This is a genomic window from Echinicola pacifica DSM 19836, assembly GCF_000373245.1.
GTDB lineage: Bacteria > Bacteroidota > Bacteroidia > Cytophagales > Cyclobacteriaceae > Echinicola > Echinicola pacifica.
Window position 1 is genome coordinate 1 of record NZ_KB890755.1, and the last position, 57,671, is coordinate 57,671.

Genomic DNA, 57,671 nt, shown 5'->3' on the forward strand with positions numbered 1-57,671 from the left:
TATATAGGTAATCTGGCGGATTTGAGAAGGGACAATACTTAGTTTCAAAAGGGTATAAACGAAAAAAAGCTATGAAAACAATCCATAGCTTTAGTCAATTAACAATAAACCCAAAATAACCTGCTGTAGGAGAAGGACTCGAACCTCCACAGGGCAGTTAGGCAAAACACGAGCTCGATATTTGCTTTATCCCAGATCCCCACCCCCGAGACAGGGGGGCATGTCTGCCAATTTCATCATCCTACAGTATCTGAAGTGTCCACCTTATGTGTTTCACTTTCTTATTATAATTCAAATGTAAGGAAGGATTCATTACCTTACAAATATTTCAATAAAAATATTTAAAAATTCCATATTCAATAATAAAAATACAGAATTGCAACCGATTCCGTTATTTGACTCAGTCATTTTTAGCCCTTGTTCAGCGGCTAAATTATTATTTATGTTTCAGGGCCTTTCCCGCCAAGGCTCCTGTATATTCACCATGATCAATCGCCAGCCTACCATTGACCCAAACAAAACTCATTCCTTCCGCCTCCTCATAAGGAGCATCAAAGGTGGCCATATCCCGGACTTTTTTGGGGTCAAAGGCGATAAGATCTGCATAATATCCCACTTTGATAAAGCCTCTTTCGGCCACATGGAAAGTGCTGGCAGTAAGCCCTGAGGATCGATGTACCATCATGGGGAGATCGATCACCTTACGATTCATTACATATTCGTGGATTTTGCGAGGGAAAGTCCCAAATTGCCGAGGATGGCCTGCTCCACCATCTGAGCCTGTCATCACCCAAGGCTGCTGCATAAACCTATCCAGGTCGGACTCTTTCATATTATAAGAAATCACCTGGATACTCCCGTCCTTTCTCAATATATCCATCACTGTACCGGGGATATCCTGATTCATTTTACTGGCCATTTCGCCCAGACTTTGGCCAATCAATTCCTGATCCCGGGCATCCGAAAAAATCAATGATTCTGGTCCCCCACGCTTGCGTAGGTTTTCCAAAATGCCATTATATAAGGTATCTCTTAGGCTGGGTTCATCAAATCGCCGCAGCATCTCCTCATAGCCGCCATCTTCCGCCCAGCGAGGCACCAAAGCCGCCTTAAGAGTGGTTCTGGACGCTAAATACGGATACTGATTTGCTGTTACCTTAATCCCTTTGCTTCTGGCTGCTTCGATGATGCGGATGACCTCAGGGCTCTCATCCCATACATCGGTCCCCAGGCATTTGATATGGGAAATATGGACATCCACGCCCGACTCTTCCCCAATGGAGATCGTCTCCCGCACCGCATTAAGTAAGCCTATATTATAGGACCCTTCATCCCTCATATGAGTATCATAAATGCCATTATGCTCAGCCACGACCGTGGACAGTGCGACCACCTCCCCCATTGAGGCAAAGCTTCCCGGAGCATAAAATAGCCCCGTAGAAATCCCGAAAGCTCCCTCCTTCATCGCTTTTGCCACCACCTCTTTCATTTCTTCCAATTCCTGCTCATTGGCCTCCTCTCCTTTCATGCCCATCACCACACGGCGTACCGACCCATGCCCCACCAGCAAGGCAGCATTGGTGCCAATCCCTGTGCGCTCCCAGTCATCCAGCTTCCGCTTTATAGGCATTGGGCTGCCTCCATCATTTCCCGCAAAGACAGTCGTGACTCCCTGCTTTAGGTACCGAGTATTGGACTTGGTCGCCTCCTCTGAGAGTTCGCGATCCACATGCGTATGAGGATCTATAAAGCCTGGCGCCAGGTATAACCCATTAATATCAATGGACTCCTTCGCTATAATAGTAGCTGAACCTGGAGCTCCTATATAGCTTATGCGCTCACCAGTGATCCCAATATCCATCCTTTTGGCGGGAGCCTCGCTTCCATCCAACACCAAACCTCCATGAATAAACACATCCACTTCCACCCTTGGCTTACAGGAAACCATTAATATCAGATAAGAAAATACTGCGAGATGAAGAACCCGGTCAAGGCTCAGGAGGCTATTATTCATAATCCTATGCATCATTTATTTTTTATCAAGTCCTGGGATCAGGTGAAAGGTAGAAGGGATAGTGGCTGCAAATCTTTCTATGGTTTCTGCTGGGATATTGCTTTTTGAAAAAGGCACCACCTTTACATACTCCTGAATCTCCCCTGCGGAGCGGCCATATTTATAGGCATAAGGAAAGCGATCCTGCTCATCTATCTCCACCTCAGCATTGTCGGGATTGGGGACACTAATATAAAACCTACTATTATTGATATTGCCCGAAGGGTTAAAGAGTTTTTTGTCTCTCATATAAGCATACAGCTCCTGCGCCACATTCACCGCAGGATCAATGATGGCCACTTCCTCCTGCATCAGCTCCCGATAGATATAAGATCCCTCCCGCTTATAATTATATAATTCCTTCAATACGAGATCGATGTCCGTGCTGAGATAGGGATAATGTGTGCATCCCAAAACGATTGCTTTTAGCGGTAAGGCCTTAGGATCCTTCCGCATCTGCTCCATCAAGGATACCAGATGGTAGCGCACATAATTCTCCGAGTCATTGATCTGGAGCACGGTACAATCATCCGTATTCCTGGAATCACAAAGCATCTTGCCATGGTCAAAATCGAAGTTATAGATGTCCATCAGCGTTTTATCGATTTGATATGCTGAGTTTTGAAGGGAGGGACCACGATAATCATCCCGGGGCTGGCGGGCATTACGGTCTATAAAATCCGGCTCCTCATCCACCGCCTCAGCGATTCCATGGCCTCCTTGATTGTATATATTGATCTGACCTGTATAGCCCAGCTCCTTCTTAATTCTCAATAGGGTATTTTCATAGCCTTTGGAAGCCACAGTCCCCACGGTGGCCATCACTCCTATACTCCCATCCTCGTCCTTTTGGAATTTCTGCAAAGCCCCACGAGCTCCAGCATCGATCACCCCGATCACCTTCAGGTCGATTCCCGCCTTTTGGATAAATTCATCTATCAGCTCCTTGCCATAAGCCGTGGCTGTATTGCAGGCGATGACTAGGGTTTTGACCTGCCGTTTCGTGGTTTTAGGACTTGGGTCGCTTGCGCTGGCATAGTATTTCTGCGCAAGCATAAATTGTGTATCCTTGAGGATATGCTCCACGAGCAGGTCTGTTTTATCCTCACTGGAATAATTGCCATAGGGCATATTGGCCTGATCGGCCAAATAAATAAATTCTTCACCATTAAAATCCGGTAATCCATCTGCGCCTTTAGTGCCTGTTTTCTCTTGGTATTCATCAAATCTCACCAAAGCATCCAGCACAGTAAGCCCACCCGTACCCGAGTCAAACACCCCAATGGGAAGGGTCTTCTGCAGGGCTGGATAAGTGTCGAAATCTATATAGTAGAAATTATCCTTATCCTCTAATATGGCCTGCTCAATAGGCATCAAATCCTTATTAGCAGCTGATTTTGCCTGTTCCGTGTCTTGGCTATGGCCACAAGCGGTGGCCAGCATAGCGCTCAGGAGACTGAGGGGAAATAGAATCTTTTTCATAGTATTTTATTTTTTTATGGCCGATCGAATAGCCTCAAGCTCTTCTGATTTATAAGTATATTTCTCCAAATCTAAGCCTTCCAGCCAGGCATTAGCATCGAAATCCGGAGAACAAAAAAGATGGGTAAACTCCTGCTGCAGGTAGGGTTTTATGACTGCGGGGCGGCGACCGGTGACGATATCGTCCACGGCTTCCCTAATCTCCTTCATATAAGGGCTATACGTATTATTGAGCAAAACCACAGTGCTTTTGATATCCCTAAATCGTTTGATATAACTGAGATTCCCAGCCCAACTACCCGTATGATAACTCACTGATCCTACTTTTTCATCTTCATAATTATGCAATCCATAGCCATAGTCAGTTTCCACCCCTTCGAATTCTACCGGGCTAAACATCGCTTCCTTGGTGGATGCAGAAAGAAACTTATCACCATACAGCAGTCGGTCCCATTTCAGCAAATCCTCCACGCTCATGGATAGTCTTCCAGGTCCAAAACGGCCACTCAGGAAATAATAATAACTCTTGTCGGGTAAATTTTCCGGCCTGATATACTCACAAGAATCACTCGACCACATAAAGGACGGCGCATAATCCTTCATGGAGTAAATCTCAGATCGCAGGTAAAATCCAGCAGACTTGAGATGAAAGGGCCTGAAAAGCACTGACTCCAAGTACTGATCCAGGCTCATGCCCGATGCCGCCTCCACTATCTCTGCCAGCAATAAATAACCCGTATTACTATAATCGTAATCAGTGCCTGGCGCAAACTTTGCCGCCGGCTTCTCCTGGATAAAATACGCCACAATATCAGCATTGGTAGCGAACTGATCCGCCGGCCAGTGCTCCTTAAAATAATTGGTATAATCAGGCAATCCACCAGTATGACTCAGCAAATGCTCGATGGTCAGCCCTTCATAAGGAAAACCATTTGGCAAATAAGCCTTGACGTCATCGCTCACGCTCAACTTCCCATTCTGCTGCAACAGCATAATGGCCGATGCCGTAAACTGCTTGGACACGGAAGCCACCTCCATCGAGGTACGAAGCGTCCAGTTTTCTTCCGTTTCCACATTGGCTAAGCCATAGGCAGAAGAAAAAATTAATTCACCCTCATGTACCACCGCCACGGCACCATTAAACATCTGCTGGGCATAGAGGTAGTTAAACAAGCTATCCAATGAGACTCTCATCTCCGAACCCTCCTTCGCCACCACGGGAGCAGGGGTAGTACAGGAATACAGACCTATACAGAGGCCTGCAATAACCAATAGAAGGGACTGATATAGGTGTCTTTTCATGCTTACTTTCTATTTATAAGGTCCGACAGGCTTAGTGGATACCCTTTTCCCAGCTGATAGCCAGTAGTGATATCGATTAGTATCAGCCACTTACGTGGCAAATAAAATTCGTGTACTCCACAAAATCATGGTATTACACTGATCAATTTAGATACATTTAACTGATTTACAATCACTTAATCAGGAGAATAAAAAACTGGGGAAACCCAATGGATCCCCCCGATTATCACCTAACACCTGAGCTTAATACCCAGGATTTTGATCATTAATATTTGGGTTTGCATTCAGTTCATTCAGCGGAATGGGCAGGATAAACCTATCGTTTGGATAGGCCGCCTGGATCACTGCATCACCTTGATCAATGGTCACTCCTCTTTTATTTCTGCTAAGGTCAAATAAGCGATGGCCTTCAAATGCCAGCTCTTTTCGTCTTTCCTCTAATATTCTATCCAATAAGGCCTCTCCTTGAAGGGAGATTACCTCTGCCTGAGGATCCCGCATTTGCGCCAGCAGATTAAGATCAGCAAGTGCCAGCGCTTCCTGACTGGTTTTGGCATATGCCTCAGCGCGGTTGAGGTACAGCTCGGCTAATCGAATAATCTTGATATTATCAGTCTCCAATGCTCCTTCAGGAAATTTATTAATCACCAAAGCATTGGATTCTGCTCCCTGTTTTGCAGTCCTGAGAATGGCGGTTTTGCGGGAATCAGACTCCTCATATAGCGCATATAAGCTCTCCGTAGCCAGCGCATCCGCATATCCTGCTAGCGCAAAGAAATGGCCCAAGCTATTACTTCCCTCGTTGTCCACGACGGAATAGACGATCTCAAAGAGCACCTCCTGGCTAAAGTCATCTGCCCAAAGCGAGCTATAACTAGCGGCATCCAATAAGGAATACCTCCCGCTTTCGATCACCTCAGTGGCGTACTGGGCAGCCAGTTCATTCTGCTCGGTATAGAGGTACACCCTTGACAGCAGTGCCTTTGCGGAATTTATGGAAAATGTACCCTGGGCCGTTTGTTTATTCATCAGACTAAGGGCCTTGCTGAGATCAGAGATGATCAGGTCATAGTCTTGCTTTACGGTATTTCTAGCTGGAGAAATAGGATCATCGCCGATGCTTGCAATCGCCGGAACCCCTGGATGACTGGCATCCGCGGTAAAATTATACGATTGACCGAAGAAGCGTGTCAGGTCAAAAAGGGCCAGGGCTCTTAAGGCGTAAGCCTCTCCTACCATTTGATTGGCCTCTGCCAGCTGGTCTCCAGCGAGCGAAAGCTGCTCTCCCCCCTGGATGGCACGGCTGGCATTGATGATGACTTCATAGCCAGCATTCCACAGATCATCCGCATAGGAATCCTGCTCACGAACCACGAAATTATTATAATCCAGGTACCTGCCAGTATTCCGCAAACTCAGGAATAGGTTATCAGCCATCAGCTCGGGGATGACATACGCCGTCCTTCCATAATAGCCGTTTTGTTGCAATTTGCTGTACACCCCATTAAGGGCGGTTTGCAAGGTTTTTACATCGGTTACCGCTGTTTCGGTGGCCACACTTTGTTCCGGTTGGATCTCCAGGAATGACTCACTGCAACCAGAAAATCCAGCCACGGTAAGCGATCCTGCCAAAAGATATATTGTTAGTTTTTTCATGATAGGTCAAGAATTAAAAGGAGAAATCAATACCCAATAAATACTGTCTGGAGGTCGGGATACGTAAATCAGTCATCCCTGCGATGCCCACTTCTGGGTCAGATTCCAGGTTTTTGTCTTTCACCCAAGTCCATACATTATTGCCACGAAGGTAGATTTTAGCATTGCTGATCTTGAGTTTGCTCAGCACTGCGCTCGGAAGGTTATATGAAAGGGTGATATCTCGCAGTCTGATATAAGTGCCATCGTATAAGAATCTGGTGGAGTGCTGAGCGCTGCTACCAGACTGAGTATTGCCCCAGACCATCTTGGGCACATCCGTCACATCTCCTGGCTCCTGCCATCTTCTATCGTAAATCTTACGGCTCATATTGCCTCGATCATTCAACTCCGCACTGCCATCACTCGCCAGGTATCTTCCCCAATAGTCATAAACCTTATTACCATAATTGAGGTAAAAGAGGAAGGACAAATTGAAATTTTTGTAGGCAAAATTATTGGTCAGGCCAGCAAAGAACTTTGGCAGAGCACTGCCTTGCTCATAAGGATCCGCCAGTTTATAATCATTGGTGGTCTCCGTTTCGCTGGCATCGGTAAACCACAGGGCATCACCATTTGCGGCATCCACTCCTGCATAGCCAGGCATATAGAAGCTATAATAGTCGCCTCCCTCTCTTCGGATATATTGACCTTCTATGATCTGCTCATCATTATTTAGCTGTAGGATCTCATTCTTGTTGGTGGTCAGGTTCAGATCTGTACTCCAAAACAAGCCTTCTGGCTGGTCGATATTGACAGAACTTAAGCTCAGCTCCCAACCGCGGTTTTGCATCTCGCCAATATTGGCCATATAGCTGGTGATGCCATTGGTGCCAGAGATGGGCACATTCAGCAGCAGGTCTGAAGTCACTCGGTTATAATACTCAATGGTACCCGAAATCGACTTTACAATTCTAAAATCCAAGCCTATGTTCATCGGCTTATTCTTCTCCCAGGTCAAAAATGGATTGGACTGCTGAGAGTAAGCATACCCTGGTGAACCATTATAGTCGTTTCCTGTATTATACAGACCCCGGGATTCGAAATCTCCAATCCCCTGGTTACCATTGATCCCATAACTGGCTCTCAGTTTGAGTTCATCCACCCAGCTGGATTCCATAAAAGCTTCCTTATGGATATTCCAACCTAAGCCCACAGAGCCGAAATTAGCATACCTTACGGAGGAGCCAAAGCGGGAGGACCCATCTCTTCTGCCCGTCACATTGAGGTAATATCGATCGGTATAAGAGTAGTTGGCGCTTAAGAAATAAGAAGTAATGGAAGAGGCAGTCTTTTCCGAAGAAGCGTCTCTTTTTACCGAGGCATTGGCTAGGGTGGTCAAGCCTGGCGCTCCATAATTGCTAGCATAAGCAAATACGGAGTTAGCGGAGATTTTCTGCGCTTCCTGACCTAGGGTAAAGTTGATGGTGTTTTTATCATCCATAATCCATCGGTATTTCAGTAGGTTGGTCACATTCCAGTTGACTACCATATTGGTATAAGCACGACCACGGCCTCCATCATTTCGACCTTCGCCGAAGTAGGGATTGTCATATTGAAATTCATCAGCCAGGTTAAAATCCAATGACGCTTTGGTCTCAAAGGAGAAGTCATTGAGGATATCGTACTTCACGCCCACATTTCCTAAGGCGTTATAAAGTTTGGTTTCCCGGATATTCTCATTGACCAGTCCCACAGGATTATAGGTAAGGAGAATATCTGTATTATAGCTTCCATCTTCATTATATACGGGCTCCCAAGGGACCTCTCGGAACATACTTCTGATGGGATTATTGGCGCTTCCTGCTTCGCTATTGGTATGTAGCAGCTGGGTATTTGCTGCCAGCCCGAGGTCTAGGGTAAGCTTATCGGTGGCAGAATGGCGCACATTCACCTTACCATTAAGTTTTTCGTAGTCTATCCCAATTACAGGCGCCTGCTGGTCATAATAACCGATGGAGCTATAGAAATTCGTTTTTTCATTTCCTCCGGAAGCACTGATATAATATTGCTGATAGGTCCCATCACGGGTGATGACATCAAACCAATTGGTATTGATATTTTCGTCGATTCTGCTGTAGATATATTCTTCTGCGAGCTGCTGCGATTCTCCAGTATTCACTCGGGATTCTACCAATAGTTCGGCAAGCTCCGGGGTGGTAAGTGGTCTATTTCTATCATCTAATAATACTTGGGAGGTTCCTCGCTGCATGCTGACATCAAACTTTGTTTTGCCAGACTTCCCTTGCTTTGTGGTGATTAGGATGACCCCATTGGCTCCTCTTGACCCATAAATGGAAGTGGCTGAGGCATCTTTTAGCACCGTCATGGAGGCTATATCATTTGGATTTAGCCCAGCGATGGTATTGGAGCTGGTGGCGATCTGGGAGATATTCCCCGCTACCACTGGAATCCCATCTATCACATATAAGGGATCCGAGCTGGCATTAATAGATCCTACCCCACGGATACGGATATTGGGGGCATATCCTGGCTGTCCGGAAGGCGCTGCGGACTGTACCCCAGCGATATTTCCTTGTAAACTTTCCTGAAAAGAAGCTCGTGGCGCTCCCTGGACCTTGTCCATATTTACATCCACTGCAGAGCCGGTAAATGAGGCTCTGGTCTGCTCACCATAGGCGACCACGACCACTTCATCCAGAGATTGCACATCATTGTCCATGACTATGGCCACTTGTCGCTGATCTGCCGAAAGGGCAATTTCCTTTTTCTTATAGCCTACAAATGAGACTACCAAAGTGACTGGCCCCTCAGGAACAGATAGGGAAAATCGCCCATCCAGATCTGTCACGGTACCCTTGGTGGTCCCCTTGATCATAAGACTTACCCCTGGGAGGGTCTCTCCATCGGCAGTTCGCACTTCACCACTTACCTCCCTCGCCGCCTTCACCGTCGCTATAGCCCTGCTGGATGTGCTGCGCATCAGGGTCGGGGAGCTCATCGCTGCGGGACTTTCCTCCACTTTTACGGTATAGAAATTATCCTTTATTCTCTTAAATACCACCTGAGGATTAGTAGAGTGAATGCCCTTCAGCACCTCTCCAAGGCTCCGGCCTTCCATCTGGGAGTCATCTGTCAGCACCGCGGCAGTTCCAATTTTGTCCTTATATAAAAACGAAACCCCAAACTCACCCTCTACCTGCTGCAGCAAGCTGCTTAAGGTCACCGAGCGGCCGGTGGTGGATGGTGCTGCGTTTACCTGGTCATTATAGGATAGCAATGCCTGCGGTGAAGCTACGGCCGTCCCTAAATTCCCTATCAACAAACAGCCCAAAATCGGTAAAAACTTTACTTTCATAGTTTTATGGCTTTAATGGTTACTGAATCAATTTTATAATATTCTTCTCCCGGACGATCTCGACATCCAGCAGTGAGCTTAATCCCTCTAATAGCGTCTCCACATTCTTGGAAGGCACCACACCTGTAAATTTCTCCTCCAAAATCTCCTCGTTATTGACTATGACTGTGAAGCCATAGTCATCCTTTAAGATTCTAATAATTTCCTTTAGTGGCGTTTTGGAGAAAACCAGTTCGTCATTCCTACGGCTGGTATAGTGTTCTGGGGCCACCTCTTTCTTGATCAATAAATCATGCTGAAGGTCCATCTCCACCAATTCCCCTGGCTTCATCATGATCTGGTCATTTCCTGCTGCTCCAGCCACATTGAGTGCGATGGAGCCTGTCTCCAGCACCACCCTCGAAGTACTCGGCCTTGCGGTCACCGTAAAGGTGGTCCCCAGCACCTGCACCTCAAAATTGCGGTCCGTATGCACAGTAAAGCGATTGGCGGCAGCTTTCTTTTGGATAGTGAAATACCCCTCCCCCTCAAACCAAATTTCTCGGGGCTCATCCGCCTTCCAGTTTGGCCTAAATCTCAAATGACTGTTTCCACTCATATGAACAGTGGATCCATCAGGAAGTGCTACCTCCGCAGATTCTGCATATGCCGTATGATACTCTTCATAATTATTCCATCCGGAAAGGAAATAAGCCAAGGCTCCCATTAGGCAGACCATAAAAATGATCGATGCGGCTATGCGCCACTGTTGCATAGGTCTTGGTTTTGGATTCATTATGGGCTGGCTGCGAGAGGGCTCTGCTGCTCTCAAAATATCCTCTGCGGTAAGTCTCGGCTTAAGGAGGAGCTTATGAGCCCGGTCAAGAGAAGAAAAATCCTTTTCCAATTCCTTATCTAGGTAGCGCTGGCCTTCAGCAGTAGATAGCCAGTCCAGTACTTCCCCTGCCTTCCTTGCATCAAGGAGGTTGTCAAAGTACTTTGCCAGCAAATCTTCGTCAGGTCGGTTCATTTATGGTGCTTGTTTGAAAAGAATACACCTGAACCCATATACGGTATTACCCCTATGTGAAAAAAAAAATAAAGAAATGATAATACAGGAAGGCAACTTAGCTGATCCCCCTTTTCCCCCCTTAACTTAATGAACTATTAATCAATACATTAATCATTAAAAACAAAGCCTTATTTCCCCCTTCGCAAATAGCTTTGGGGAGTAGGCTAAACTGATGAAGTCTTAGTAGTTCGAAGAAAAAGAGAGCAAAGCTATTGCTTTTCGACAATTATATAAGCAGATGGAATTGATAAGCCCCATTAATAAGGAGGCTGCATTAGGGGGTTGTAATCGCCTATAGTGGAGAGCAATCTGATCGTTTGGGGAGAAGTAAGAATTGCCAGAGGCAAAGACACTCTATCTTCACCAAACAAGAGCTGTACTATAAATTATAAGGTTTCCGAGCTGACGATAGCGACTGCGATAAGCCCGTAATATTTGGACACAAAATCCTGGACTGTTTTTAGGCCTTTGGTATAATGTGATTTTACAGTGTTGACAGATAAGCCTAGCTCTTCAGCAACCTCTTCATTGCTCAGCCCCTGCATGGTCTTCATTAAGAATACCGCCTTCCTCTTTTCTGGCAGGGATTTTATAGCTTCCTGGTACACTTTATTGGTTTCATTAAATAGCACCTCGTCTTCCGTAAGGTTTGAGCTAGCGTCCTTCCGCGCGAGGATCTCTACATGCTTTAGTATTTTTCGCTTTTCATCACGAATCATATTTAAGATCACGCGCTTCGCGAAAGTAACAATCAGGGGCTTGATGGGCTTGGAAGTATCGATATGAGTTCTATAATTCCAAAGTTTCAGAAAAGTATCCTGTACCACGTCATTTGCCAGATCCTCAGACTTCAGGTATTTTATTCCTATATAATATACTTGTGGCGAATATTCTGCAAAAATCATCGAAAAAGCCTGCTCATTTCCATTGACAAGCTGCTCTATGCTAATGTTTTCGGGCTGATGAAATTTGGTAGAAGGCATAAATTCAATTAAACGAGGGTAATTACACCCTAAAGGTGTAGAAAAAAAACGAAAAATCACAAAACTGGCTTATGAGGGAGGCTGCTGCCTTTCAAAAACCGATGATTCTTAGTTTTTGCCCTTAGGCTTTTTGCCGCATAGCGGCGGATTCCTTCATCTTATTCTTGAAGTAATTTCTAATTGGAATATCCAAATAGCGCATCACCAAATAAGCCAGCCCTACCAAAAGGGGCGTACCCACACACATGATCAGCACCTGCTCCTGGAAGGCTGGTGAGTATTTTTCCAGGTAACTAAAAAACAACCATATAAAAGGGTAATGCACCATATAAAGTGGATAAGAGATCTCACCAGAAAACACGCATAGCTTCTTATCGGAAGCGGCCATCTGCGCCCCTGCTCCCAAAGCCACCAGTAAGGGGAAATAGAAGATGATGATGATTGGCTCCACTATCCAGTTGATGGATTCAGCAAAGGGAAACATCAAAGCAGTTAATAAGAGTACGCCCAGGGCCTTGAATCCCAGAGGTGATTTGATGATCCATCCGAGTCTAAAGACTAGCATTCCTGCCAAAAAGGAGAAAAATATCCGAGCTCCTCCGCCCCAATAATTATGCCCTCCCCAGCCCGCACTAAGGTTTCCATAATGGTAAGCCGCATAGCAAAGTAACCCACCGGCTATGCCCGTAAGAAGTCCTAATAATTTGGGGCGAATCCTGAATAAAATAAGCGCATAGACAATATTGGCTACATATTCCCAGAAAAGTGACCATGTGGGTGGGTTGAGATGAAATAAATTGAAAAACCTCTCCTCTACAATAGGATAAGGTATCATCAGTGAAGCCGAAAGAAACAACCAGATGTTTTGTCCCACACTATAATGGCTAGACAAAGATACAAAGGGATCAAACACATACACCACTAATCCAATAATGGCACCTATTACGACCAAGGGATGTAAGCGGATCAAACGAAGCTTCAGAAAGGAAATAATGCCAATTTTTTCTATTCTATTATCGTAAGCATAGGCGATCACAAAACCGGATAGGCAAAAGAAAAAATCTACCGCCAAATATCCATGGGCTACTATATTATCATGAAAATCAGGAATGATGATTTCCATAAAATGAAAGATCACTATCACCAGCGCCGCGAGCCCCCTTAGCCCATCCAATATTTCAAAATGCTGCTTGGTCTTTAGAAGGCCGGTAGATGGAAGGGTACTATTCATAGGTTTGCTTATGGAAAAGAATGTTATAACTAAACAGGAATCATCAAAACATAATCTTCGAACTTATAAATTATTTCATGATCATCTTCATTTCCCTTTGTAACTGGCTGCAATAATTTTTGAACGGTAAGGCATTTGCATTATTCTAGGATCAGCGGTCAGCTACGGCATAGCCTTTACCTGTGGAGTTCTCGACTAAATACTGATCGCAACTATCATCTTCCTGTCAGGGATTTGATCAGGTCTGTTTCGGATTTCTTATACGGACGGCCGTCGGTATGGAAAACCTCATGAAACCAAAGCTCCGGCTCCGCGGTATATTCCTTCTCCCAACTGTCCCACGGATATTTCGTTTGGGTTTTTCCATCCACCAAGCCCCAGTTGAACATGCCGATATTCTCCGCTTTGGCGATAGGCAAGAACCCCTCAAAGGTGCTGCCGTTTGGCCTCGCCATATATTCTGTACAGATCAAGGGGCGATCGTATCGTTTCAGCCAGTCGATTCGTTTCTGGAATTCCTCAGGGCCATCATAATTATGAAAAGAAATAATATCCGAAAGGTGAAGCTGAGCCACTTGAAGAGGGCTCATCGCCGCCTCTGAAGACCAGTCGCCAATCCAGACGCCGGAGGTCAAAGGCTGGGAAGGAGCCTGTGATCGAGCCCAGGCAAAAGCTTGCTGCATCAAAGGAAGGACATAGTCCACCTTATTGGGATGATCCTTTTCGCGATACGATACGCCGGTGTCATTATCCGGTTCGTTCCACATATCCCAGCCCAAAATCCTATCATCAGATGCAAACTCTCCCACCACGGCCTTCACATATTTCTCCAACCGTGGATACTGACTGGAGTCCGCTAGCGCATGGTAACCAGGACTCTGCACCCAGCCTGAATTATGAACATGCGGGCGCGGGGATCTCTGCTCTCCCCCCTCCACAAATGGATCCCAACAAGAGTCAAAAAAGACAAATAAGGGCTTTATATTATGCCTATCCATAATCTCAAGCATGGTGTTCATACGCCCAAGAAATCCCTCCGGATCTTCCTCAAAAGCCAAATCATGGAGGTAAACACGCATGGTGTTCATCCCTATCTCCTCCGCCCAGCCCAGCTCAGTATCTATAAGCTCAGGAGAAAAAGTCTCTTCCTGCCACATTTCCAATTGGTTGATGGAATTACTGGGATTAAAATTTGCCCCTACCAGCCAAGGCTGCTCAGCATACCATGCATGAGCCTTCTCCTTGGACCAGACTGTTGAGGTCCTCAGGCTAGTCTCACTTGCCATGGAAGCTTTGCGGTCTCCTTGCTGATTTTTATTGGCGCAGCTTGCCATCAGGCCGACCAGACCTATGAGGGTCATGGTATTGATATAGTTCTTGATCATATTTTTTGGGAATACTGATTTTATGGAATAAAAAACTCTATTAATAACTCCTAGGATTCTACATTTCCAGGGAAAGTCTTCGACTATTTACTCTATTGTCCTAGGGGCCACTCCCTCGAAGGTCATCCTGACGGGTTTGATTTTTCCTGCTGCGTCAAACTCCATCTTATCTATGCATGTCGCCCGATGATTATGGTGAGTTTCCTCCAGAGGTCTGCGGTGATAGACTATATAATATTCGTCCGCACCGGGAATCGCCAATACGGAATGATGCCCCGCGCCGGTAGCCACATCGGCATCCTGCTGAAGGATAAGGTCCTCTCTTACAAAGGGCCCAAATGGACTGTCTGCAATCGCATAGGCAACCGAATACTCAGGGCCGCCCCAGCCACCTTCCGACCACATAAAATAATATTTCCCATCTCGGACAAACATAAATGGCCCTTCGACATATCCCTCAGGTGTCACCTCTTTATAGAGCTCCCCATCCTCGAAGGGGACGATTGCGGTAAAATCATCGTTCAACTTCACCATATTGCAATGCCCCCAGCCGCCATAATACATATAATAGCTGTCATCCTGATCCCGGAAGATAAACTGGTCTATTGGCTGGGCACCATTGACGATTTCATTGATCAAGGGCTTCCCTAGTAGATCTTTAAAAGGTCCTTGGGGCTGGTCGGCTATCGCCACTCCTATACCACCGATTTCTCCTTCATGCACATCATTGGCCGCGAAAAACAAATAATAGTGCTCCTCTTTTTTGATCACCCCGGGCGCCCACATGGCTTTCTCAGCCCACTTCACCTCCGAGGTATCTATTATCCGCTCATGCTTGGTCCAGTTAACCAGATCCCTGGAAGAAAAGCAGTCCATAAACACCTGCTTTTCGTAATCATCCGAATACGTAGGGTAAACCCAATAGGTGTCCTCATAGATAATCCCTTCTGGATCTGCATACCAGCCTTCAAAAATGGGATTTCCTGAAAATATAGCCTCCTGATTTCCGGCGATGGCATCCTCCTTAGACGCTTTCTCTTCGCTGGACTTCGACTCGCAGGCGATTAGAATGACAAAAATCATCAGTACCCATCCACTATTCCTATTTCTCATTATTTCTTTCGATTATTTTGATGCTCAAATATATAGTATTCCAAGGCCTAAGAATATAATAAAAACGTCAGTAATTAGTAAATATCCTTCGCTAGCAAGCCTTCTACCGCTTTCCATAATTCATATGCTGTAGCCCAGAGGTAAATTCAGCAAGAATCCTTATTCTTCACCCTGCCGGTATAAGGCTTCAATTGTGCCTATGAAACTCTAAAAATTTTCTTTCTCTAAGATTGTACAGGTCCTTTTTTCTCCTCTAAAAGCATCCCTTATCCCTAAGTTCCTTTCAGACAAAAGAGAATGTTTACATGCCTACTTATAACTAGTCGGAGACTTAGGTGGCAGTTAGATCTAAAAGGCTAAAGACAGAAGAGTTATAGGGGGCGAATAATACAATGGCCTCCAGTACACCAGGAAGGTATTCTTTCATAAATTTCTCAAGTATCAACCTTGCTTCAGGTAGGTGGACTAAAACTATTGTCTTAATTTTATCCTGGAATAAAAAAAAATGAATTTAGGTGTCTCACTTTTAAAACTATTATCGTTTGGATACCAATCTGTACTCAAAATCACGCTGTTTTAATGCCACATAAAAATAGTATTTCTGTTATTATCCCCAACTATAATGGTCGCCAACTGCTAGAGAAGTATTTACCTCCTTGCATTGCTGCTTTAGAGACGGAGGGGATAGATTATGAAATAATCGTGGTGGATGATGCCTCAAGCGATGAGTCGGTTGATTTTATAAGGAAGGCTTACCCATTGGTCTCCATAATGCTTCAGGAGACGAATATGGGATTTTCGGCAAGCTGCAATTTGGGGATTACTGCTGCTAAATATGATTTGGTCATGCTGCTAAACTCAGATGTAGCCTTGGAGAAGGATTATTTTGGCGGCTTATGGAAATATTTTGAGGATCCCATGACTTTTGGGGTGATGGGCCAGATCCTTAATAGCCATGGCAAAACGGAGGATGCCGCTAGGAAGCTTGCCTTTCAAGGGATAAAGTTCAAGGCCACGCGGTTTTATTCTCCCTCCAAGACGACATCCTGGGCGCCCACTGCCTATCTTTCCGGTGCCAACGCATTGATAGATCGCAAAAAACTACTTGAGCTCGGCGGCTTTAACGAGCTCTATTCCCCCTTCTATGTGGAAGATGTGGACCTGAGTTTTCGTGCCTGGAGGATGGACTGGAGGTGCTATTATGATCCTAAAGCCATCTGCCACCATGAGGTCAGTGCGACCACCAAAAGTCATCATAGCAAAAAGAAGCTCTACCCCATTCTTTATAGAAATAAATTCATCCTCCAGGAGATACATCTGGAAGGTTTAGCTCTGCAGTTATGGAAAGTTCAGCTCATACTGCTAGAAATACTCCCACGAATCCTCCTGGGCAAATGGTGGATCCTTCACGCCTATCAACTATATAGGCAGCAGAAACCACTTATTCATGAAAGCAAGGTGCAATTGATTCGAAAAGCGAGAACCAAAAGTATTTTTGAAATCAAGAGGCGCTATTTCGATCCCATTAAGGACTAATATAGCGCCACCTAGTACCCAGCTGGCAACAAAAAGTCCTCAGCTGCAAGAAGCAAAAATAGAGAGGAAAATCTCTAGGCTCTGGCTAAATATAAATAGTAACTTTGCGGAATATTTCGCTGTACCTATCCGGCATGAGACCGGCAAATAAAGAATTTTAATACTTGTGAAGACCTATTTTAGATTATTATCATTTGCAAAACCGATAGAGAAATTCGCCATTCCCTATCTTATTTTCACTCTTTTGGGGGTAATATTCAACACCCTAAATCTGGCCTTATTAGCCCCTTTACTCAGTACATTATTTAATACCAACGACGCGAAGGAGGTCCTCAAGCCCGAAAGCTGGACCGATGTTTTCGGGTTTCTGAATTATTATGCACACGAGGTGAAAATGGAGTATGGTGGTCTGGGAGCTCTGCAAATGGTCTGTGGAGTCATCATCCTCTCAATTATGCTGGGCAATTTGTTTCGGTATTTCAGTCAGCTGGTGATGGAAAATCTAAGGATCCACACCTTACTCAATTTGCGAAAGACGGTTTTTGATAATGTAATGAACCTGCACGTCGGCTATTTTAGTAATCAGCGAAAGGGAGATATTATCAGCAAAATCTCCTCTGACGTCCAAGTGGTACAGTTCTCCGTCACTGGCACACTTCAGGTGGTCTTCAAGGAACCTTTACAGTTGATTGCCTATATCTTTATGCTTTTTGCTATTTCCTATAAGCTCACAGTGTTTTCCCTATTGGTCATTCCAGTATCAGCATTCGTAATAGCCCAGATCGTGAAGCGGCTAAAAGCCCAAGCTTCCCAAGCCCAGCATCTATATGGGGTCATGATTAGCTACCTGGATGAAGCGCTGTCGGGCATTAAGATCATAAAGGCCTTTAATGCCACCGAAATGATCAAGGGGAAGTTTCATGACGAAAACGTACGCTTCTCTTACCTAGGAAAGAGGATGGCCAAAAGACAACAACTAAGTTCTCCTGTATCTGAATTTCTCGGCGTGTCCATGGTTTCAGGAATAGTACTATATGGAGGATCGTTGATCATCAATAATCAGTCCGAGCTCAGCGCCTCGGACTTCATCGCTTATATTGCCTTATTTAGCCAAGTAATGCGCCCTGCAAAAGCGCTGACGAATGCGTTTAGTTCTATTCACTCTGGTCTTGCTGCGGGAGAGCGGGTATTAGATCTGATCGATGAGAAGCCAGCCATTACCGACGCTAAAGACGCCCAGGATATCACTGAATTTAAGGACCAAATAGACATCAAGAATCTCTCTTTTTCTTATCCGGGCAGACCTGTACTTAAGGATATCAATTTAAGTATCCCAAAAGGCAAAATGGTGGCCTTAGTAGGACCCTCAGGAGGCGGAAAATCAACAATGATGGATCTTCTGCCACGATTTATTGACCCTGAGGAGGGGCAAGTGCTTCTGGACGGTAAGGATATCTCCCACATCACCATGGATTCCTTGCGGAGTATGATGGGAATGGTAAATCAAGAGTCTATTCTCTTCAATGATAGCATTTATAATAATATAGCTTTTGGTACGCCAAATGCGAGTCAGGAAGAAGTGGAAGCTGCGGCCAGAATAGCCAATGCCCACGAATTTATCATGCAGATGGAAGAAGGCTACCAATCCAATATGGGGGACCGAGGCCTGAAGCTCTCGGGAGGTCAAAAACAACGGATCTGCATCGCCCGAGCCGTACTCAAAAACCCTCCTATCATGCTACTGGATGAGGCCACCTCAGCACTGGATACTGAATCCGAAAAACTGGTGCAGGACGCTCTAAACAAGCTTATGAAAAACCGTACCTCCTTAGTCATCGCCCACCGCCTGAGCACCATCCAAAATGCCGACCTAATCGTGGTCTTGGAAGAAGGCCGCATCATCGAGCAAGGAAACCACCAACAGCTAATCGCCCAAGAAGGCCTGTACAGCAAACTGGTAAATATGCAGCAGTTTAGTAAAATAGAAGAGTAATCATGGGTAAAACAGCTTTTCCATCATCTATAATCAAAGAAAAAACTGATTACTCCTATCAGTTTTCCATCTGTACTTTAGTCACTGATCATAAAGAATATGATGAAATGAAAAACTCTTGTATTGAAGCAGGGTTTTTAGAAGATGATTGTGAATACCTCATTATTGACAATTCTACTGGAAATTCAATAGATGCATATAGGGGTCTAAACCTATTTCTTCAACAGGCGAAGGGCAAATATATTATAATATGCCATCAGGATATAGGCATGAATGATGATAAGAGACCTGTTTTAGAGGAAAAAATTGTGGAAATTGATAATAAAGATCCTAGGTGGGGGGTTCTGGGAAATGCAGGTCGAGCGAATATGAAGTATATGGCTATCCATATGACAAATGGAAAAACCCTCCAGAAATTTAAGGAAGAGGATGCCCCTATTCGCGTTATGTCAGTTGATGAGAATTTTATAATAGTAAAAAATAGCGCAAATCTTGCCTTATCCTCCGATTTAAAAGGCTTTCACATGTATGGAGCTGACCTTTGTCTTATTGCGGAAATATTGGGATACCATTCTTATGTCATTGGATTTGAATTGACCCATAAAAGTGAGGGTAATCTCAATAATGAATTTGTAAAGGCAAAGAAAGATTTTATCGACAAATTCAGCCAAGCGATATATCCGAGATTTATGGCTTCCACTGCGGCTAGGTTTTATATTGGATCTAATCCATGGAAAAGAACTCTTTATAATAGTAACCTAATTTTGTTCTTTATAAGACAATATGATAAATTTTTTAAGGGGAAAAAAAGTCGTACAAATTAAATTGACCTATGGACAAGGTTTCTATTATTATACCAACTTTCAATTATGGATTTGTAATCAACGAATCACTTGATTCAGTTTTGGAGCAGACGCATCAAAACTGGGAATGCATCATTGTGGATGATGGGTCCACTGATAATACGAAGGAAGTAATAAATAAATACCTTAAAAAAGACGGTAGATTTAATTATTTCTACCAAAAAAACAGTGGTGTTTCCACAGCACGAAACAAAGGCATTAGTTTAGCAACAGGTGATTTTATACAATTTTTAGATGGAGATGACTTACTGAGTAGAGAAAAGCTATGTCACCAAATTCACCATTTTAATAGTAACCCTGATATCGATATTAGTTATACAAACAATTTCTATTTCAGGAATGGGAACAAGGATAAATTAAGTTTTGACTCAGAAATGAAAGGTAAGGAATGGATGTATAAACTTCACGGCCGAGGTACTGATACTTTATCTGCGATTATTCATCATAATATTGCTGTAATGAGCAGTCCCTTAATAAGAGCTTCTATTTTGAAAAAGGACATACGGTTTCCTGACGGAATTGACTTATTAGAAGATTGGATATTTTGGCTAAAATTAGCCTTTACCAATGCTTCATTCCATTACTTAAATCATCCTAAAGCATTTACTCTTAACAGACTACACCCTACTAGTGTAACCAAAAATAACCTTATCAAAATGAAGGAGGGTGATATCCAGCTAAGAAGCCAGTTGGCAAAAATGATATACGCCTCACCCATAAACGATCAAGAAAAGAAAGAGCTATATGCTATAAATAATAAATACTATAAGTGGAACTTCAAAAAGCTAATCTATCAAATTGGACCTTGGAATTTTAAGGAAATCAACAGAGTAAAGCACTACGTTAATCCAATTATCTTTACTAAATATTATATTAAAACGATATATCGACACTTCACCAAAATATCTAATAATGACTAAGCCAATCGACATCGATATAATTATTTTAAGTTATGCTAAGGATGAAAAGTTAAGAAAACTGACAGAAACTGCTATCCAAACCCTGGCCTCATCAGAGTCACCAGAGCACATTACATTTCATGTGGTAGTTATAGAATCATACCTTAAAGCAAAGACCTATGATTTCCCAAATACCACAACAGTATTTCCCAAGGTGAAATTTGGATATCATAGATTTATGAATATCGGAATTGAAATGACAAAATCCCCATTTATCTGCATTTGCAATAATGATTTGGAATTTAATAAAGGGTGGGCAAGCGAGATTCTAAAAGCTTTCCAACAGGATCCAACTTTGGCCAGTACCTCCCCCGCATGTTCACTGCATCACCCAGAGCATGGGATGGCACTAAATAGTGGGATACATTATGGGTACGAGGTAAGGAAAGAGTTGATAGGTTGGTGTCTCTTTTTTAAAAGGGATATTCTTGATACTATTGGCAAATTAGATCCTAAATTTAAATTTTGGTTTGCAGATAACGATTACAGTAAAACACTTCAAAAACATGGAATTAAACATGCTTTGGTAACTTCTTCGATAGTAAACCACCTTGAAAGTCAAACATTAAATACGAAAAGAACCCGAGAGAGAAGAAGGTTGACGGCGGGAGAAAGGTTCTATTATGAATACAAATGGGAAGGCAGAAGCTATTTATCATATTTGTGGAAAACGAAAAAATTCAAATGACTCTTTTATGAAAAGCTGCACGAAAGACAGATTAGTTTCTATTATTATTCCTACCTATAATTATGGCCAGTTTTTACCTGAAACTGTACAGAATTTAAAGGAACAATCTTATACTAATTGGGAAGCAATAATCATAGATGATGGCTCCACAGATGATACAGAAAACATAGTAAAACAATTAATCAGTAATGATCCTAGATTTCATTTTATTGTACAGAAAAATCAAGGAGTTGCTGTTGCTAGAAACTATGGATTACAACTTGCCAAAGGAGAATTTATCCAATTTTTAGATGCTGATGATTTATTAAGTAAAGAGAAGCTTAATCTGCAAGTCCAGCATTTGATATCTCATCCTCAGGTAGATATTAGCTATGTTATAAATAATTATTTTCTCAATAATAAGCCTCAGGACCTATTCCCAGACAAAGAATTATTAGGGTTTGAATGGATGCTTAGAATAGATTGCATGGGTGTAGACTGTATCAAAGCATTGGTTGATAGAAATATAGCAGTAATCAGTAGTCCCTTACTTCGTACCTCGACCCTTTCCAAATCCAGTGGTTTTCCAGAGGGGGTTAAACGACTGGAAGATTGGGAATTTTGGCTCGAACTGGCCTTCAATGGAGCATACTACCAATTCCTCCCCGATCAAAAGGCTTTTACCTTAATAAGAGTCCACCCTAATAGTGCAAGTTTTGAGCTTCGTGAAATGCAAAAAAGTGATATTCTATTTAGAAATAAGATATCAAAATATATTGAAAACAGCCCCCTTAGCAAAAAGGATAAAAAAGTCATTGAAAAAATTAATAGAAGAAAGAAAAACTCCCTACTTAAAGAATTAATATATAAAACACCGTGGAGAAATAAGGAGCTTTTACATGAAATAAAGGAAATCTCAGACCCAATCCCTTTTTACAAGTATTATATCAAGTCAATGAATTATCATCGAAAAAAATTATTCAAGATGCTTATTAATAAATAACTAGCATTTTCAATTATTAAATATACTTCATACTAACGGAAATTATAATTGGAATTCAATAGGCAATCTTATAACTAAAAATAAACTTTAAATGACATAGTAATTCCTGTCTTCCTCACCTTTTCAGAATCGAAAAGAATAATTTTAGCAGTAAAACTGGCGTCATAACAACTGATTTTCGTGAATGGAACAAAATCTTCATCATACCCCATTTACTATAACCTTTATTTAGACAATCATTAAAAAAATGTCTGAACATTCGTTTTTCTATTGCAGGAATCTGCATTGGAGATAATTTGGCAGTGTTTAATGGCAAAATGGAAGCCCATTTTTTATGAAGATGAACAATATCTTTAAACCATCCTCCATCATATTTCCCTTCTGAGAAATGGTGAAATAATACTTCAAATGTGACTGCAACCTTAAACCCCTTGCTATTGACGGCCAATGAATAATCTAAATCATACCCATGAAAGCCTTTCAACATTAATTCATCAAATTTAGGAGTGTCAAAAATCTTCTTCGGTGTGCACATCCACACCCCATCGATACAGGCTACCTTTGATAAAACTTCATTATTGGGATTCCTCAACTCCCTAATTGTTTCCTTATCCTTGAATTTAAATCCTTGCTCAAGGTTCATATAGTACTTTCCCTGAAATCCTTCGAAGTGCCCAAAGTTAAACCAACTCGATGGGGCTAGCGATTTATAATCCCCTCCTGCTACACCCAATAGTCCCAAAGAAGGGTTATCCGAAAATATCCGTCGAACAATTTGCCCCCAATCGGCAGTTTTATACTCTATATCCTCATGCATAAAACATAATAGCTCATACTTAGCCGCTGCAGCTCCCTGATTATACACCTCACATATACCGCGTTCACCCATAGAATTATCATATGCCAAAATCTCATGCTCACAACCAATCGTTTGGGCAATATTCAGCTTCACTGCCGATAAATACGCAGAATTAGCAGAACAAATTATAATAGAAATCATAAACTTAATATTGTTCTATTCAAGAAATCAAAGCGTTGAAGATTGAAGTCGGAAATATAGGTTATAAAATCAATTCTATTTATTGAGATCACTCTATTGGCTCTTAGGCATTATCTACCTTGCCTTTTATTTATACCATTAAGCCAACTTCTCAAGTTAAAGGAAAACCTGTATGCACTTTTGTATCTTCTGGAATCCAAGGAAATAAATCCCTAAAAACTCGATTTAGGACGTGGTAGCCAAAACGGACCGTGCGGGGCAGGTTTCCAGCACCTCCTCGTAGATTTCCATGAGCTCCTGTGAGATCACAGACTCATCAAAACGCTTGATGTTTTGATAACCCTTCGCGATAAAGTTCTGGCGGAAAAGAGGGTTTGAAAAGGCCTCAATATTCGCTATTAGTGTCTCAGGATCATCTGGAGAGCCATACAAAGCTGCTTCTCCCCCAGCCTCTTTGAAACATGAACTTGTCGAAGTAATCACCGGCGTACCCATGCTCTGGGCCTCAATAATGGGAATTCCAAATCCCTCAAAATAGGAAGGGTAAATGAACACATGGGCCAACTTATACATCGCCGGCAAGTCCTCAAAACTCACCTTATGTAAGAAATGCACCCTTCCTTCCAGCCCATACTCCTTCACCATGCTGCGTAGGGTTTTTACATAAGCCGTAAGCTTTCCCACAATTACCAGCGGCAGGTTCCAGTCTTTACGCAATTTCATGGCTTCAAGAATAAGCTGGACATTTTTTCGCTTTTCGATGGTACTTACGAAAAACAGGAATTTGTCTGGCAATTGATATTTCATCTTCACCTCAGCCATTCGCAACGGGCTCACCTCTTTTTTATAATTTTGATGAAAACCCTGATAAACTACCTTGATCTTGCTCTCGTCTATGCCCATGAAATCCACCAAATCCTTCTTGGTCTGATGGCTAATTGCAATCACACTATGGGCCTGCCTACAGGATCGCTCCATCTTGGATTTATAGATCTGCACATCTATAGGATTCAACATCTCAGGGTAGCGGCAAAAAATCAAATCATGAACTGTCACAATATACCTGGTCCTGGGGTTTCTGATCAGAGGAATCTCATTGCTCAGGCCATGGTAAATATCCAGCTGATGGTCAAAATGCTTAACACCTTGATAGATGCTACGCCATGCACTGGACATTAAAGGTAGCTTCCATAGGTCTGTGGGAACCAAGGTTCTTTGATTGGCATTTTGGCACGAAATAGAAATCTCCTTAGTCTCTGGCCCCTTCTTAGGGGTATATAAATAATAGTGGTGCGAAGGATGATTTTCACTTAGTGACTTCAAAATGAAACGGCTATAATTTCCTAAACCCGTGAAATTCCTATATGCCCTTTTTGCATCAAACCCAATTTTCATACAGCGATATTATTAGTGGTTGGTCCTCTTTAGATTATCTTGCCTCAATAATAATCCAGACGACTAAAAAGATCAATGTGCTACAAAAATCATAATAATAATCTAAACCAAAAATTAAATGTTATTTTTTATTGGTAAAATACAAAATTAGAATTTAATGAAAATCCTATAGGGCACTTAGAATCAGCCATTTCCGTAAAAAATAATGGAAATTAGGCTTATGATTGCTCAGTCAAATAAATTTAGTTTTATAAGCTATTAGTCCGTCGAAGTGCGAGACGTGCACCCAGGTAAGCAAAGGGAATATAAGCCAGACCGCTATCTATCATGGCAAAACCAACCGGCACGGGGATCAAATAAATATTGGTAATACCTCCTGCCAAAAAAATAAATCCTATCAATATGGCCCACTGGAATCGGTAGGTAACGGCTATCATGGCTGCCAAAAAAGCACCTGTAAAAGTACCTAAGGCATGAGCGAGAAAAGGCATGATATAATGTCTCGGGCTTAGCAAAGACATCCCTTCCTTAAGCCCTTCCATGGTGGTCATATCTACGCCTTCCGGCGGAGGAATAAGTGAGGGACCTATCATTATTATGCCCATATTGACCATGCTTCCAATGACCAAACCTGCAAGTACGCCGATGATATTTCTTAGTATTCTCCCCATAGTTATTCAATTTAAGAAAATTCTGCTTAGTATGATTTTGAAACTTATAATTACTATGTGCTCCCCGCGATCCTCTGACCAATGAATACGAATGCACCGCAAAGGAAGGATAAGCCTCATCCCTTAAAAAATAATCCATGGCTCAGCCAAGAACTGAGGAACGGCTTCAAATAAAAAATCCTGTCAGCGTACAATTGCTAACAGGATTTTTATTGCTTATGACTTTAGAGGCAGCTTAATCTCTTATCTGCCCGTTGCCAAACACAAAATACTTATTGGTCACGAGCTGCTCCAAGCCCAGCGGGCCTCTATGGTGCAGCTTATCAGTACTAATAGCGAGCTCAGCACCTACGCCCATCTGTCCACCATCGGTAAACCTCGTGGAAGCGTTATGATATACGGCGGCACTGTCCACTCTTTCCATAAATTTCGCTGCCTTCTCCTTATCTGAAGTCAGGATGGTTGCGGAGTGACCGCCACTGTATTTATTGATACGCTCGATGGCTTCGTCCAGGTTTTGAACTTTCCCAATCACGGCTTTCATAGCCAGAAACTCTTCGTACCAAGTGTCTTCAGAAGGAATCGCCTCCGCACCGCTTACCTGGCTCAGGACTGTTTCCTCTGCTAATAAAGCCACTTTGCTTTCGCTAAGGGTCTTCGCAAGATCCTGAAGCTTCGCCTCAAAATCAGGAAGGTTTTGGTCCACCAGGATTTTGTCTAGTGCATTACAAGCCGAGATCTTATGGGTTTTGGCATTCAGAATTACTTTCTTCGCCAATTCCCAATCAGCATCCTCAGCGACATAGGCAAAATTATTTCCCCTACCACTAATCAATACGGCGCATTGAGCATGTTCTTTCACAAAAGCGATCAATCGCTCTCCGCCTCGCGGCACAATAAGGTCTAGTTTTTCGGAAGGATTCTTCAAGAAGGCTTGAGTTTCTTCCCTATTTAGGGTGAATAGCTCAATCCAATCTTTGCTCAAGTCATTTTCTTCCAAAGCCAAATGCCAGCAATGCACCAATTCTTTATTGGAGTTTACGGCTTCTTTACCACCTTTGAGCAAGATTTTGCTATTGGCTTTGAAGGCCAAAACTGCGGCTTCAATGGTCACATCTGGGCGAGATTCATAAATGATCATGATCGTCCCAAATGGAGCGGTGCGGTTATTAATCTCCAGGCCATTATCCAAAGTCCGAGTGGAGATGGTCTTCCCGACAGGGTCTTCCTGATCCTTGACCTGCTGCACAGCAGCAATCATCCCATCGATCTTTTTCTGATCCACCACCAGGCGGTCGTATAATGCTTGGTCGTCTTTGGTAAAAGCGTCGAGATCAGCCTTATTAGCAGCTAATATTTTATCTCTATTCTGGTCAATGATCTTAATCATTGATCCTAATACAGCATTTTTTTTCTCTGTGCTTAATATTTTCATTACGATTATATCTTTTTAGGTTCACTATGATTTCACTGGGGGACATTATCCGTAAATACTGACCCAACAAGGTGAATTGAAGATGAAATATATCGCTATCCTGAGACAGCGAGGAGTATCAATCTTCAGAGATCATAGTCCCCACCTCTTTACCTTCCACGATATCGAGAATCATATTCTCGGTATTACCGTTGGCGATAAAGGTAGGAATGTGTTTTCTAGCGGCAGCCTTCGCCACATTAAGTTTGGACTTCATGCCACCACGTCCTTCGGCCTCACCTTTAGTGGACTCTTGGATGAAGTGTTCCACTTTCTCATCGGTACCCACATGGAGGATCCTTCTGGTGTGTTCATCATCAGGGTGTCCATTATATAAGCCGTCGGTATCGGTGAGCAGGATTAGCATATCGGCATTGATAAGCTCTGCTACTAAGCTAGCCAATTCGTCATTATCCGTAAAGGTGGACATGGACAGAGAGACTGCATCATCCTCATTGGCGATGGGGATGATCCCTTCAGAGAGAAGGCCTTCATAGCAGTTGATCATATTTTCACGGTGCTTTCCGGGATCAAAATCCCGCTTGGTTGCCAGTACCTGAGCACATCTCATTCCATAGTCCTGGAATATATTATAATAATGACGCATCATTCTTGGCTGTCCTACAGCCGAGAATACCTGACGACGTATGATCTTGTCAGTGATATTGACCTTATTGCCCAATACCTCTTTACCAGCAATCACAGAACCAGAAGACACAAGAACAGACATAATTCCTCTTTCATAAAGATTCGCGATCTGGTCCACCAGTTTCCGTAATACCGTATTGACAATGCGATTATCTTTATTGGTCATCACATTGGTGCCGACTTTTATGACAATTCTTTTGGGGTCTTCTATTTTATGATGCATTAGTAAATTCCTTTCCTAGTTCAACAGCTCTATTAAATGCAGCGTATGCTGCTTCTTTGATCATCTCCTTGACATTATTGTCTTCCATGGAGTCCAATGCTGCACGGGTGGTACCGCCCTTAGAGGCTACCTTGTCCATCCATGCTTCCGGATCCATATCTGAAGATGCGAATAACTCCACTGCTCCTGCAAAAGTCTGCTGGACCAATACACGGGAGTCATGCTTTGAGAAGCCCATTTTTAAGGCGGCTTCCAGCATAGACTGCATGAAGTAGAAGATATACGCTGGACCACTACCCGAAATACCTGTAGAGGCATCGATATCATTTTCTGTATCCAGGCGAACAGATCTGCCAGTGGTATCGAGAAGATTCTCGATAGTGGACAGCTCTAGTCGTGATACCTCGTCAGATGCAGTAAAGGAGGTCAGCCCCATCCCTACTTGCGCAGGAAGGTTTGGCATAGCTCTTACCACTTTGATTCTTCCTAAGCCTTCTTTGATCGCTGCTATGGTCACCCCAGCCATCAAGGAAATAAATATCTGACCCTTAGAAGTCAGGTCTTTCATATTCGCCATCAACTCATTTGCATGAAATGGCTTTACTGCAATAAATATAACATCTGCTAAAGGAACGCAGTCCTCCAGTCTTTCGAAAACCGCAAAGTGGCTTCTTTTCCTCAACTCCTCCGTTTTCTCTTTGGAGTTGTCCAAGATCATTAAGTCTTTATCTTTTAAAAATTTTGATTTGGCTATCGCCTCGGCATAAGTCAAACCCATGTTGCCTCCACCGATTACAAGAACTTTCATAGTTTTTTTTGAAAGGTTTTTATAATTTATATTACAAGGACTATCCCTGTCAATCTTCATTATACGCTCTATGCCGCAATCATCGTGCAGGGATCCCATTTTTTGAAAAAACTTTATCCCAAGGCCTTAAAATTTATGTTTTCAGCATGTTTGGCATAGTATTATTGATGAAAATGTATAATATTCACCCGAAATTATAATTATTCTAAAGATCAATTGCACTGATCAGTACAAATAAAAAACACTGCAAATAAGTCAGTCCCTAAATTAACAGCCCAATATTTCCTTAAAAAAGCAGGACATTCTGTCACCTTTACTGGAAATCCCCCAATATACACTACCCATACCTTTTTACATTAGTGGCAATTCCCTGCCCTATTGGAGATCACTGCCACTCCAGAGCATCGATGGCAAGTATCGTATCATAAATTTCCAATCGGATACTCTCCACACTTTGGCGGGCTTGATCTAGGTTTATGCCTTCTCTCTCTAAGAAAGTAATATCATTTTGCATCTCTTTCAGGTCCAGGGCCACCACCGAAGGCTTCATTCGATGCGCTATTCGCGCCATTTCATATAGATCCTCCTTAGCCAACGCCTGCTGAAGTGCTTCCAGAGCATCCAAAGAGGTGGTTTTAAATAATACCACCATTTTTCGCTTAAACTCCTCATTGCCTGAAGAGATCTCATCCAGTTTCTTGAAATTTAACTTTTTCATTGCTCGAATACTTTTACTATACCCACTACCTCAGATAAATCAGCCTTATGACTCTTCGCTGGCCTCATCATCTTTAAGAAGATTATAAATAGTACTCTTTCCGATATCCAATTGTTTTGCAGTTGCCATAACATCTCTGTTATTTTTTTTCAAATGGTACTTTATAATATCTCTCGTGTATTCCTTGAGTGTCTTATTTTCCACCGAAAACAATTTGTCATTGCTTACGGAAGAGAAGGTAATATCCTCCTCGCTGATTTCTTTGCCATCGGACAATACCGCTCCCAGCTCCATCACTGCTTTCAGTTCACGGACATTACCTGGAAAGTTGTATTTAAGAATTTTCTGTTTTGCGGCAGCATTTAGAGTGAGGGCATGGAGATTATTTTCTCTGGCAAAAGCCTCTAGGAAGAATTTAGCAAGAATCATTACGTCATTTCCACGATCTCGCAAAGGAGGAAGGCTGATGGGTAATCCGAGGATTCTATAAAACAGGTCTTCTCTAAACTCATTTTTCTTTACTTTTTCGGCCAAATCCTGATGCGTGGCCACGATTACCCTTACGTCTAACTTCACCTTATTGGCTCCACCAACGCGAGTAATTTCCCGCTCCTGAAGGACACGCAGGAGCTTAGTTTGGTTATTCAAGTCCAGCTCTGCTATTTCATCGAGAAAAATAGTCCCTCCATCGGCCTGCTCAAACTTCCCTATCTTACGGGTAATGGCTCCGGTAAAGGCCCCTTTTTCATGACCAAACAGCTCGCTTTCGATCAGCTCATTGGGTATGGCGCCCATATTCACTGCGACAAATTTATTCTTTCGCCTGGAGCTATTATAATGTATAGCCTTAGCCACCAATTCCTTGCCCGTACCAGTTTCCCCAGAGATGGAAACGGTGATATTGGTTTTTACAGCCTTTTCTATGAGGTTAAACACCTTCTGAATCGCAGGGCTATTGCCAATAATGGAATTTTGGAACTCAAACCGCTGGCCCAGCTCCTCTTTTAAGGTATCCACCTCTTTCTTGAGGTTCTGATTTTCACGAATGCGGATAATGCTATTCCATAATAAGTCTTTGGTATTATCGTCTTTGAGGAGGTAATCGCTCACCCCCATCTTCAGTAGCTTGACCGCCATAGAAATATCCTCCTGAGAACTGATGACAATCACCGGGATATCGGGATGGATTTCTTTGATTTTTCTAAAAATCTCGTCCCCTTTCATATCAGGCAACGAAAAGTCAAGCGTGATAAGATCGGGGCGAACATGCATATTCTGCAATAGCTCTTTTCCCGATTCATAACGCCTGATATGGTAGTCAGGATTAAGATTCAAATGGTACTCCAAAACCTGGCCATACCATGGATCATCCTCCACTATAAAAATACAGTATCCCTCCTCGTTCATAGTCGCTTCTGGTAATTATTCATAGGCTAGATTTTACTTAGTAAGACTATCAATATAGCCAAATTATGGATTATTTTCGATACAAATTTAAGATTGTTTTCCAAATATTGGAAAAATACTTATTCTAAAAACCCCCTAAACCACTCATAAACAGCGATTTGATAGATTAGCATGCTATTTGGCCTATAGCATTCTAGTAAAATATACCAGTCTAAAGTTTTTAAAGGTATTAAACCCCAATAGCCATGAACAATATACCAAAAGAGGAATTTCAAAAGTACGCTATGGTAGTTCCATGTCATAATGAGGGAATTAGATTACCATACCATCATTTCCTCATGTTTGCGAAGTTAAATCCTGAGGTTTTGATCTGTTTTGTGAATGATGCAAGCACGGATGAAACGCCAAAAACGCTTAGACAGATGCAGCTTCAGTCTCCGGAAAACATCTCCATACTTACTTTGGGGAAAGCCGCCGGAAGATCAGCGGCGATCAGGCATGGTATCTTACATATATATAAAAACCATCCCGTAAAACACTTTGGAGTGATGGATGCTTCTTTTGAGGTGAGTGCCGAAGACTGGCTGGAAGTCGCGGTATTCCAGGAGCATCATTCAGAATCCGAATTGGTATTGGGTAAAGATAAACACCTAACGTTTAATACGACCAGAATTAATTTTCAAAAAGGAACCTATTGTTCCTTGGTCAAGGGGGTATTGGGTTGGCTCTTCAATGCAAATTATCACGATGCGGAGTGCGACGTGAAAATTTTTCATCGCAACCTGATCCCCCATTTATTTAACAAACCATTTCATGCCTCTTGGTTATTTGATGTGGAAATATTCCTCCGACTCCTCCAGCGGTTTGGAAGATTAAGTCCTAGCAAAAAGATCAATGAGTATAGGTTGGGTAATTCCTTGCCCAACTGTCCAAGGGAGGTAAAGCTTATTGACAAAATTCTGTCGCCAATTCATCTGGCGCAGTTGTATTACACCTATAAACTGGTCCCGCAGGTGGCCACTTGGAACCAAACTAAACCTGCTTATTAACCCGTATTTAACCAATAAATTAGGATACGGAATATCCCTTCTGAGAGAATCACCAACGAGCTCTTGAGTGGATACACTTAAAGTAGTAGCGTGAAAAAGTTGCATTATCACCCATATTGGCAGCTAAATCAACGTGAAGATCGGCTTTGATCGGCAACCGCTGGTCAAAGCCTTTTTCACTTTCTGAGCTCGCAGAATGAAATCCCCCTCTTCAGCTCCCAAGCCTCTTTTGTCTTAGAAACGGCTAGGTCATTTTTCCAGAAAGACCCAGCACTCTTAATATCTATAGTTGTAATTGGATACTTACTTTACTCCTTATCTATGGATGCGATATAAGCTGCCAAGGAAGCTATGCCGAGATCCAAAAGCCTTACCATCTGATTCATCTTTTGGACATGAGATTCATTGGTAAAGTCAAATACCTCTAAATGCTCAATTTGCAAGGCCAAGTCTGCCAAACTATCCATTTGGAGCGTGCTTGCCGACCCATATAAGCGATGGGAGGCGAGGATGATATCTCCCGCTTTTTTATCCATCATTTTACTGAGTTCGATCTTGGAATGCTTCATCTCTCTCAGGCCTGAGTTCAGAAGGTCCTTGATCACTTTTTGGTCCGACTGGTACAGTCCTAGGAAAGCGGTGAACTTCTCTATCTCAAACTTCAGCTCAGGTATATCCACGGTTTTAGCGGGCAGCTTAGGTTCAGTAAACAGTTGCCACTTCTTAAGCAAGGTAATGAGGTCAGACTCCACAAATGGCTTTGATATAAAGTCATTCATGCCTGATTCCCGGGTTTTCTCCCGTTCGCCTTTGACATTCCCCGCCGTCAGTGCCAATATAATTGGCTGAGGCAAGTCTGTCAGTTCCCTGATTTTCTCTGTCGCCTTATACCCATTCATCACTGGCATCTGCACATCCATGAATATCAGGCTGGGGCATTCTTTTTTAAATATCTCTACGGCTTCCAAGCCATTACGAGCTTCCAGAATGATAGCCTCCGCTGCCAGATCGGCCACCACTGTTTTGGCGAGTAGCAGGTTGATTTCGTTATCTTCCACTATCATCACCTTGGTGCCAGGAGCCAGCACGGAGCGAGGGCTTTCTGCCTTAGCAGGCAGGATGCTGCTGACATCCATTTCCTCCTGTTGCTTTACCCGCTGCAGCGCCCGGTACATCTCCTGGATTTTGATAGGCTTTACGAGCCTCAGGCGGACATCCAGTTCTCTGCAGGCCTTTCGGATCACCTCATCATCGGAGGAAGAATGCAAAAATATGATGGGTTGGTAATCAAAATTCTCTCTAATCTTACGTATCGTCTCAATCCCATTGAGATATGGCATATTATAATCCATCAGGATGACATCGTATACACTGCCTTCTTTCAGCAATTGTAAAGCCTCGATACCATCCTTAGCCTGTGCGGAGGCGATATCTTTAAGGGATAGCATTTGCTCGAGGATCAATCGGTTATTTGCATTATCATCCACAATCAAGACGGAATCAATGCCTAATACCTCCTCCACATCTACCGGAAAGCCATCTTCACATTGGACCGTAAGGTCAAAATAAAAGGTACTTCCCTCCTCCGGCACACTCTCCAAAGCCAGCTGGCTATCCATCAGCTGCAGCAGGGAATTGGAGATGGTAAGGCCTAAGCCGGTGCCCCCGTACTTCTTGGTGGTGCCGATATCTTCCTGTGAGAAGGCCTCGAAGATCTTAGCCTGCTTGGAAGGCTTGATACCGATCCCCGTATCACGTACTGAGAAGCGAAGCCTCATCTGTCCGAGCTCTTTTATCTCCGAAAGGATCTCCACCTTCAGTTCTATTTCTCCCTGCTGGGTAAATTTCGTGGCATTGCCGAGCAGATTTACCAATACCTGCTTGAGCCTTACACTGTCCACCCAGATGAACCTCGGTATGCCCGATTGTATATTCAAAAGCATCTCTAAGCCCTTCTTATGCACATCATAGGTGATGATATCACTCGCCTGATTGGTCAGCTCATAGAGGTCACACTTATCGATGTCCAGTTCTAATTTTCCCGCCTCGATTTTGGAAAAATCCAATATATCGGAGATGATATTAAGGAGCACATTGGCAGACTGATGGACGATGGACAGGTATTGATTCTGCGTCTCGGTGAGGTCAGTCTTGAGCACCAGGTCGGTAAAACCGATCACCCCATTCAGCGGGGTTCTGATCTCATGGCTCATATTAGCGAGAAACTCTGATTTAGAGCTGCTCGCCTCCTCTGCTACCACGATTGCAGCCTTGAGTTTTTCTCGTTGTAGGCAGGACTCGGTGATGTCCTGTGTCAGCATCATGATCCCGCCGATTGTTCCGTCATGCTTATGCCAAGGCCGTACCTCCCAACGCAGGTATTGGTCAGCCTTCCAGCCCGGTGGACGCCATACTTCCTCGCTTTTGCTGATCACCTCCCCTTTCAGAGCCCGCTGGTGAATGGTCTTCCATCGTGGAGATATGTTTTTGAATACCTCATAATGTGATTTACCAAGCAGCTCCTCGCCTTCCAGCCTGTACTCTTCCTTCCAGCGATCACTCAAGGCAATATACCTTACCTCCTCATCAAACATCGCCACGGCGGCAGGCGCATGCTTCACGAAGGCACTAAGTCTCGCTCTCTCATCCTCCAATAAATTCTCTGCGGCCTTACGCTCGCTTATATTCAAAGCTATGCCCAGATAACCGATCACATCGCCCCAGTCATCCCGCATGGCGGTGACAGCGAGCGAGACTGGAATGATCTCCCCTTTCTTCCGGATAAAATTCCATTCACGGAGTTCGGCACCGTCGGTCTCCGGTACTACGGTGAAGATCTCCATTCCCTTGATTTCTCGCTTAAACCTCGCCGAAAGCTCTTTACTCCTCTGCTCCAATTCCTCAGGGACGTGGAAGATGGAAGGGTTTACCTTTCCGATGACATCCTCAGCATTGTATCCTAATATCTTCTCTGCACCACTATTAAAAACAGTAATAATTCCATCAGTCCCAGTGGCGACAATGCTTATTTCGGTGCTGGCTTTCTGTACATTGGCTAATAATCTATTCGTCTGAACAATCTCCATTTCCGCGGTCTTTCGATCCGTAATATCCTGGAATGCACCATATACCCGAACGCACTTTCCTTTTTTGAATTCGGGAATAGCCACCACCCGAATCCAAATTTCCTTACCCTGAGCAGTGATAAGCTCCAGTTCCAGGTCATACTTCTTACCAAACTTCAGCGCTGTGTCAAAGGCCAGCTCTATCCTTTTTCTACTTTTTCCGGGTTTAAAGAAATTAATAGAATTCTCGATAGTAGGCGTAAAACTGCGGTCCAGGCCATAAATCTCATAGGTGATATCGGTCCAGAAAATCTTATTATTGACCATATCCACCTCCCAGCCTCCTACCCTCGCGGCCTTATTGGTTTGTTCTAGCATCTCCTTTAGTCGCTCATGCTCTATCTCCAACCGGTATCGGTCTGTGATATCCAGGGCATTGCCTAAGACATATTCCTGCCCATCCGGAGATTCTTGAAGTAGATTATTGTACACCCATATCCGAGAACTGCCGTCCTTATGACGGATTTTCATGGTGCCCTTGGAAATCTTATCCTTTTGGATATCGATGAGTATCTGATGGAGATAGGGGTGATGATGTTTTGGGATAAGATCAAACAATGACTTACCAATAATTTCCTCCACCTCATAGCCCAGATTACGAGCACTGGCACTATTTACCGATAGCAACTTACCCTCCAAATCATGCGCACAGATCATCCCTATGGATTTTTCGAAAAAATTATCAAACTGCCAGTTGAGGTAGAATTTTAAATCATACTTATTCAGAACGGCTAGCTTTTCGCTTATTTCTAATACGATCAGGTTCATCATCGCCAGAGAGGAGGAGGTCATCCCCAACTTTCCGATTGCCACAAAGGCACCACGGATGGGCTTCCCATCAATAGGAAAAAACACCGCTTCCTCCACCCCCAGATCGTGTAGGTCGTCGGGCTCGCTGAGGACTATAGGAGAATGGTACCTTTCCATAAGCCGGTCCATCGCCACCTGAAACTTTTTACAGCTAGGTTCCTCCAGGTTCTCCTGATGGAAAATCCGCCAGCTTCCATTGATATATACCAAAAGAATGCTCTGCTCACAGGAGCAGGTCATCATAGCCATGCGCCATAAGTTCTCCAGCTGTAGCTGATCCTCCTTTTTTGCTTCCCCTGATGTCCAAATATACTTCATATGCCTAACCTTAAATCAATAACTTGATACCCTAATGCCTTTAATCCTATTGCTACTTTAATATTATTCAATGCATAAAAAAATTAAGTCTTTTGCCCTATTATATCTTAGAAAAGTTGTAAATAGAAATAGTTCTCTTTCAATATAGGCAATTAAATCATCGTTAAATAGCTTTAGACCTACCTTTTAGTCTATTAAGAGCTTCTAAAAACTATAATAACATATTAGTGTATAACAATAACTTTATAGTGTATTAAAAAAATTTAGTTGTAAAAATACAATTATTTTGGGCTCATAGATTTATTAAGTCAGAGATTTTATCAAAAGTCAAAAAATAGCATTTATCTTAATTTATTCATTTGCCCTTGGGCAGGCTTTTTTAAAGGCAAATGAAGCGGCTACTAAGATCAGGGTGAATGATCCCATAAAAAAAAGTGGTATTAGATATGCTAAAACAGAGGCCTATTATATTAGCTCAGAAACAAAGAAAAGGCTACCCAAATCTCCTTGTTTTTTCCCAGTCAGAATTGCCAAATAATGCAATCCATAAACAGAAAAAATCAAGAGGACAGGTAGCCTTTTACGTCTGTTAAACCCTATTTATTGTATTTATTAAATTATTCTACTGCTCCACTATTTGCATTCGTAGTCCAGTATGGATTCTGATAAATCACCGAGTTATCAGGATTCCCCGACTTATCAGGTGTGCTGATGATAAAGTGCTGCACAGCGATAGGCTCCAGGTAATGGGCATAGGCCCAGCTATATCCATCTTTCACGAGGTTGGTCTCTGCCAATACCACCCGATAGGGACGGATATATTGACTTTCGCTAGGGCTGGAAACATTCGGAGTTCCCCCATCCTCGGGAGTAATCAGGGAGGTTTCCCCTGTCTCCTCGTCGGTGTACCACGCTTTCATAGGTCCCCAAAGCTTAAACCCTTCGATAATATGCGGTTGAGTTTTCAACTGGTCCAGAGCTCTCCAGCGCTTGAGGTCATAGAGCCTAAATCCCTCAGACATCAGCTCCACTCTTCTTTCTCTCCTGATATTATAGAGAATGGGATCATTAAGCAGTAGGCCTGCTGAGTAGGCCGCAAAGTCATTTTCTGCTTCGATGCTCATATCTGTGGCATTAGCCGTAGCCATAAAATCAGGATTTACCCCGCCACGGTTTCTGATTGCTTCCCAATAGCCCTTTGCAGTGGCATTGACCAGCCCTTCCTTGATATAGGAAGCCTCGATATAATTGAGATAGGCCTCTGTGGCGCGGAAGACGATACAGCCTACACTTCCTTGGTTACCTTCTGATTGTTGGAAAAAATACGTAAAACCCTTTTTGAGACCATAACCCGTCACATATCTGCTCTCTATCAGGTCCAGAATATTAGGATTGTCTATCAAAAGCGGGCTGCCGTCATTATTTACTCTATCGAGCAAGCGCAGTTCGCCAGGGGCTTTCATAAATAGCTGCAACCTATTATCACGACCTTCTTTCACATCACTGATATAATCGTCCCCCTGATACCCGGAACCTGAGGCATAGATAGGCAGACCATTTTCCATCAGTACATTATCCACAAATTCACGGGTATATCCAGAATTCCCTCCATTTCGGTTGAGGTAGGCATTCAGGCTATGATTGATCCCTAGTGAAGGGTCATAATCTCTCCAAAACAACACCTCCTCATAGCCTGATAAATCCTCGGAGGAAAACATCCTAAAGTAAGGATTCTCGGAAGAGTCATAGCCATTGTCCTTATAGTTTACCTCCAAAGGAACCGCATCGGCGAGTAATTTGGCCGCATCCATAGCTTCGGAAAGGAAAAAGTCGATTTCACTATCAATATCAATAGTAAAGCCTTCATTATAATCGGCGCCAGGCCATCCTGGACCACCAGGAACATGAGCGGTACCTTTATGATACGTCAGCCATGAACCCTCATACAGCCCAACCCTGGATTTCAGGAGTAAGGCCGCGTTTTGGGTCAACCGGTTTTTGCCTCCAGAAGGCGCATTATTCATCAGCATAATGGCTGAATCCAAATCGGCAAGGATAAATCTGGCCACCTCATTCCGTGGGTCTCTCCTGGAGGACTCCACCAGGATATCTTCCTCATCCGGCAGGGTGGACTTTACTATCGGGAAGTCTCCTAAGGACTGCAGCTTATTGAAATATTCGTAAGCCCTGAGGAAATATCCCTCGCCTATATAATGCTCAATATTGTTAGAATTACCGATCAGCTTTCCTGCCTGCCAGTTGTCCACTGACTTATTAATAAAATAATTGATATTACGAATGGACGTGAAGGACCAAGCCCCGCCGGTCTGAGAAACTCTTTTTTCTCCCGGAACCCAGATATTTGAGGCATTGGTGGTAGCCTGATTATCAGTGCCATTATCTATCCCAAAAGTCCCTAAACTGAAGCCTACATGGGATGGAAACTGGTAAGCGCCTACGGTATAAGCGGCTAGATCGGCCTCAGTAAGTAAGAAGGCATCTGGCGTCACCTCCGAAAGCGGGGCGCGGTCCAGATAATCATTGCATCCAGCGAGCGGCAACAATGCTCCAAAGGCACATGCCATCAGCGTATTTTTGATTTTATATAAATTCATAGGAGTCAGATTTAGAAATTAACATTTATTCCGCATGAGTAAACCGTAGAAAAAGGATAGGTCTTACCATCACTCCATCCACTCAGACCCACAGTCTCCGGATCAAATATCTTAGACATCTTGGTGAAGGTCAGGAGGTTTTCTCCCGATACATATATGCGCACATTGGCCACCTTAACTTTTGATAGCACACTAGTGGGCAGGGAATAACCTACCTGAAGGTTTTTCAACCTTAAATAAGAAGCATTCTGGATATATCTGGACTGGGTATAGTTGTTTCTCCCCTGATTAAAAGTAGGTCTTGGGAAATAAGAATCTAAATTAACCTCGGCCACGCCGGCCTGTACCATTGGGGAGTTTTCGTCTCTGAAGAAGTCCATATGCTCCTCAAACCCGGCCGCTTGCCACTGATTCTGGCCTGAAGCACCCCAGAAATAAGCGCCATTTGGCATCCAATCGCGCTTGCCTACTCCCTGGAAGAAGATCCTCAAGTCAAAATTCTTATAGTTGGCATTGATGTCCAGGCCATAGCGATAGCGTGGAGTGGTATTCCCAATTACCGACCGGTCACCTAGATCAGAAAGAGTACTGCTGCCAGAGTTTATGGTGCCATCTCCATTCAGATCTGCATACATGATATCTCCCGCTTGCCAGTTTGAGCCCATTTGATTCTGACTCGTGGTTTCTAGATGGGTATCCATCTCCGCTTGGGTCTTAGCAATGCCCACTGTGGTATAACCCCAGATTTGTCCCGCTTTACTATTGTCATACCATTGACCAATATTTCCAGTCTCATTCGGAAACTTCGTCACGACCATCTGATCATCCGAGAGCACACCTCTCACATGGTAAAATAAGTCTCCAATATCATCCTTCCAGTTGACCTCGAGCTCAAAGCCATAGGTTTTCAGATCGGCATTATTAATTCTAGGTACACCAGTACCAAGGATAAGGGGTAGCTCCTTTGCAGGGCCCACCATATCCAATGTATATCGGTTGAAATAATCAAAATTGACAATCAGGCGATTATCCAAAAGACCAAGATCCAAGCCGATATTATAAGACTTCACGCGCTCCCAGGTCATGGAAGTACTCACAATCCCCGGAGCAGAGGCGGTATTTGGACGGATACCATTGACAAGCCAGGAGCCAGAATTTACCTGGAAAGGCTGCGAGAGGTAAAACGGATACCAGCTGCTGGTGTTTTGATTTCCGAGCTCACCATAGGAGCCACGTATCTTCAGCATGGACACCTGATCGATTTGCCAGAAATTCTCCCTCGCCAAATTCCATCCCGCAGAGAATGAATTGAAGAGATTCCATCGCTTCTCACGGGTAAATCGACTGGAACCATCATATCTGGTATTGAGCTCCACGAAGTATTTCTCTTTATAATTATAATTTAACCGACCAAAGAAACCTGCTGTTGCCCAATGATTATAGGCGCCCCCGTTGGTAAAGTTGTCCGTAGCGGTATTTATAGAGACCACCTCTGGCGTAATCAAGCCTGTACGCCCGGCACTAAGGTCCCGGTATTTATTCAATTCTGAATTGAAACCTGCCATCACCTTAAAATTATGATCCGATCCCAGCACCCAGGTATAATCTGAGTATATATTAGAGGTAAAATAATTGGCTTTGCGATTATACTCATAAACTTCTGTCTGACCTGGAGCAGAATAGGAAACAGAGATCGGGTATCCCTCACCCGCCACATCATAGGCAAAGGCCGGCAATGTATTGGAAGAGTTATTTATATTGGTAATACTATAGTTCCCACTGGCGTAGATATTCCAGTTTTTGGCAGGAGTATAGGTGATTTTTCCCTGAAGGTAATATTGATCCTCATAGTTATTTACCCGTCCACCCTGTCTCATTTGATTGATCTCACTAGGGTAAGAATAAAATCCATTAGGGTCATACACCGGAACGGTAGGCCATCTGCGGGCCACATTATGGTAAAATAGGGAGTTAAGGTGATTAGCCTTGGTAAAGTACTCTCTCACAAATCGATTATTATAATCAAATTGGATCTTATCGCTCAATTTAAAATTAAACTTTCCCGCCAGGGAATATCGGTTGAAGTTGTCCCCACCATGCCTGGTGAGACCTCCTTGATCCAGGTAGTTGGCAGAAATATAGTATCTGGCAGCCTCGCTGCCTCCATTTACGCTTAGGTTATGCTCCTGGGAGAAGGAGGTGGATTTATATTGTTCCTTAAACCAATCAGTATTGCCATTGGAGCCAGAGTAATACTGCCACTGGTCGCCATTTTCATTAGGAATGGTGCTATCGGTAATCTCTCCACGTTGATACCGGAGGATTCTGTCTAAGGCATCCTCACTGAATAAGGCACCTTGTCCGGCATTTAGAGCGGCTTCATTATAGTATAGGGCAAACTTATAGGAATCCAACATATCGGGTAAACCCATAGGCTTAGAGAATCTGAAATTGCTGGAATAGTTCACCTTTGCCTTGCCATCCTTACCGCTTTTGGTGGTGATGAGGATCACCCCAAAGGCTGCTCTTGAGCCATATACAGAGGCTGCAGCGGCATCTTTTAGCACCGTCACCGACTCGATATCCTGAGGATTGAGGGCGTTCAGATCGCCGTCCATGCCATCGATCAATACCAATGGGGAGGAATTTGACCCTGAGCCTATCGTCCCTGCTCCACGTATATTGAAGCTCATACTTTGATTGAGCTCACCCCCTAAGCCTGCGGTCTGGATATTCAACCCTGGCACCACGCCTTGAAGCATCTGACCTACATTCTGTACAGGCCGTGATTCCAGCACCTTGGCATCTACAGTGGCCACAGCTCCGGTAAGATTGGCCTTCTTTTGCTCTCCAAACCCTACTACGACCACCTCTTCGAGGCTTTGTAAGTCTTCACGCAGCTTGACATCAAGTGTAGAAGCAGCGCCTACCGTCACCTGCTGCGCCTCATAGCCTATAAAGGAAAAAGTCAATACATCCCCTTCTGAGGCCTCAATGGTATAGTGACCATCGATATCCGTCACAGTACCTGTGCCGTTATTCTTTGAGACGACCGTCACCCCAGGTATGGGCAAATTCGTTTCATCGGTTACAGTACCCTTAATTTCCTTTTCCTCCACGGCCACTTGAGCCTTCTGGTTTGTACCTATATTGATGATTTGGTTCACCTGCTTGAATGTCAGCTGGTGGTTTTGGGCTAAATAAATTAAAACGTATTCTACAGACTTGTCCTTCACCGTGAGGCTTACTTTCTGAGCCATATCCACGGCTGCCTCATTATAGTTGAATTTAAAGCCTGTCTGGGTAGTGATTTCGCCAAGAAGCTTCTCCAGACTTTGATTATTCGCCTTTAGGGATACATTCACCTCAGAGATCTTATCTGCTCCCTGGGTGGGAACCGAATTGGCCAGAAGGCTGTGAATAGAAATGAAACTCATGAATGCGACTAACATGCATAGCTTCACCAGTCCATTCGACTTTAGTAGTGCTATTTTCATAAAAAGATTGTTTTTGGTGTGAGTTTTTGTGAGGGGCTTATCTTGCTCCCATTTCTTAGATGATACTGGCCATGGTGATCCATAGCCTCTTGCTTCATAGGCTATTAATTAGGTTAAAAGATGATGTTGACCTTTTTATTTTGAATGGTATAGTTGAATTTTAAACTGTAGGAAAGGCTTTCCAGCACTTCCTTCAAGCTCGCCTTTTGGAAGTCTCCATTATATCTTATGGGTTGCTGGTCTGCATTTTCCACGCGTATCTCCACATCGTACCAGCGCTCGAGTACCGTCTGGATTTCTCTCATATTGGCACGGCGAAAAACTATTTCCCCCTCCGTCCAGGCCATTGCTGCGGCTAATTCAAACTGTACAATGGTCATTGCCTTCTCGGGATGAAATAAGGTTTCCTCACCTGCATTCAGGGTCAGAGACTGATCCTCTGTATATACCAAAACCTCCCCCTCTACTAGCTGTACCTTCTCACTTTCGTAGGGATAGGCATTGACATTAAATTCAGTGCCTACTGCACGCGTGGAAAGATTTTGGGAATGGACGATGAACGGCAGCTCCTTATTGGACTCTACCTTAAAAAAAGCCTCTCCTACCAAATAGATATCCCTGTTGGAAATGCCGAAGTCGGAGGAATACTTTAGTTCACTCTCTGAATTAAGATAAACACTACTTCCATCTGGCATATGAATTTTGGTTTTTTGCCCCTTAGGATTGGATCGGATAATCAGCTCGGCTTGCCTCACCGTATCGACTTCTCCTTCCATAGGCACCAAATGGTATAATCCCGATATCAGCCCTAAACCAAATAGCAGAGCCGCTATCATCATTGCCACAGGTCTTTTTCGTTTCATCCTCTTCACTAAGGGCTTATCACCCCCTATCTCATGGTCTATCCTTGCCCATAGCTTATCCTCCGAGCTGCTGCTCCACTCCGTGCCATGTTGATGAAATCCTTCCAATATGCTCGCCGCATCTTCCATCACAAGGCGATCCATAGGATGCTGCTCGTAATAGTCCTCCCAGTACCTGACGGAGCGCTCGTTGGTCCGAAACACCCATTCCTTGAATGATTCCTGCTTTAGAAAATGATCAATATCCTTAGGGAAATCCATAGTTTACACCTTAAATTAAAAACCCGATTGCTAGCGAAAACTATACTCTCCACCTTCCCTCTGTTTGCCTTGGTTTAGCTTTTGACTCAGGAAAATCCACACTTGCAGAAATCGGTATTTGTTATTTTTCCCCCTTAAGAGTATTGGCAATTCTAAAATCTCATCTATGATGCCATAAAAAAATAATTATTTACACAATCATTAAAAATCAGTGTTTTCAACTGCAAAATATCTATTACACAAGCTGAACGATTATCAATTCAGCAAAACTCACCCATTCTTTTTCTGCCAGATATATACCCTTTCTGCCCATTTCCTTTGAGCGGATGTAAAAAATCTATCCCGAAAACATAAAATAGCTAACCTTAATCGGCGGGTTCTTGGGCAAATGGTTGGAAACCTTTCTTATGGTAATATATAGATATGGACCTATCACCTAATCGCCAAGAGAGCTCTCTCGGAATAGCTTATTTTATTTTATTTGCTGGCAATGAGCGCTCTATGATAGCTCTATTCTCTGTCCTATATTCTCCTGCAAGGACAGGCAACTGGGCTGAGCTGCTGGATCAAAAAAATACAAGATTTTAAATCCCTATTTCATCCTACACAACAGGCTAAAAAATGATAAATGAAATAGGTTATATTAAGAGCGCCCGGAGATTTATATTGCGGTACCTGATCAGGTGTTTAAGTGCGATATCAGTTTATTTTTTTACCCTGGCTTCTTTAAAAAAAGCGCGTAAATCTTGAAGGCCTTTATGGATAAGGTTATAGACATGAGGAATCTTCACCTCCATCAAATCGGCGATCGTCTGATAAGGCAGATTCTCCACATACTTCAAATAAATGGCTTCCTTCTGTCTGCAGGGCAATAAATCCATCATCTTTAGTACCTCATCCAACTTGGAGTTTGTAATATTCGAATCATTCAGCACCTGCCCCATATACGTTTCAAAATCCCCATACTGCTCATCAATGGTCTCAAACTTTGCATTTTTGGTGATTTTCCGCACTAGCTCATTGCGAAACATCTTATAGGTATAATCTGAGATAGAATTCTTTATTTCCAATTGCCCCTTCTTGGTCCATAAGCTCAAAAAAGTCTCCTGAATGGCATCTTCTATAAGCTCTATATCTGAGGTAAACTTCCTCCCATACCTCACCAATGAGGAGGCCTGCTGACGGTATAGCTTCTCAAAGGATTTCTTATCCCCACGAAGGACCTCCGCCCATAATTGTTCCAGACTGGCATTTTGAAAATTAGACATGGTAACTACGTTTTAATTCCTTTCATAAGGAGATATCTTCCTGATACAGGTAGATACACCCCTGAGCTGTGACTAGACCTAAAGTCTCCCTTCCCGCCTACCGTATCGAGCTGAAATAGGTCAAAAAACCTATTCTACACTATGGATACAATACACCAATTAAAACATTTTTACTTATTAAACGAAACTTTACGAAACTTTTTCAGATAGAAAAAGAGAGTTAAAGAAAATTTTATTTGAAAAATCAATTCAATTCATTATAATTTACATAATCATAAAAAAGTAAGGCTATAATTGAAGATAATACCTTTAACTAAAAAGCATATTATAAAGACAATTCTTCATTTTATTATTATTTGTAAATTATAATTCTTCATTATGCCTATATTTTAGGCATAAGCTCCTAAATCGTATTCTTGAAAAATTACTAAAGGAATTCATTACTATTTTCCCCACTTTTCGAAGGAGGTAAAAAAAAATCCCCTTCAGAACCTACTGGCTCCGAAGGGGATTTTATAATCTCAACTGGAATATTCTACCAGATCAATACTTCTTTAGGATTGCTCCTTTTATTCACTTTAAACAGGTTATAGATCAGCACAAATTCATGGGTATTGGAAGGAAGTAGGTAGCTCTTATTGGTAGGGGTTTCATAGACATAGCCAAACTTCATTTTCTGAAGCACTATTCCCATCTGAAGGCTATTGGCATAGTCTATCCTATGGCCGGCACCCAGCCAGATCTTATCCATCAAAAGGGCTTTCAGGTTAAACTCAATATTGTCTGAATATCCCTCCTGTGCCCGGTAGAATACATTCCCGATTACCGACACATCCTTGGTCAGCGCTTCCCGATATCCTGCCTGCACGATATAAGAGACCGGATGCTCACTGAGAAAGTCATCACCAGAGGATATTCTGCCGCTATTCACCCCATGCATAGCGTAGGACAGGTAATAATTAGCATGCGTCAGCGCCAGCCCAAGGTTAAAATCAACTATTTGCATATTCGAAAATCCTCCAATATACTGGCTTAGCACTCCATCATTCTGCTGCTCAGTGGTCATGGATCCACCATCCAGGCGGACATTGGTATAGCTTACGCCTGCCCCCAGTCGCAAATTATGCTTTTGGCTTATCCTTACCCGGCTGGCATAGCCTCCCACCAAGCTGGTCTCCCGAAAAGCCCCATAACTGTCATAAAACAAGTTGAGACTAGCGGCATTCTTTCCCAAAAGAGCAGGGTCGGTTTGGCCCTTCATCTCGGCAAAATCTAGCTCTGCACTCACAAAAGCCGACTTGGGAGCACCCTCATAGCCGCCCCACTGATTTCTCACAAAGCCTCGAATAGTGCTTCCCTCATAGCCCGTTAATCCGGGGTTAAAGTAACTTTGGAAGAAGCTAAACTGACTGACATATTTTCTAGACTGTGCCACAGCGGAGATAGGTCCCACCAGTAGCAAACAGATTATAGTTATTGCTATATTTTTCATTGGATCGAATTAGTTTTTGGTAAAACAGGGGATATTAATTTCTCAAAAGATTCAGGGTGCCTCGGCGAACTTCTCCTGTCTCACCAGTTTCCACTACCCAGAAATAAGACCCAGGAGCCATCTGCTTGCCTTCGCTATTTCCGTCCCATCCTTTAGTGGCATCATAGGTGATAAACACCCGCTTTCCACTTCTTTCATAAATCATCACCCGTACATCACTATAGTACTTCAGATCAGGCACCTGCCAGGTGTCATTGTCCCCGTCACCATTCGGCGTGAAGGTGTTGAATATCTCGATATCCTTCAGGGAGATGCGCAGACGGGATATCTCAAACTCACGCTCCACTCGGTTTCCATCTGCATCGGTCACCGCCACCATGATGCTGAAGCTCGTCTGGCCAGCCAATGGCGCCGCACTCATCCAGTATAGCATCCCATCAGCAATTCCAAATAGGGAGTTATCTGCCACTCCGGAAACCAATTCCAGCTGGTGCTCATCATCTGCATCATCCACGATCTCCAAAGATCCAATGGCAATCTGACTGCTTTTACGATCCGCTTTGAATGAATTATTGGTCAAAAGTATATTCTTCGGAGCCGCCTTGGCCTTCACCACTATCTCAATACTCGCCGCTGGTACCTCCTGAGTGGATATTCCCTCAGACAATAGTACCTTGCCCGACACCGCATAGGTTCCTCTGCTTCTCAAATTCAGCCCATTGGTATTCCACTGAACAGGCAGATTGATCAGCTCGTCATTTTCGGTACGTACCAGCACGGTGCCTGGCAGCGCCAGCTCAGCAAGCTCCGCCCCCCAATCGGCTTCCAAGCTTCCCGATGGATATACTTCCTCGATGATCCTAGCCTCTATAGTGAATAGGGCCGGCGTAAATGCTATATTATAATTGCCACCAGCACTTAGCGACCCCTGACTGATCGCGTATTGTCCCACTTTTTCTCCTGCCTCTCTTTGTAAATCCCCACTTATCATAGTCGCTGATTCATCCCACTGTAAGCCAGTAAGCTGGTAGCTTAAGGACGGATCGCTCATTCCAAACACCTTCGTTTTAGCATCTGCAATTACCGTCAATTCGGCCTTAGCAATTTCCAAAACTCCCGTTTCATAGCTAAGTTCATAATTGGCAGAGCTTAAGCCTGAGGCTTTAATCGCATAAGCCCCGACAGCCTCTCCTTCTTCGCGAGTATATTCCAAGGCTCCTTCCAGATCCGCTGCTCCATCTTCCCTNCGNAAGCCTTCGTAGCTTACCGCATTTGATGGGTCAGATTCGCCATAGACNTTAGCCTGGTCAGCCACNATTATGCTGAGTTTCGCTGGCGCAATGCTGAGGCTTCCTNCNGTATAGGATAGTTCATAATTGGCAGAGCTTAAGCCTGAGGCTTTNNTCGCATAAGCCCCGACAGCCTCTCCTTCTTCGCGAGTATATTCCAAGGCTCCTTCCAGATCCGCTGCTCCATCTTCCCTNCGGAAGCCTTCGTAGCTTACCGCATTTGATGGGTCAGATTCGCCATAGACCTTAGCCTGGTCAGCCACCATTATGCTGAGTTTCGCTGGCGCAATGCTGAGGCTTCCTGCAGTATAGGATAGTTCATAGTTGGTAGAGCTTAAGCCTGAGGCTTTGATCGCATAAGTCCCGACAACTTCTCCTTCTTCGCGAGTATATTCCAAGGCTCCTTCCAGATCCGCTGCTCCATCTTCCTGCTGGAAGCCTTCGTAGCTTACCGCATTTGATGGGTCAGATTCGCCATAGACTTTAGCCTGGTCAGCCACCATTATGCTGAGTTTCGCTGGCGCAATGCTGAGACTTCCTGCAGTATAGGATAGTTCATAATTGGCAGAGCTTAAGCCTGAGGCTTTGATCGCATAAGTCCCGACAGCCTCTCCTTCTTCACGAGTATATTCCAAGGCTCCTTCCAGATCCGCTGCTCCATCTTCCCTGCGGAAGCCTTCGTAGCTTACCGCATTTGATGGGTCAGATTCGCTATAGACTTTAGCCTGGTCAGCCACCATTATGCTGAGTTTCGCTGGCGCAATGCTGAGGCTTCCTGCAGTATAGGATAGTTCATAATTGGCAGAGCTTAAGCCTGAGGCCTTGATCGCATAAGCCCCGACAGCCTCTCCTTCTTCGCGAGTATAGCTGAGCTCCCCTTCGAGGGCTGATGCATTATCCTCATTTTGGTAACCAGTGATCTGCACTTCAAATGCAGGATCCATAGCCCCATATATTTTTGATGCAAGGCTCACCCTGATGTCCAGTGGCGCCTTATTGACCACCACGGTCTGTATGAGGGAAGGTGCTGGGTTGGTCAGATCATCTCCTGCTTGACTAGCGGTGATTTCTGTGCTTCCTGCTTTAAGTATAGTCGCCTGATTTCCCGAAATAGCAATGATACTTGGATCAGCTGCCGTATATAGGATTTCCAAATTTTGGTCTGTTTGTGCAGCCCCAAGGCTAATCATAGCTCCACCGTAGGTTTGCACTGGAATTTCCTTGAAAGCAATCTCTTGGTTGGCCTTTACCAGTCCAAACCACTTACTTCTAACACTTTCACCTTCGTCCTGCCCATCACTTGGCTTGACTTCAAATGACACAAAATACCCTCTATCTTCCTCGGTGAGCGTATATACCCCACGGTTTTGGTCCGCTATTGGACTTGCATCGGTTCCTTCTGCATCAGTGGCTCTGAACCACTGGAAGGTGGAAGCTAACTCCCTATCCATATCGGCATCGGTATAGATATAGTTGCCATGCAATACTTCACCTACGTTGGCCTCACCATAGATATAAACTTCCCTGGCCACTGGAGCCACATTCAATCTCTTATTAATGGATGCTTCCACGGCCTTACTTCTGTTCTCAGCCTTATCGGTGAGCACCAGCGATAGGCTTAATTTGCCTTCGGCCAATCCTGATAAATCTATCCCGGCAAGCTGCGTTTTAGCTTCGGTCAGGGTGCCTGAACCCGTCACATTCTCCCCTCCTCCATCACTGGAGATGATATAAGAATAACTTGCCCCTATCTCCGCATTGGTGATGGTGAAGCTTGCCGCAGTCTGATTTTCCCGCCCTATCATCTCCTGATCAAAGCTCAACTCATGACCTGACGGGGCGGTCTGATCGATGAGGAATGACTTTAAGAAAAACTCACTTTCATTCCCCGCCTTATCTGTAAACACAGCGATCAGGGCCGTTTCTCCGTCGGGAGATCCTTTGATCGAATGGCTATACCTCTCTTCATTCAGAAGGATAATTTTCCTATCATAAACTAATGGCTCAGTCTCAAACTCATCCTGAATCAAAGCATATTCAAGCTGAACCTCTACTTCTGACACTTTTAAGAGAAAGGAGAAGAGGTAATCGGTGTTGGCGCCGATAAGCTCAGAATCCAATATAAAACTATAATCAGCTGGAGCCTCCGTGTCCTTGATAGACTGAACACTTACCACCTCACCCTTATTGCCATAAGTATCACTTAGGTAAAACTCAAAAGTGATTAGGCCCTCATTTAAGCCCGACAGGTCAAAACCTCTTCCAGAATTATCAATATTCTGAGTAACCGAGCTTACTTCCAAAGATCCCGTTATCTCCTCCCCACCATTTTCGCTAGATATTTTATAAGTCAGGGTGGTTTTCTCCACTAAATCGGTTCCTGTGAACTTCACTCCTTTTACTAATCGCTTATTGATATAGCTGGTAAAATCAGAGTAAAGGTTAATCCCATATCCCGAAGGAGGCGCGGTATCTTTCACCGATTGGGCCTGAGCCGTTTTTCCTTTATTATTATAGCTATCGGTCAGTACAAGCGACAGATTAATGATCCCATCCTTCAAGGCCGATATATCAATTTCGCTCACCTGCTGACTAGCTGAAGTAATGGTACCAGCACCTGTCACAGTACCCGGGAAATCAGGATTGGAATAGGAATAGGTATAGCTTGCACCGATCTCTCCATCAGAAATGGTGAAACTCGCTTCTTTATGGTTATTCAATGCATATGTAGCCTGATCCATCGCTACGCTATATCCTTCCGGACCTTGGGCATCTACTTTCACCCCAATGGTGGCCCCTACATTATTCAAGCTTAAGTTGGCCGCTTTACCGGGGCTACCAGATTGCAGCAGGCCTCCATTGGCGGCAAGGCTCTTGATACTTAATCCATCTGTATCCCTATCACCAGAAGCTACCGTATATCTAAACATCAATGAACTACTGCCCGATCCTGCGATATATGCAGCGGATCTGGTTTCCTCACCGATGGTCAATTCTATTGCAGGAGTTCCTCCAGAAGTATTTATGCTCAGGGCTTGATCAAAGTTGACGGTAAAATCCAGGGACTGCCCAGCAACATAGGTAGCATTGGCCGGCACCAAGACGGAGCTTACCTTCGCGGCGGGAAATACCGAGGTGAGGGCATCACTGAATACTGCACTAAAATGAGTATTATAAGCTGCGAATTTAATTAACTCATCATCGGAGGATTCATTTGTATAGGTAATCGATAGGTCTGAATAGCTTACCACACCATTTTTGCCCGCCACAGTGACAGTGTTTGTGTTATAGTCCGTGTCCCCTGAGCCTTGGAGTTTTACCCCTGTACCACCCAGGATAAAGAGAGAAATGGGTGTTTCATATCCCGTATCGACGAGGCCTTCCTTATTCACGGCGGCCAATTGTGGGACGGTGGTAAATGCGGTACTCTCTCCTGAGGTAATGCTTAGAGGTGCAGGCTGAGTGCTAAACACCATTTTGGTGGCCACCACATCGGCCACCACGCTATTTGACTCTATTAGATCAAAGTTAGTTCCCACTCCATCCTGATCATTAGCGTATAGGGTATAGGATTCTTGATCCGCCGTGGCAAAATAAGTCAGTGCATTAAAGGAAGCGACCCCCTTGATGGAGCTTACTGAATTCCCTGAAAGTGATCCTGGGCTTGCCTCGGTTAAGGTGATAGTTTCGATAAAATCAAGGTCAGTATTACCAAAGGCATCCACCGCCTTTACGACAGGGGGGCTAGAGAGAACGACCCCTGACACTGTATATCCCGGCTGAGTACTAAATACCAGGCGAGAGGCTTCGACCTCCATCTTTGTGCCTGTACCATTATTGAGTGCGGTGATTTCTCCCACCTGGGTGCCATACTTACCCACTTCAATAAAGTAATTTTCTTCTATATTGAAAATAAGCGTATGACCATCAGTCAATCCTGTATTGTCATTATAAAAGGCTTGCAGGGTATATACCTCAGAGCTGCCATCCGCCACGGAAATTTTGAGGTCTCGAAATAAAAGCAGATTATGTGATGGATCATAAACCCCTTCCGCTTTCACTTCATCGGGTCCCGAAAGTATATAGGTGATTTTCGCTCTATCTGCAGAGGTGCTCGTTCCTCCCACCACCATGGAAATATCTGTCACGATCAGGGGTAAGTCATCATTTGTACCTCCGTCAGAAAGGGTAAAATCAAATAGGCTCACGGCCTCTTCATAGCTGTCCGCCGTACTTGGCAGACTCACGGGCTCGGCCACACCAGAAGCGGCCGTTACATTTCCATCTTCATCGTAGTCTTTGGTCGTAAAGTTCACCACATTTCCGTAGGCAGTGCCCACCGAATTCGTGGCATAAGCTCGATAATAATAGGTGGTATTAGGACTAAGGTCTGTGATAGTGGAGGAAAAAGCTCCTGATCCAGAGCCGATTTCCTTCTTATCCGTTTCATCCCCATTGATTACTGGATTATTCGTAGAATAAGAATACACTAAGCCTCTTTCGGTAACTGTGGCACCACCATCATCGGATATATTACCACCCATCTGAGCCGAATTGACCCCAATGGAGGACGCTGGAGAATTACTTGTGAGAGTTGGCAGGGCAGCCGACTGCGCCTCATCAAAATCGAAATTATCGAAAAGCATATAGAAAAATGGCATAGGGATATTATTAGCATATACCTGTATCCTATCGATATTAGCCCAATCAGTACCCGAAAAATTCAAATTTCCGGCAATATTATCTGTGCTTTCAGAATTGAAGGCGACCCTATTACTTCCAGTGCCATAACTTCCTGTTACATATGGCCTAAAACTTACTCTTACCTTTTCTAAATTATCATTATATCCAATAAGTTCAATTTCATCGGTATAGCGAGTCCCCGATAAATCGATCATTAAACTGAAGGAATTCAATTTAAAATCATTCGATAGATCAACCGATTCTATAACCGCGGAGCCCACAGTTCCTTCCCATGATTCCATAGAGAAGTAGCTGCCAGAAAAGGAGGGCGGCATCCCCGGGGAACCAGACTCTATTCTCGAATAGTTTAACCCTATAAATCGTAATGCACCGATTATTTTATTGTTATCACTACCATTAGCGGTGGCCCCTTCAAAATCCTGATCAGCAGGGGCCGTACCTACTCGAAGACTGGTAGCAGGAAGGCTTTTGGCATTGAGGCAGGTAAAAATTACGCCTTGATGAACAAATATTAGGCACATCGCCAAACGGAGCAGCCTAATTGGCCGATTGAGAATCAGGCCAGGAATAAGGCTCTGGAAAACAGAACGAAAGAGACATACGATTCCCTTAAGCCCTTTTTGAGAGTAGCTTTGCACCATAATAGTTGGTTTATTGAAATTTAAATAAATAGTGTTCGTGAGTGAAAATCTGAATTCGAGGAGTTGGTGATCCAATAATTCATTGTACAATTTTAAGAAAAATAAGCCTAGCTCGAAAACTTATTGCCCCTCACCACCTGTAAACCAAAAGGTAGTTTTAATGAATAAACAGCACAATTACGACCATAATCCAATTTCAATATCTTGAAAAGCAAAAAATGCAATTTAAACTCGTGCTTACAAAAATGAAACTTTAGGTGATTTTTACCTAATTTATAATGATTACAAATAATATTTTCGGAATTTTGCCTTATAAATCTCGGAAAGCCCCTCTGGATTCGCAATAAAAAATCCTCATTTTCCGCAATAGCAAAATATTTTTCTGATCTATTCTCAGCATCCGTAACCCTTACTTTAGGTGATTTGCACTTAAAACATAGGGTTGCTCACCACAACGAAGCACTGGCCTAATTAAGATAAAATACTCATATAGAAGTATTTATAACTAACCTCAGCGTTAAAACCCCATTCAAACTGTAATAGAATGGAGGCTCTGTCTTCAAATCATAATAAAACCTCATTGGCGGCCTATACTCAAGGAGGCCTGCATCGGCCAAAGGCAGTCCTGCGATGCACCCAATCATCTGCTTTTTATTCTATTTCCCACTTATATTAAGAATATTTATTAGTGAAATAAACTCAGCATTATGTCCACATTTCCAAGCTATTTTCATACTGAAATAAGTTCTCCTGATAAAGGAGGAGATTCACAATGACCATTTAATCCTAGCAAGGAAGGTTATCATTAAAGCCCCCGCCAATACCCAGTCCACAAGGGAGCCAATACAGGACCCCTTGTGGACTGGAGACTGTACTAGGTAATTTGTACACCTTAGAGAAAAGTACCTCCCTCTACGCGGCTATACTTTCCTTCAGTCCATGGCCAAGCCTTCCAACAAAAATAATTTTCCTACCAGAAATCATTGTCTTTTTTGACCTGCATATCCTTATATATCTGGATGTATTTTTGGTCCAGCTCGGGGCTGTCTTTATACTGAGCGCGCAAGTCATCCAGCTGCAATTTTAGCTCCTGCACCTTATCGGCATAGGCAGGGTCATCATAGACATTATTCATTTCCAGCGGATCCTTCGCCCGATCGTATAATTCCCATTCATCAATATCATAGTAGAAATGAGCCAACTTAAATTCTTTGGTGACGATGCCATAATGGCGTTTTACCATATGTACGCTGGGGTATTCATAATAGTGATAATAAACCGCATCCCGAGTCCATTGCTCCCTGGCCCCAGTAAGCAGAGGCATCAGGCTCTCCCCTTGCATGTCGTCCAGAGCAGTGATACCGGCAGCTGCTAGTAGAGTCTGAGCAAAATCAAGGTTTTGCACCATTTCGTCTTCGGTCGTTCCTGGCTTGATGACATTCGGCCATTTCACCAGCAGAGGAGTTTTGAAGGATTCATTATAGATAAATCGCTTATCAAACCAACCATGCTCCCCAAGGTAAAAGCCCTGATCAGAGGTATAGACCACGATGGTATTCTCAGCCAAGCCACTTTCCTCCAGATAATCCAGGACCCTGCCTACATTATCATCCACAGAGGAGATACAAGCCAGATAATCCTGCATATACCGCTGGTATTTCCACCGCATCTTCTCCTCCTCCGTCATAGAAGGCCAGTTCTCCTCAAAATCAGCATTGATACCATCCAGGACCAGATCATATTTGGCCTTCTGCTCAGCAGTAGCCCGACCATAAGGGCCATAGAAACCATTCTCAAACTCCTCGACTTTTGGGCTTGCCTTCTCTCCCATTCGCTCCAGCACCTCAGGTCTCACCTTGCTATCATGGCTGTACATCATATGGGTAAGCAGGTTCATCTCAGCGTCCTTGGCCGCAGTACCGCGGTTACTATAATCGTCAAAAAGGGTCTCGGGCTCTGGGAATTGCTTCTGAGTAAACTCAGCAAATTTCTCTGGATTTGGCCACCAGGGACGGTGTGGTGCCTTATGCATATACATCATCATGAAGGGCTTCCTAGGATCTCTTTCGTCCTTCAGCCAATTTAGCGTCAGGTCCGTGATGATATCCGTCACATAGCCCATGATGGTGGTATCCCCACGAGGGGTATTAAAATCCGGATTAAGGTAATAGCCCTGACCGGGCAAAATCATGAACTCATCCACTCCCTTGGGATTATTGCCAAAATGAAGTTTGCCAAACATGGCCGTCTGGTAGCCCTCCTGCTGGAAAATCTGCGGAAAGGTCACCTGACTGGTATCAAACGGCATTAGATTATCAATCTTGCCATTGATATGCGTATGCTTCCCAGTCAAAATCGTGGCTCTGGAGGGAGCGCAAATCGAGTTACTCACGCAGGCATTGGTAAAAAGCATCCCCTCATCCGCTATCCTATCAATATTGGGGGTCTGCAGCAGTTTATCATCATAGGCGCTGATGGCCTGATAGGCATGGTCATCAGACATGATGAAAAGGATATTGGGGCGCTTATCAGCTTGGGTTTCCTCCTTTTGGGAGCAAGAATAAATCCCCAATACCAGCAGGGCAGCTATCAAATAGTGATTTTTATTTCTCATCGTAAGACTATTTAAAACAATACTCAATTATATATTTCCAATCGGAATATTTCAGCTATTGGCTGGCAAGAAGAGTAGGTTTTTTCCTGAAGTAGATTTATGATCCTCATAAATTTACTCTGGACCCCGATCTTCTCCCTTCCTGGCTACAGCATTGCAGAAAGCCCTTCCTCATGGCTATTCACAGGAAATGCGCTGTAGGGTATTGTCCTGACCTTGATCATGAATCTCTCCGCAAGACTGGCCGCTCACCTCTTTGCTGCTTGCTGGCAGGTACACTGGGTATCCTGTCAGGTTGTTCAGGGTGATATTGCGGGCTTCGTGGTGGTTTTGGGAAGCATTATTTCCATGAAATAACCTAATATTGCCCTTATCGCCTCCCATCTGGATTTTCAGGTCGGGATTCACCTGGGCCTCAGAATTTCTCAAGGTAATCGTATGATTGCTGCCCGCAATATATGCCACGCTATGCATGCCATTATAGTATTCATCAATGGCCGGAAGAATGGTGATATCCGCATCGAACTGCTTATCATTATTATAGGTACTCTGATATACAGGACCATAGGTGGCATCTGCACTGCAATTCACCACCTGACCGGAGCCTAGGGAATAGCCATTCTCACATCCGATGGCGGTGCAGCCTTCCACATATTTTGCTCCAGTAGCATGAGCCAGCGTCACGCCAGTCCGCATATATTTGATGGTACAGTTTAATACGGTTGGGTTGGAGGTTCCGCGCTCGTATTCCAAGCCATCGATCACGGTTTCGCCGGCATTATATGCGCGCACTCCCGCTTCCCCAAGGCTCAACATATATCCAGCGGGAAGCTTATAGCCCCAAGCGGTCATGAGGCCCACCTTATCGGCAGGCGATCCACTGCCCTCTTCCGCAAGCATATCGTCTGTGGACCGCATTTCTCCCTCCACATAGCAGCCCTCCACCAGTGGATTGCTGGCAGCCTGCATGAAGATGCAGTGACCATAGGACCTATGGATCAAAGTGCAGTTTTTCACATGATTTGACTCCCCACGGATCAGCAGTGCGCTATGCTTTTGATGAGCGATGACTGGCCCTCCCCCTTTGCCAAAGGCATCTCCGTAGCCATAAGGAAAAGAACCTTTCACCGTAATGTGAAATCCCTCCACCCGATTTGAGCGGCCATCCATCACGATATTACAGGCTCCTTTGGTTGGGGCATCATGGACAGATCCATCATCCACCAACCTGAGGTTTTTGAGAATATTATGGTTGCCAATAATCTGAATTTCATACACCTTATGATTTCCGAAGGACTTAAACACGGCAGTTTCCACATTGAGGGTGACGTCGGTGAAGTCATAAGTACTATTGTTCCCCTCAAATAATAATAGCACCTTACAGTCTCTCCCTGCGATCACCGTCTCCGAGGTGTATTTACCTTCCTCCACCTCTCTGGCAGTGATGGAGTAGCTGCCAGGCTTTAGCTTCACATGCACCTCATCCTTATCGAGATAGGGAAGTAATTCCTCCAGGGAACTCACCAGAGTCTGACCCATGCTGACGGAGGAAATCATGAAGAGTGCCATAAAAAGGCATTGGGGTATCCATTGCTTATACATATCCATATTTTATAATGCTAAATTCTATTCTAATGATAAGCCCCGACTTGTGGCTTATTACTTTGTCTGTGGATGACCATCATTTATGTTTTGGAACGAATAATCATTTTTGGCGCCAGCCAAATACCTCGCTCCATACAGCAAATAATGAGGATCAAAGCTAGACGCCTGCTACCTCGTACCTATCGATCCCGACTCGGCTAGTTCATTGAAAACAGGCGTAAACTTAATGGTAATGGTCGACGAAGAGGCGGGCTTATCCAGGTCCACACCGATCCTATATGCCGGGCCACCCTCTCGCAGGTGCTCCACCGGTACGAGCTCATCGTGCAGGCTTATCCCTTCGCCAAGCACCTCTACTTTGATCCTATGATCTCCATTGTCCAATAGTACCGTGCGGGAATTGAGGAGCTCATAGTCCGACAGGGTCATGATGGCAAGCCCAAAATCCATGGGTTTCTCAGCAGAAAAATGGTCTGAAATTATGATGGTCCCATCACCCGACTTTTGATTGGTCATGGTACGAGTGAGGCTGGTCAGCCCG

35 protein-coding genes (1 of these 35 running past the window's edge) are annotated in these 57,671 nt (G+C 43.8%); 7 read left to right on the plus strand and 28 right to left on the minus strand.

Annotated elements, in window-relative coordinates; translation table 11 throughout:
- Positions 1-436 precede the first annotated feature (436 nt).
- The 10 genes from B050_RS0116055 to B050_RS0116100 form a co-directional block, all read right to left on the minus strand.
- The gene (locus B050_RS0116055) at positions 437-2,014 is read right to left on the minus strand and encodes an N-acyl-D-amino-acid deacylase family protein (protein ID WP_044202813.1); all 1,578 of its coding nucleotides are present in this window, start codon (positions 2,012-2,014) and stop codon (positions 437-439) included.
- A gap of 15 nt (positions 2,015-2,029) precedes the next feature.
- Positions 2,030-3,535 carry a glutamate racemase gene (locus B050_RS0116060; protein WP_157492846.1) on the minus strand — a complete coding sequence of 502 codons (1,506 nt, stop codon included), beginning with the start codon at positions 3,533-3,535 and terminating at the stop codon, positions 2,030-2,032.
- Between the two features lie 6 nt (positions 3,536-3,541).
- Complete coding sequence (locus B050_RS0116065) at positions 3,542-4,837, minus strand: serine hydrolase domain-containing protein (RefSeq protein ID WP_018474969.1); 1,296 nt, start codon at positions 4,835-4,837, stop codon at positions 3,542-3,544.
- 243 nt (positions 4,838-5,080) lie between these two features.
- A complete protein-coding gene (locus tag B050_RS0116070) occupies positions 5,081-6,493 on the minus strand; it encodes a RagB/SusD family nutrient uptake outer membrane protein (protein ID WP_018474970.1) in 1,413 nt (470 codons plus the stop codon).
- Between the two features lie 13 nt (positions 6,494-6,506).
- Complete coding sequence (locus B050_RS0116075) at positions 6,507-9,851, minus strand: SusC/RagA family TonB-linked outer membrane protein (protein WP_044202766.1); 3,345 nt, start codon at positions 9,849-9,851, stop codon at positions 6,507-6,509.
- A gap of 19 nt (positions 9,852-9,870) precedes the next feature.
- Positions 9,871-10,860 carry a FecR family protein gene (locus B050_RS0116080; RefSeq protein ID WP_018474972.1) on the minus strand — a complete coding sequence of 330 codons (990 nt, stop codon included), beginning with the start codon at positions 10,858-10,860 and terminating at the stop codon, positions 9,871-9,873.
- A gap of 428 nt (positions 10,861-11,288) precedes the next feature.
- Positions 11,289-11,885, minus strand: a complete 597-nt coding sequence (locus tag B050_RS0116085; RefSeq protein WP_018474973.1) for an RNA polymerase sigma factor — start codon at positions 11,883-11,885, stop codon at positions 11,289-11,291.
- 121 nt (positions 11,886-12,006) lie between these two features.
- Entirely contained in the window at positions 12,007-13,116 is a 1,110-nt protein-coding gene (locus B050_RS0116090) for an acyltransferase family protein (protein WP_018474974.1), read from the minus strand.
- 215 nt (positions 13,117-13,331) lie between these two features.
- The gene (locus B050_RS0116095; protein WP_018474975.1) at positions 13,332-14,501 is read right to left on the minus strand and encodes a cellulase family glycosylhydrolase; all 1,170 of its coding nucleotides are present in this window, start codon (positions 14,499-14,501) and stop codon (positions 13,332-13,334) included.
- Between the two features lie 87 nt (positions 14,502-14,588).
- Positions 14,589-15,614: a glycoside hydrolase family 43 protein gene (locus tag B050_RS0116100; protein ID WP_018474976.1), complete on the minus strand. Its 1,026-nt coding sequence runs from the start codon at positions 15,612-15,614 to the stop codon at positions 14,589-14,591.
- A gap of 579 nt (positions 15,615-16,193) precedes the next feature.
- On the opposite strand from B050_RS0116100, the gene B050_RS0116105 reads away from it, so the two are divergent.
- The 6 genes from B050_RS0116105 to B050_RS0116130 all read left to right on the plus strand — a co-directional run bounded on the left by B050_RS0116105 (position 16,194) and on the right by B050_RS0116130 (position 22,635).
- The gene (locus B050_RS0116105) at positions 16,194-17,150 is read left to right on the plus strand and encodes a glycosyltransferase family 2 protein (protein WP_018474977.1); all 957 of its coding nucleotides are present in this window, start codon (positions 16,194-16,196) and stop codon (positions 17,148-17,150) included.
- A 166-nt stretch (positions 17,151-17,316) separates the two neighbouring features.
- A complete protein-coding gene (locus B050_RS0116110; RefSeq protein WP_026235953.1) occupies positions 17,317-19,143 on the plus strand; it encodes an ABC transporter ATP-binding protein in 1,827 nt (608 codons plus the stop codon).
- A gap of 2 nt (positions 19,144-19,145) precedes the next feature.
- Positions 19,146-19,967, plus strand: coding sequence for a glycosyltransferase (locus tag B050_RS0116115; RefSeq protein ID WP_018474979.1), 822 nt, complete (start codon positions 19,146-19,148; stop codon positions 19,965-19,967).
- Between the two features lie 8 nt (positions 19,968-19,975).
- Complete coding sequence (locus B050_RS22545; RefSeq protein WP_018474980.1) at positions 19,976-20,926, plus strand: glycosyltransferase family 2 protein; 951 nt, start codon at positions 19,976-19,978, stop codon at positions 20,924-20,926.
- Positions 20,919-21,653 carry a glycosyltransferase family 2 protein gene (locus tag B050_RS0116125; RefSeq protein WP_018474981.1) on the plus strand — a complete coding sequence of 245 codons (735 nt, stop codon included), beginning with the start codon at positions 20,919-20,921 and terminating at the stop codon, positions 21,651-21,653. The genes B050_RS22545 and B050_RS0116125 overlap by 8 nt, the downstream gene beginning before the upstream one ends.
- On the plus strand, positions 21,589-22,635 hold the full coding sequence (locus tag B050_RS0116130) for a glycosyltransferase family 2 protein (protein ID WP_229802399.1): 1,047 nt from the start codon (positions 21,589-21,591) through the stop codon (positions 22,633-22,635). Before B050_RS0116125 ends, B050_RS0116130 begins: the two co-directional genes overlap by 65 nt.
- A 115-nt stretch (positions 22,636-22,750) precedes the next feature.
- On the opposite strand, the gene B050_RS22550 is transcribed toward B050_RS0116130, so the two are convergent.
- From B050_RS22550 to B050_RS0116175, 8 genes are all read right to left on the minus strand, one after another.
- A complete protein-coding gene (locus tag B050_RS22550; RefSeq protein WP_018474983.1) occupies positions 22,751-23,635 on the minus strand; it encodes a glycosyltransferase in 885 nt (294 codons plus the stop codon).
- A 225-nt stretch (positions 23,636-23,860) separates the two neighbouring features.
- Positions 23,861-24,958 carry a glycosyltransferase family 4 protein gene (locus B050_RS0116140; protein WP_229802398.1) on the minus strand — a complete coding sequence of 366 codons (1,098 nt, stop codon included), beginning with the start codon at positions 24,956-24,958 and terminating at the stop codon, positions 23,861-23,863.
- Between the two features lie 320 nt (positions 24,959-25,278).
- Entirely contained in the window at positions 25,279-25,701 is a 423-nt protein-coding gene (locus B050_RS0116145; RefSeq protein ID WP_018474985.1) for a hypothetical protein, read from the minus strand.
- 235 nt (positions 25,702-25,936) lie between these two features.
- Positions 25,937-27,136, minus strand: a complete 1,200-nt coding sequence (locus B050_RS0116155) for a glutamate-5-semialdehyde dehydrogenase (protein WP_018474987.1) — start codon at positions 27,134-27,136, stop codon at positions 25,937-25,939.
- A gap of 118 nt (positions 27,137-27,254) precedes the next feature.
- On the minus strand, positions 27,255-28,046 hold the full coding sequence (proB, locus tag B050_RS0116160) for a glutamate 5-kinase (RefSeq protein WP_018474988.1): 792 nt from the start codon (positions 28,044-28,046) through the stop codon (positions 27,255-27,257).
- On the minus strand, positions 28,036-28,854 hold the full coding sequence (gene proC / locus B050_RS0116165) for a pyrroline-5-carboxylate reductase (protein ID WP_026235954.1): 819 nt from the start codon (positions 28,852-28,854) through the stop codon (positions 28,036-28,038). Before proC ends, proB begins: the two co-directional genes overlap by 11 nt.
- A gap of 385 nt (positions 28,855-29,239) precedes the next feature.
- Positions 29,240-29,572 (minus strand): Hpt domain-containing protein, encoded by a 333-nt coding sequence (locus B050_RS0116170; RefSeq protein WP_018474990.1) that lies wholly within the window; start codon positions 29,570-29,572, stop codon positions 29,240-29,242.
- A 45-nt stretch (positions 29,573-29,617) separates the two neighbouring features.
- Positions 29,618-30,979 carry a sigma-54-dependent transcriptional regulator gene (locus tag B050_RS0116175; protein ID WP_018474991.1) on the minus strand — a complete coding sequence of 454 codons (1,362 nt, stop codon included), beginning with the start codon at positions 30,977-30,979 and terminating at the stop codon, positions 29,618-29,620.
- A 245-nt stretch (positions 30,980-31,224) separates the two neighbouring features.
- Between B050_RS0116175 and B050_RS22555 the strand changes: the two genes are divergently transcribed.
- Positions 31,225-32,028 (plus strand): glycosyltransferase, encoded by an 804-nt coding sequence (locus B050_RS22555; RefSeq protein WP_044202771.1) that lies wholly within the window; start codon positions 31,225-31,227, stop codon positions 32,026-32,028.
- A 308-nt stretch (positions 32,029-32,336) separates the two neighbouring features.
- Here B050_RS22555 and B050_RS0116185 read toward each other — a convergent pair whose 3' ends face one another.
- The 10 genes from B050_RS0116185 to B050_RS0116235 form a co-directional block, all read right to left on the minus strand.
- Positions 32,337-36,281 (minus strand): PAS domain-containing hybrid sensor histidine kinase/response regulator, encoded by a 3,945-nt coding sequence (locus B050_RS0116185; RefSeq protein WP_018474993.1) that lies wholly within the window; start codon positions 36,279-36,281, stop codon positions 32,337-32,339.
- A 617-nt stretch (positions 36,282-36,898) separates the two neighbouring features.
- A complete protein-coding gene (locus B050_RS0116190; protein ID WP_018474994.1) occupies positions 36,899-38,896 on the minus strand; it encodes a RagB/SusD family nutrient uptake outer membrane protein in 1,998 nt (665 codons plus the stop codon).
- Between the two features lie 11 nt (positions 38,897-38,907).
- Positions 38,908-42,393: a SusC/RagA family TonB-linked outer membrane protein gene (locus B050_RS0116195; RefSeq protein WP_229802397.1), complete on the minus strand. Its 3,486-nt coding sequence runs from the start codon at positions 42,391-42,393 to the stop codon at positions 38,908-38,910.
- Between the two features lie 113 nt (positions 42,394-42,506).
- On the minus strand, positions 42,507-43,517 hold the full coding sequence (locus B050_RS0116200) for a FecR family protein (protein ID WP_018474996.1): 1,011 nt from the start codon (positions 43,515-43,517) through the stop codon (positions 42,507-42,509).
- Positions 43,518-44,221: 704 nt separating this feature from the next.
- Positions 44,222-44,785 (minus strand): RNA polymerase sigma factor, encoded by a 564-nt coding sequence (locus tag B050_RS0116210; RefSeq protein ID WP_018474998.1) that lies wholly within the window; start codon positions 44,783-44,785, stop codon positions 44,222-44,224.
- 535 nt (positions 44,786-45,320) lie between these two features.
- On the minus strand, positions 45,321-46,277 hold the full coding sequence (locus tag B050_RS0116215; RefSeq protein ID WP_018474999.1) for a PorP/SprF family type IX secretion system membrane protein: 957 nt from the start codon (positions 46,275-46,277) through the stop codon (positions 45,321-45,323).
- Positions 46,278-46,311: 34 nt separating this feature from the next.
- On the minus strand, positions 46,312-52,911 hold the full coding sequence (locus B050_RS0116220) for an MBG domain-containing protein (protein WP_083923293.1): 6,600 nt from the start codon (positions 52,909-52,911) through the stop codon (positions 46,312-46,314).
- Positions 52,912-53,881: 970 nt separating this feature from the next.
- Complete coding sequence (locus B050_RS0116225; RefSeq protein ID WP_018475001.1) at positions 53,882-55,525, minus strand: sulfatase family protein; 1,644 nt, start codon at positions 55,523-55,525, stop codon at positions 53,882-53,884.
- A gap of 177 nt (positions 55,526-55,702) precedes the next feature.
- Positions 55,703-57,133 carry a right-handed parallel beta-helix repeat-containing protein gene (locus B050_RS0116230; RefSeq protein ID WP_018475002.1) on the minus strand — a complete coding sequence of 477 codons (1,431 nt, stop codon included), beginning with the start codon at positions 57,131-57,133 and terminating at the stop codon, positions 55,703-55,705.
- A 165-nt stretch (positions 57,134-57,298) separates the two neighbouring features.
- Positions 57,299-57,671: the 3' portion of a heparinase II/III family protein gene (locus B050_RS0116235; protein WP_018475003.1), read on the minus strand. Its footprint extends 1,604 nt past the window's final position; only the last 373 of its 1,977 coding nucleotides appear in the window; its start codon lies beyond the right edge, outside the window — the gene reads right to left on this strand; the stop codon is at positions 57,299-57,301.

Coding starts and splice junctions, on each gene's coding strand:
- B050_RS0116055 (WP_044202813.1), bottom strand. CDS start 2,014: ATGAATAATAGCCTCCTGAGCCTTGACCGGGTTCTTCATCTCGCAGTA.
- B050_RS0116060 (WP_157492846.1), bottom strand. CDS start 3,535: ATGAAAAAGATTCTATTTCCCCTCAGTCTCCTGAGCGCTATGCTGGCC.
- B050_RS0116065 (WP_018474969.1), bottom strand. CDS start 4,837: ATGAAAAGACACCTATATCAGTCCCTTCTATTGGTTATTGCAGGCCTC.
- B050_RS0116070 (WP_018474970.1), bottom strand. CDS start 6,493: ATGAAAAAACTAACAATATATCTTTTGGCAGGATCGCTTACCGTGGCT.
- B050_RS0116075 (WP_044202766.1), bottom strand. CDS start 9,851: ATGAAAGTAAAGTTTTTACCGATTTTGGGCTGTTTGTTGATAGGGAAT.
- B050_RS0116080 (WP_018474972.1), bottom strand. CDS start 10,860: ATGAACCGACCTGACGAAGATTTGCTGGCAAAGTACTTTGACAACCTC.
- B050_RS0116085 (WP_018474973.1), bottom strand. CDS start 11,885: ATGCCTTCTACCAAATTTCATCAGCCCGAAAACATTAGCATAGAGCAG.
- B050_RS0116090 (WP_018474974.1), bottom strand. CDS start 13,116: ATGAATAGTACCCTTCCATCTACCGGCCTTCTAAAGACCAAGCAGCAT.
- B050_RS0116095 (WP_018474975.1), bottom strand. CDS start 14,501: ATGATCAAGAACTATATCAATACCATGACCCTCATAGGTCTGGTCGGC.
- B050_RS0116100 (WP_018474976.1), bottom strand. CDS start 15,614: ATGAGAAATAGGAATAGTGGATGGGTACTGATGATTTTTGTCATTCTA.
- B050_RS0116105 (WP_018474977.1), top strand. CDS start 16,194: ATGCCACATAAAAATAGTATTTCTGTTATTATCCCCAACTATAATGGT.
- B050_RS0116115 (WP_018474979.1), top strand. CDS start 19,146: ATGGGTAAAACAGCTTTTCCATCATCTATAATCAAAGAAAAAACTGAT.
- B050_RS22545 (WP_018474980.1), top strand. CDS start 19,976: ATGGACAAGGTTTCTATTATTATACCAACTTTCAATTATGGATTTGTA.
- B050_RS0116125 (WP_018474981.1), top strand. CDS start 20,919: ATGACTAAGCCAATCGACATCGATATAATTATTTTAAGTTATGCTAAG.
- B050_RS0116130 (WP_229802399.1), top strand. CDS start 21,589: ATGAATACAAATGGGAAGGCAGAAGCTATTTATCATATTTGTGGAAAA.
- B050_RS22550 (WP_018474983.1), bottom strand. CDS start 23,635: ATGATTTCTATTATAATTTGTTCTGCTAATTCTGCGTATTTATCGGCA.
- B050_RS0116145 (WP_018474985.1), bottom strand. CDS start 25,701: ATGGGGAGAATACTAAGAAATATCATCGGCGTACTTGCAGGTTTGGTC.
- B050_RS0116155 (WP_018474987.1), bottom strand. CDS start 27,136: ATGAAAATATTAAGCACAGAGAAAAAAAATGCTGTATTAGGATCAATG.
- proB (WP_018474988.1), bottom strand. CDS start 28,046: ATGCATCATAAAATAGAAGACCCCAAAAGAATTGTCATAAAAGTCGGC.
- proC (WP_026235954.1), bottom strand. CDS start 28,854: ATGAAAGTTCTTGTAATCGGTGGAGGCAACATGGGTTTGACTTATGCC.
- B050_RS0116170 (WP_018474990.1), bottom strand. CDS start 29,572: ATGAAAAAGTTAAATTTCAAGAAACTGGATGAGATCTCTTCAGGCAAT.
- B050_RS0116175 (WP_018474991.1), bottom strand. CDS start 30,979: ATGAACGAGGAGGGATACTGTATTTTTATAGTGGAGGATGATCCATGG.
- B050_RS22555 (WP_044202771.1), top strand. CDS start 31,225: ATGAACAATATACCAAAAGAGGAATTTCAAAAGTACGCTATGGTAGTT.
- B050_RS0116185 (WP_018474993.1), bottom strand. CDS start 36,281: ATGAAGTATATTTGGACATCAGGGGAAGCAAAAAAGGAGGATCAGCTA.
- B050_RS0116190 (WP_018474994.1), bottom strand. CDS start 38,896: ATGAATTTATATAAAATCAAAAATACGCTGATGGCATGTGCCTTTGGA.
- B050_RS0116195 (WP_229802397.1), bottom strand. CDS start 42,393: ATGAAAATAGCACTACTAAAGTCGAATGGACTGGTGAAGCTATGCATG.
- B050_RS0116200 (WP_018474996.1), bottom strand. CDS start 43,517: ATGGATTTCCCTAAGGATATTGATCATTTTCTAAAGCAGGAATCATTC.
- B050_RS0116210 (WP_018474998.1), bottom strand. CDS start 44,785: ATGTCTAATTTTCAAAATGCCAGTCTGGAACAATTATGGGCGGAGGTC.
- B050_RS0116215 (WP_018474999.1), bottom strand. CDS start 46,277: ATGAAAAATATAGCAATAACTATAATCTGTTTGCTACTGGTGGGACCT.
- B050_RS0116225 (WP_018475001.1), bottom strand. CDS start 55,525: ATGAGAAATAAAAATCACTATTTGATAGCTGCCCTGCTGGTATTGGGG.
- B050_RS0116230 (WP_018475002.1), bottom strand. CDS start 57,133: ATGGATATGTATAAGCAATGGATACCCCAATGCCTTTTTATGGCACTC.